This is a genomic window from Shewanella amazonensis SB2B (assembly GCF_000015245.1).
GTDB classification, from domain to species: domain Bacteria; phylum Pseudomonadota; class Gammaproteobacteria; order Enterobacterales; family Shewanellaceae; genus Shewanella; species Shewanella amazonensis.
Genome location: NC_008700.1, coordinates 342,672 through 400,342 on the forward strand (window position 1 = coordinate 342,672; position 57,671 = coordinate 400,342).

Annotated in this window: 48 protein-coding genes (2 of these 48 cut by a window edge); 23 read left to right on the top strand and 25 right to left on the bottom strand. The window is 53.0% G+C overall.

Going from position 1 to position 57,671, the window contains the following annotated elements:
- The 6 genes in view from SAMA_RS01555 to SAMA_RS01580 are tightly spaced (at most 57 nt apart) and all read right to left on the bottom strand, a layout consistent with a single transcriptional unit that may run on beyond the window.
- On the bottom strand, positions 1 to 1,317 hold the 5' portion of the coding sequence (locus SAMA_RS01555) for a GH92 family glycosyl hydrolase (protein WP_011758409.1). Its footprint begins 906 nt before the window's first position; 1,317 of the gene's 2,223 nt are visible here — the first part of the coding sequence; its start codon is at positions 1,315 to 1,317; its stop codon lies beyond the left edge, outside the window.
- Positions 1,314 to 3,569 (bottom strand): GH92 family glycosyl hydrolase, encoded by a 2,256-nt coding sequence (locus SAMA_RS01560; protein ID WP_011758410.1) that lies wholly within the window; start codon positions 3,567 to 3,569, stop codon positions 1,314 to 1,316. The genes SAMA_RS01555 and SAMA_RS01560 overlap by 4 nt, the downstream gene beginning before the upstream one ends.
- Positions 3,570 to 3,626: 57 nt before the next feature.
- Positions 3,627 to 4,814, bottom strand: coding sequence for an AGE family epimerase/isomerase (locus tag SAMA_RS01565; protein WP_011758411.1), 1,188 nt, complete (start codon positions 4,812 to 4,814; stop codon positions 3,627 to 3,629).
- Entirely contained in the window at positions 4,811 to 5,824 is a 1,014-nt protein-coding gene (locus SAMA_RS01570) for a carbohydrate kinase family protein (RefSeq protein WP_011758412.1), read from the bottom strand. Before SAMA_RS01570 ends, SAMA_RS01565 begins: the two co-directional genes overlap by 4 nt.
- Positions 5,821 to 7,059: a sugar MFS transporter gene (locus SAMA_RS01575; RefSeq protein ID WP_041409637.1), complete on the bottom strand. Its 1,239-nt coding sequence runs from the start codon at positions 7,057 to 7,059 to the stop codon at positions 5,821 to 5,823. Before SAMA_RS01575 ends, SAMA_RS01570 begins: the two co-directional genes overlap by 4 nt.
- A 41-nt stretch (positions 7,060 to 7,100) precedes the next feature.
- A complete protein-coding gene (locus tag SAMA_RS01580; protein WP_011758414.1) occupies positions 7,101 to 9,449 on the bottom strand; it encodes a GH92 family glycosyl hydrolase in 2,349 nt (782 codons plus the stop codon).
- Positions 9,450 to 9,739: 290 nt separating this feature from the next.
- Here SAMA_RS01580 and SAMA_RS01585 point away from each other — a divergent pair, with 290 nt between their 5' ends.
- From SAMA_RS01585 to SAMA_RS01650, 15 genes are all read left to right on the top strand, one after another.
- A complete protein-coding gene (locus SAMA_RS01585; protein WP_011758415.1) occupies positions 9,740 to 10,747 on the top strand; it encodes a LacI family DNA-binding transcriptional regulator in 1,008 nt (335 codons plus the stop codon).
- Positions 10,748 to 11,074: 327 nt separating this feature from the next.
- Positions 11,075 to 13,969: a TonB-dependent receptor gene (locus tag SAMA_RS01590; protein ID WP_011758416.1), complete on the top strand. Its 2,895-nt coding sequence runs from the start codon at positions 11,075 to 11,077 to the stop codon at positions 13,967 to 13,969.
- Positions 13,970 to 14,018: 49 nt separating this feature from the next.
- Positions 14,019 to 16,883 carry a discoidin domain-containing protein gene (locus SAMA_RS01595; protein WP_011758417.1) on the top strand — a complete coding sequence of 955 codons (2,865 nt, stop codon included), beginning with the start codon at positions 14,019 to 14,021 and terminating at the stop codon, positions 16,881 to 16,883.
- A 134-nt stretch (positions 16,884 to 17,017) separates the two neighbouring features.
- Positions 17,018 to 18,145 carry a glycoside hydrolase family 71/99 protein gene (locus SAMA_RS01600; RefSeq protein WP_157608288.1) on the top strand — a complete coding sequence of 376 codons (1,128 nt, stop codon included), beginning with the start codon at positions 17,018 to 17,020 and terminating at the stop codon, positions 18,143 to 18,145.
- On the top strand, positions 18,142 to 19,143 hold the full coding sequence (locus SAMA_RS01605; RefSeq protein WP_232280509.1) for a BadF/BadG/BcrA/BcrD ATPase family protein: 1,002 nt from the start codon (positions 18,142 to 18,144) through the stop codon (positions 19,141 to 19,143). Before SAMA_RS01600 ends, SAMA_RS01605 begins: the two co-directional genes overlap by 4 nt.
- A 3-nt stretch (positions 19,144 to 19,146) precedes the next feature.
- Positions 19,147 to 20,112: a N(4)-(beta-N-acetylglucosaminyl)-L-asparaginase gene (locus SAMA_RS01610; RefSeq protein WP_011758420.1), complete on the top strand. Its 966-nt coding sequence runs from the start codon at positions 19,147 to 19,149 to the stop codon at positions 20,110 to 20,112.
- Positions 20,109 to 21,887: an endo-beta-N-acetylglucosaminidase gene (locus SAMA_RS01615; protein WP_011758421.1), complete on the top strand. Its 1,779-nt coding sequence runs from the start codon at positions 20,109 to 20,111 to the stop codon at positions 21,885 to 21,887. The genes SAMA_RS01610 and SAMA_RS01615 overlap by 4 nt, the downstream gene beginning before the upstream one ends.
- Positions 21,884 to 22,681: a copper homeostasis protein CutC gene (locus SAMA_RS01620; protein WP_011758422.1), complete on the top strand. Its 798-nt coding sequence runs from the start codon at positions 21,884 to 21,886 to the stop codon at positions 22,679 to 22,681. Before SAMA_RS01615 ends, SAMA_RS01620 begins: the two co-directional genes overlap by 4 nt.
- 8 nt (positions 22,682 to 22,689) lie before the next feature.
- Positions 22,690 to 25,281, top strand: coding sequence for a beta-mannosidase (locus SAMA_RS01625; RefSeq protein ID WP_011758423.1), 2,592 nt, complete (start codon positions 22,690 to 22,692; stop codon positions 25,279 to 25,281).
- Positions 25,278 to 27,068: a sodium:solute symporter family protein gene (locus SAMA_RS01630; RefSeq protein WP_011758424.1), complete on the top strand. Its 1,791-nt coding sequence runs from the start codon at positions 25,278 to 25,280 to the stop codon at positions 27,066 to 27,068. The genes SAMA_RS01625 and SAMA_RS01630 overlap by 4 nt, the downstream gene beginning before the upstream one ends.
- Positions 27,068 to 29,389, top strand: a complete 2,322-nt coding sequence (locus SAMA_RS01635) for a GH92 family glycosyl hydrolase (RefSeq protein ID WP_011758425.1) — start codon at positions 27,068 to 27,070, stop codon at positions 29,387 to 29,389. The genes SAMA_RS01630 and SAMA_RS01635 overlap by 1 nt, the downstream gene beginning before the upstream one ends.
- A 506-nt stretch (positions 29,390 to 29,895) precedes the next feature.
- Positions 29,896 to 30,048, top strand: coding sequence for a helix-turn-helix transcriptional regulator (locus SAMA_RS19890; protein ID WP_380797093.1), 153 nt, complete (start codon positions 29,896 to 29,898; stop codon positions 30,046 to 30,048).
- 338 nt (positions 30,049 to 30,386) lie between these two features.
- Positions 30,387 to 30,779, top strand: coding sequence for a hypothetical protein (locus SAMA_RS01640; protein ID WP_011758426.1), 393 nt, complete (start codon positions 30,387 to 30,389; stop codon positions 30,777 to 30,779).
- A 94-nt stretch (positions 30,780 to 30,873) separates the two neighbouring features.
- Positions 30,874 to 31,272 carry a hypothetical protein gene (locus SAMA_RS01645; protein WP_011758427.1) on the top strand — a complete coding sequence of 133 codons (399 nt, stop codon included), beginning with the start codon at positions 30,874 to 30,876 and terminating at the stop codon, positions 31,270 to 31,272.
- A gap of 364 nt (positions 31,273 to 31,636) precedes the next feature.
- Positions 31,637 to 31,903 carry a hypothetical protein gene (locus SAMA_RS01650; protein WP_011758428.1) on the top strand — a complete coding sequence of 89 codons (267 nt, stop codon included), beginning with the start codon at positions 31,637 to 31,639 and terminating at the stop codon, positions 31,901 to 31,903.
- A gap of 32 nt (positions 31,904 to 31,935) precedes the next feature.
- On the opposite strand, the gene SAMA_RS01655 is transcribed toward SAMA_RS01650, so the two are convergent.
- From SAMA_RS01655 to SAMA_RS01715, 13 genes are all read right to left on the bottom strand, one after another.
- Entirely contained in the window at positions 31,936 to 32,697 is a 762-nt protein-coding gene (locus tag SAMA_RS01655) for a metallophosphoesterase (RefSeq protein WP_011758429.1), read from the bottom strand.
- Between the two features lie 80 nt (positions 32,698 to 32,777).
- Positions 32,778 to 33,080, bottom strand: a complete 303-nt coding sequence (locus SAMA_RS19895; protein ID WP_011758430.1) for a DUF6980 family protein — start codon at positions 33,078 to 33,080, stop codon at positions 32,778 to 32,780.
- Positions 33,081 to 33,187: 107 nt separating this feature from the next.
- Positions 33,188 to 33,703: a P-loop NTPase family protein gene (locus SAMA_RS01665; protein WP_011758431.1), complete on the bottom strand. Its 516-nt coding sequence runs from the start codon at positions 33,701 to 33,703 to the stop codon at positions 33,188 to 33,190.
- A 366-nt stretch (positions 33,704 to 34,069) separates the two neighbouring features.
- Complete coding sequence (locus tag SAMA_RS01670) at positions 34,070 to 34,651, bottom strand: SOS response-associated peptidase (RefSeq protein WP_232280510.1); 582 nt, start codon at positions 34,649 to 34,651, stop codon at positions 34,070 to 34,072.
- Between the two features lie 189 nt (positions 34,652 to 34,840).
- A complete protein-coding gene (locus SAMA_RS01675) occupies positions 34,841 to 35,545 on the bottom strand; it encodes a phospholipase D-like domain-containing protein (RefSeq protein WP_011758433.1) in 705 nt (234 codons plus the stop codon).
- Between the two features lie 387 nt (positions 35,546 to 35,932).
- On the bottom strand, positions 35,933 to 36,715 hold the full coding sequence (locus SAMA_RS01680) for a nuclease-related domain-containing protein (protein WP_011758434.1): 783 nt from the start codon (positions 36,713 to 36,715) through the stop codon (positions 35,933 to 35,935).
- Positions 36,716 to 36,884: 169 nt separating this feature from the next.
- On the bottom strand, positions 36,885 to 37,163 hold the full coding sequence (locus SAMA_RS01685; protein WP_011758435.1) for a hypothetical protein: 279 nt from the start codon (positions 37,161 to 37,163) through the stop codon (positions 36,885 to 36,887).
- Between the two features lie 104 nt (positions 37,164 to 37,267).
- Positions 37,268 to 37,594, bottom strand: a complete 327-nt coding sequence (locus tag SAMA_RS01690; protein ID WP_041409638.1) for a hypothetical protein — start codon at positions 37,592 to 37,594, stop codon at positions 37,268 to 37,270.
- A 115-nt stretch (positions 37,595 to 37,709) separates the two neighbouring features.
- On the bottom strand, positions 37,710 to 38,291 hold the full coding sequence (locus SAMA_RS01695) for an SOS response-associated peptidase (protein WP_232280511.1): 582 nt from the start codon (positions 38,289 to 38,291) through the stop codon (positions 37,710 to 37,712).
- Positions 38,292 to 38,436: 145 nt separating this feature from the next.
- Positions 38,437 to 39,264 (bottom strand): hypothetical protein, encoded by an 828-nt coding sequence (locus SAMA_RS01700; RefSeq protein WP_011758437.1) that lies wholly within the window; start codon positions 39,262 to 39,264, stop codon positions 38,437 to 38,439.
- A gap of 1,264 nt (positions 39,265 to 40,528) precedes the next feature.
- Positions 40,529 to 41,467 (bottom strand): hypothetical protein, encoded by a 939-nt coding sequence (locus SAMA_RS01705; RefSeq protein ID WP_011758438.1) that lies wholly within the window; start codon positions 41,465 to 41,467, stop codon positions 40,529 to 40,531.
- A 674-nt stretch (positions 41,468 to 42,141) separates the two neighbouring features.
- Positions 42,142 to 43,689: a tyrosine-type recombinase/integrase gene (locus SAMA_RS01710; RefSeq protein WP_011758439.1), complete on the bottom strand. Its 1,548-nt coding sequence runs from the start codon at positions 43,687 to 43,689 to the stop codon at positions 42,142 to 42,144.
- 160 nt (positions 43,690 to 43,849) lie between these two features.
- Positions 43,850 to 44,713: a YicC/YloC family endoribonuclease gene (locus tag SAMA_RS01715; RefSeq protein ID WP_041409639.1), complete on the bottom strand. Its 864-nt coding sequence runs from the start codon at positions 44,711 to 44,713 to the stop codon at positions 43,850 to 43,852.
- 207 nt (positions 44,714 to 44,920) lie between these two features.
- Here SAMA_RS01715 and rph point away from each other — a divergent pair, with 207 nt between their 5' ends.
- Both rph and pyrE read left to right on the top strand, forming a co-directional pair.
- The gene (gene rph, locus SAMA_RS01720) at positions 44,921 to 45,634 is read left to right on the top strand and encodes a ribonuclease PH (protein WP_011758441.1); all 714 of its coding nucleotides are present in this window, start codon (positions 44,921 to 44,923) and stop codon (positions 45,632 to 45,634) included.
- 106 nt (positions 45,635 to 45,740) lie between these two features.
- Positions 45,741 to 46,382 (top strand): orotate phosphoribosyltransferase, encoded by a 642-nt coding sequence (gene pyrE / locus SAMA_RS01725; protein WP_011758442.1) that lies wholly within the window; start codon positions 45,741 to 45,743, stop codon positions 46,380 to 46,382.
- Positions 46,383 to 46,483: 101 nt separating this feature from the next.
- On the opposite strand, the gene folE is transcribed toward pyrE, so the two are convergent.
- The 5 genes from folE to coaBC all read right to left on the bottom strand — a co-directional run bounded on the left by folE (position 46,484) and on the right by coaBC (position 51,713).
- Complete coding sequence (gene folE, locus SAMA_RS01730; protein ID WP_011758443.1) at positions 46,484 to 47,134, bottom strand: GTP cyclohydrolase I FolE; 651 nt, start codon at positions 47,132 to 47,134, stop codon at positions 46,484 to 46,486.
- Between the two features lie 182 nt (positions 47,135 to 47,316).
- Positions 47,317 to 49,266, bottom strand: coding sequence for an alpha/beta hydrolase family protein (locus tag SAMA_RS01735; RefSeq protein WP_011758444.1), 1,950 nt, complete (start codon positions 49,264 to 49,266; stop codon positions 47,317 to 47,319).
- 116 nt (positions 49,267 to 49,382) lie between these two features.
- On the bottom strand, positions 49,383 to 49,976 hold the full coding sequence (slmA, locus tag SAMA_RS01740) for a nucleoid occlusion factor SlmA (RefSeq protein ID WP_011758445.1): 594 nt from the start codon (positions 49,974 to 49,976) through the stop codon (positions 49,383 to 49,385).
- 28 nt (positions 49,977 to 50,004) lie between these two features.
- On the bottom strand, positions 50,005 to 50,463 hold the full coding sequence (gene dut / locus SAMA_RS01745) for a dUTP diphosphatase (RefSeq protein WP_011758446.1): 459 nt from the start codon (positions 50,461 to 50,463) through the stop codon (positions 50,005 to 50,007).
- Complete coding sequence (coaBC, locus tag SAMA_RS01750; protein ID WP_011758447.1) at positions 50,460 to 51,713, bottom strand: bifunctional phosphopantothenoylcysteine decarboxylase/phosphopantothenate--cysteine ligase CoaBC; 1,254 nt, start codon at positions 51,711 to 51,713, stop codon at positions 50,460 to 50,462. Before coaBC ends, dut begins: the two co-directional genes overlap by 4 nt.
- 83 nt (positions 51,714 to 51,796) lie before the next feature.
- On the opposite strand from coaBC, the gene radC reads away from it, so the two are divergent.
- The 5 genes from radC to SAMA_RS19045 all read left to right on the top strand — a co-directional run bounded on the left by radC (position 51,797) and on the right by SAMA_RS19045 (position 55,288).
- A complete protein-coding gene (gene radC, locus SAMA_RS01755) occupies positions 51,797 to 52,474 on the top strand; it encodes a RadC family protein (RefSeq protein WP_011758448.1) in 678 nt (225 codons plus the stop codon).
- Positions 52,475 to 52,593: 119 nt separating this feature from the next.
- Entirely contained in the window at positions 52,594 to 52,830 is a 237-nt protein-coding gene (rpmB, locus tag SAMA_RS01760; RefSeq protein ID WP_011758449.1) for a 50S ribosomal protein L28, read from the top strand.
- A 6-nt stretch (positions 52,831 to 52,836) separates the two neighbouring features.
- Positions 52,837 to 53,010, top strand: coding sequence for a 50S ribosomal protein L33 (gene rpmG / locus SAMA_RS01765; RefSeq protein WP_011758450.1), 174 nt, complete (start codon positions 52,837 to 52,839; stop codon positions 53,008 to 53,010).
- Between the two features lie 280 nt (positions 53,011 to 53,290).
- Positions 53,291 to 54,613, top strand: a complete 1,323-nt coding sequence (gene argA / locus SAMA_RS01770) for an amino-acid N-acetyltransferase (protein ID WP_011758451.1) — start codon at positions 53,291 to 53,293, stop codon at positions 54,611 to 54,613.
- Between the two features lie 141 nt (positions 54,614 to 54,754).
- Positions 54,755 to 55,288, top strand: a complete 534-nt coding sequence (locus tag SAMA_RS19045; protein ID WP_011758452.1) for a PH domain-containing protein — start codon at positions 54,755 to 54,757, stop codon at positions 55,286 to 55,288.
- 154 nt (positions 55,289 to 55,442) lie between these two features.
- On the opposite strand, the gene rarD is transcribed toward SAMA_RS19045, so the two are convergent.
- On the bottom strand, positions 55,443 to 56,324 hold the full coding sequence (gene rarD / locus SAMA_RS01780; protein WP_011758453.1) for an EamA family transporter RarD: 882 nt from the start codon (positions 56,322 to 56,324) through the stop codon (positions 55,443 to 55,445).
- A gap of 239 nt (positions 56,325 to 56,563) precedes the next feature.
- Between rarD and recQ the strand changes: the two genes are divergently transcribed.
- Positions 56,564 to 57,671 carry the 5' portion of a DNA helicase RecQ gene (gene recQ / locus SAMA_RS01785; protein ID WP_011758454.1) on the top strand. The gene runs 716 nt beyond the window's last position, so the window shows 1,108 of its 1,824 coding nt (coding positions 1–1,108); its start codon is at positions 56,564 to 56,566; the stop codon falls past the right edge of the window.

The following is a 57,671-nucleotide window of genomic DNA, read 5'->3' on the forward strand; positions in this document are numbered from 1 at the left end:
ATCGAAATCCCGGATGCCGCGCAGGTAGCTGTCGGCAATCATGGCCGTGGCGGGATCGCCCACCATCACCTGGGTTTCCATGCCGTAGAGCTCCCACTTGGGCAGCCAGCCACTCTCTTTGGCCATGGCCACTGCCGAGCGCACCATATCGGCCTGTAATTCGGGATAGAGCAGGCTCAGCAGGGGATGAACGTTTCTGTGGGTATCCCAAAGCGAGTACACCGTGTAGCGGTTTTGCTTGCTGTTGCCAACGCCCTGCTGGCCCATCAAGGGGTAATCGCCGTTGGCATCCTGCAATATGTTGGGATGAATAAGGCTGTGGTACAGCGCGGTGTAGAACAAGGTTTTTTGCTCATCACTGCCCTCCACCTCGACCCGGTCCAGCAGGGCGTCCCAGGCCTTTTGCGCCTCAATCCGCAGCTTATCGAACTCAAACCCGGGCTGCTCGGTATCCAGATTCTCCCTAGCGTTTTCCATGCTGACAAAGGAGATGCCCAGCTTGACCTCGATGGCCTCCTGCTCGCGGGTATCGAAGCTCAGCCAGGCACCGATATCATCGCCGGACAGGAGCTGACGATAGCCCGGATAGGGTTTAATGCTGTCGTTGTAGCCAATCCAGTCGGCTTCCACATTCTGGTAGCGCGGCATTTTTTTCCACACCCCAAAGGTCTTGGGTGCCTTGCTGAAGCGGGCCACAAAAAATACCGGCCGCACATCTTCGTCGTGGTAGCAGAAGGTGCCCAGCATACGGCTGCCTTCGACTTCCTGCTCAGACACCCACTTAAGGCTGGCGCCGGTTTCATTGGTCAGTCCCAGCCCCAGATTGAGCAGCACATTGGACTGCCCCGCCGGAAAGGTGAAGCGGCTCAGGCCGGTGCGCAGGCTGCTGGTGACTTCGGCCTTGACGGCGTATTTGTTGAGCTGGGCGCTATAGTAGCCGGGGCTGGCTTGCTCATTGCTGTAACTGCTGCCGTATTCCCGTGCGTCCAGTTCGAGCGGGCCCGTGGTGGGCATCAGTAGCAATACGCCTGCATCGGGGCAACCCACGCCGCTTAAGTTCAGGTGGCTGAAGCCCGTCAGATAGCGGTTCTCATGGATATACACCCGGGAGTTCCAGGCGGCGTCTTTTTCAAACTTATTTTGCTCGCCGCCATGGGCCACGTTGAACGGCGACACCGAGGCCAGGGCATTGGGGTACTGAGCCCCGGGATGGGTAGCGCCGAAGTTTGAGGTACCGATAAAGGGATTCACGTACTGGCTGTTGCCACCCAGGGCAGAGCAGCTGGTCAGGAGCAGACCAAACAGGAATTTGTTCATGGCTGAGGGCTCATGGTAAAGACCAGTTCACCACCGGCCAGAATATCTGAATGTCGTAAAATATATCCGTTCAAGGGCTTGCCGTTCAAGGTGACCTGCTTGACATAGACATGTTCAGGTCCTTGATTAATTGTACGAATTTTAAAGACGTTACCATTTTCAAGCTGGATATCGGCGCTGTCGACCTCGGGGCTGCCAAGCACATATTCACCGGATACCGGGTCCACGGGGTAAAAGCCCAGCGCACTGAAGAGGTACCAGGCCGACATTTGGCCGGCATCTTCGTTGCCGGCCAGTCCATCGGGCGCCGTGGTGTAAAGCTCGTGCATTATCTGCCGCACCAGACGCTGGGTCTTATGTGCTTCGCCCAGATATTGATAGAGGTAGGGCACATGGTGGCTGGGCTCGTTGCCGTGGACATACTGGCCGATATAGCCGGAGATCCATTCGGGGAACTCGTCCAGCGCCTGCTCGGTACCGAACATGGCATCCAGTTTGGCGCTGACAGCGGCGCTGCCGCCCATCATTTCAATCATGCCCGCCACATCGTGGGGTACAAAGAAGCTGTATTGCCAGGCATTGGCCTCACAGTAGTCTTCCGGGTGATAGGCATTGGGGTCGAAGGGGAGACGGAATTGCCCATGGGGATCCAGGGCGCGCATAAAGCCGGTTTGGGCGTCAAAATGGCGGCGATAGTTCTGTGACCGTGTGGCAAATTCCTGATAAATATCTTCTTTACCCAAGGCTTTGGCGAGGCGTGCGATAGCCCAGTCATCGAAGGCATATTCTAGCGTCAGGGCCACATTCCACTTGCGCTCTGTGTAGGGCACAAAACCCAGCTGCTGGTAACTCGCCAGGCCAAAAGCCTCTTGCTTTGCACTGTGCAGGGCGGCATTAAGCAAGTGTTCGCCATCAATATCGGTAAGGCCCTTCAGATAGGCATCGACCAATACCGGCACCGAGTGGTAGCCCAGCATCATGTCGGTTTCATTGCCCTGAAAAATCCACACGGGTAAACGCCCGGCTACCCGGTAATGGTCCATCATGCTGTCCATCATCTCCCGGGTGCGAGCCTGGTCGACAAGGGTTTTCCAGGGGTGCAGCGCCCTGAAGGTATCCCACAGGGAGAAGAATTCGTAGCGTGGATGGCCTTCGGCTTGATGGATTGCGCCATCCGGCCCCTTGTAGCTGCCATCGGTATCCGAGAAGAGTCGTGGGGCGAGTGAGGCATGGTACATGGCGGTATAAAACTGCCTGAGGTTATCCTCGGATGCCGACACCCGAACTTTGGCAAGCTCACCACGCCAGGCATCTTTGGCGGCGGCCAGGGTGCCCGGGAAATCCAGCAGCTTGCCGTCGGCCTCAAGGTTTGCCAGTGCATTATCTATGCTCACCGAGCTGATGGCGGTGTGCACCAGTAAAGACCTGTCCTTTGATTGGCTCTGGGCCAAATCGAAGTTGAGCTCAAGCGCGATATTGTCGGCCTCAGCCTGTGTGTGGGAGACCTGTTTGCCATCGACAAACAACAGCTGACTGGCGATGGGCTGTGAAAAACGGCTGTAAAAATAGACCCGCTGATCCTCGGCCCAACCGGTGGATTTGCGATACCCGCCAATGCTGTAGGCATCGATGATTTCAACATGGGTGGCAACGGTTTTGTCCCAGTTGCGGCTATAACCCAAATCGAGCCGCACCACACCTTCGGTGGCCGTGGTCGGAAAACTGTATCTTTGCAGGCCGGAGCGCGCACCTGCGGTCAGCTCCACCTTGATTTCGTAGTCCTGCAATCTGACCCGGTAATAACCGGGGCTGGCCTGCTCTTGCTCGTGGCTGAAATGGGACACTATGGTGCCGTCGGCCGGACCGCCCTCGGTTTGCACCCGCTTGAAAGGCCGGGTCAGGGGCATAAAGGAGATGTCATACAGATCCCCGGCACCTGTGCCGGACAAATGGGTGTGGCTGAAGCCGGCAATGATGTTGTCGGGATAGAAGTAGCCCGCTATCCAGTCCCAGCCGGTGCGGCCATTGTCGGGGCTGAGCTGCACCATGCCATGGGGCACGGTAGCACCGGGGAAGGTTTTACCCTTGCCATCGGTGCCGATAAAGGGGTCAACATAGGCGAGCACATCCGCAGCGTGCTCCATTTGTGACTGGCTGGTGGGCTTTTGTTGTTCGTGGCTTTGCACCTGGCTGGGTTGCTGGTTGCATGCTGCCAGGGACGCGGTCAGCAGCAGTGCGGCAATCTTTTTCATCACATCCTCATGGAGTCAGGTAAGCAAAGGCCCGCATCCACGGGCCTTATGGTCGGTTTATTTCAGTGCCGGGTGGCCCAGCACGCGCAAGACTTCGAAGCAGGCTCCCAGGGTGTGATAGTCACACTTGGCCCCGGCGGCACTTTTCTGATTGGAATACTTGCTGTTGTCCTTTCTCAGTACCCTGAACCAGGCGCCGTATTCATGGTCCACCATGTGGGCCCAGCTGTACTGCCACAGGGCGTCATACTGGGTCAGGTACTTATCGTCACCCGTCGCTTTATGCAACATGGCGGCAGCGGCGAAGCTTTCGGCCTGTACCCAGAAGTACTTGTCATCGTCACACCAGTTGCCCTCGGGATCAAACCCATAGACGAGGCCACCGTCCTGATTGTCCCAGGCTTGTTGATAAGCGCGGTCAAACAGGGACGCTGCGCGTTCAATCTGCCAGGCCTGCGGCGCATGACGATTGAGGATCAGCAGCAGTTTCGCCCACTCGGTCTGATGCCCGGGCTGAAAGCCCCAGGGACGATAAAGGTTTTTGGGGTCGTCTCTGTTGTAATCCCAGTCTGGTTTGAACTCGGGGGTGTAATGTTCCCACACCAAATCGTTTGTCAGTGACGCCTGACGCACGGCAATACTCTGGGCCAGTTGGGAAGCACGCTCCAGATACTGGTTGTTACCCGTGGCTTCAAAGGCCGCCAGCATGGCTTCACACAGGTGCATGTTGGCATTTTGGCCGCGATAGGGACTGAGCACGCCCTCGGGGCTGATTTCATCGGCATAGAGGCCATATTCAGCTTGCCAGAAACGCTGCTCCAGTAAGTCGTATACCTGTTGCAGTTTGCTGTCGTCCTGCACCAGGTCTGCCTTGCGAGCCGCAGCATAGGCCAGCAGCACAAAGGCATAACCATAGGCCTGCTGGGTCATGTCCAGCGGCTTGTGGTTATCCAGGGTCCAGGCGTAGGTTTGACTGGACGCCTGCCAGTGCACTTCTTCCAGATAATCCAGGCCATGCCTGGCAATATCCAGATAATCCTGACGACCAAACAGGATACCGGCAGTGGCATAGTTCACCAGAATGCGGGTGCTGCTTACCAGCTGTTTGAAATGGGTATCAAACAGGCTGCCGTCGTCGAGAAAGTTCTGGTGATAGCCGCCGCTTGGATCCACTACCCGGTCGGTGTAGAAATCCAAAATGCTCTGGCAGTGTTCAAGAAGAAATGTCTGGGAGAAAAAGTTCATACCGGGCTCCGGAATAAAACAGGGTTAAAGGCAGCAATTGAGTGCCCCTGCTGGGTCACTTGTGTCTGGATATCGGCCAGCCCCGGCAGGGCCGGGAAGGCGCCGGGCTGGGTCACGGCATAGGCGCCACAGTGGGTGGCAAACAGCAGCAGGGATTCCAGCTCTCTGGTATCGGCGAAGACGGCCTTGGCATTTTCCATACAACCCAGGCCATAAAGGAAGCCGCCAATAAAGGCATCGCCACCGGCGGTGGTGTCCACAACCTTAACCTTGGGCGGCTGTATATGCCCCTGATGTTCGGCGGTGAAATAATCGATACGATTGGCGCCGTCGGTTACCAGCAGCAGCTGGCACTGGCTGGCGAGGCATTGACTGATGTAAGTGGCCGTGTCGCCAGCGGCGAGATATTCCAGCTCATCCCGGGAAAACTTGACCACATCGGCCTGCTTGACCAGCTCATTGACCAGGGCACTGTCTGCCGCACCCTGTTGCCACAGGTTATGGCGCAGGTTGACATCAAAACTGATGAGATTGCCGGCGTGTTTGGCCCGGTTCAGCACATGGCGGGTGCACTGGGCGATTTGCGGCGTGGTCAGGGTATTACTGCAAAAATGCACTATGGTGTCACCGCTGAACCAGTCGTCGCTGACCTGCTCCTCAGTCAAGATCACATCGGCCGTTTCATGGCGGTGGAACGAAAAACTGCGGTCACCATCGGCATCCAGCATCACAAAGGCCAGGGCTGTTTTGGCCTGGGGATGCTTGAGCAAGAAACGGGTGTCTACACCATATTCCTGCAGCGCGGCTGCCAGAAACTCCCCGAAGGGGTCCTGGCCCACCTGACCGGCAAAGCAGGCGTGGCCACCGAGTCTGGCAACGGCAACGGCCGCATTGGCCGGGGCGCCGCCCGGGTACTGACGGAATTCGGGAAGGGTAAGGGGTCCCTGATGGCCGGCACCTATATTGAGAAAATCAATCAGCGCCTCACCAAAACACAGGATTTTTTTCATGACTGGGCCTCTACAATCTTGGCTTTTTCACAGGCTTTACTGCCCCGCAGGGCGTACCAGCCGATATACAAATAGGCCACCATGGGGATGACAAAACTGAACTGCACCGAGCTGCTGTCGGCAACCACGCCTTGCAGCAGTGGCAGTATGGCACCGCCAACGATGGCCTGACACAGCAATCCCGAGCCCCGGCTGGTTAAGGGGCCAAGGCCTCGGATTGCCAGGGTGAATATGGTGGGGAACATGATGGAGTTAAAGAAACCCACCGCCAGTACAGACCACATGGCCAGAGCGCCGCTGCTGTTCATGGTCAGCACTAACAGCAGTATCGCCATCAGGGCATTGGTCGCCAGCACATAGGTTGGTTGCAGTATTCGGGTCAGGGCTGAACCCACGAAACGGCCCACCATGGCGCCGCCCCAATAGTAAGACACCATGCGGCTGGCTTCCTGCTCGCTCAATGCGGCGATGTGGCTCTCTGAGAAATAGTTTACCAAAAAGCTGCCAACAGACACTTCGGCACCCACATACAGGAAGATGGCGAGGGCGCCCAATACCAGGTGTTTATGCTGCCAAATGCTGTCACTGTGGCTGACCTGGGTTTCATGGTCGGTTTGCAGGGTAGGGAGCTTCAAAAACACAAAGCCCACGGCGGTAAGCAATACGGCACCCGCCAGAATGAGGTAGGGCAGCTGCACTGCATGGGCGTTGCTGGCGGCGCCGAAGATAAGCGCCGCACCAAACAGAGGCGCCAGAGTATGCCCAAGGGAGTTGATGGCCTGGGCCAGACTCAGGCGACTGGCTGCGGTGCGCTCAGCCCCCAGAATGGCGACGTAAGGATTGGCAGACACCTGCAATATGGTAATACCGCTTGCCAGCACAAAAAGGCCCAGCAAAAACAGCGCGTAAACAGAGACTTCTGCAGCAGGGTAAAACAGCAAACACCCGGTTGCCATGGTACACAAACCCGTGACTATGCCGCGGATATAGCCAATTTTTTCAATCAATTTGCCGGCGAAGGGCGAAACGATGAAATAGGCGCCGAAGAAGCAGAACTGCACCAGCATAGCCTGGGTGTAGCTGAGCTCGAAGGCCGCTTTCAGGTGCGGGATCAGGATATCGTTCAGGGCGGTGATAAAGCCCCAGATAAAAAACAGGGTCGTCATCGCGGCAAAGGCAAAGTGGCTGCTTTTACCCTGTGCGCCCTGTGCTGGTGTTGATGGAATGATTGCCATAGTGGTTCTCGTGTGTCGAAGGACGCAGCCGCGTCCTCTTTTTAGGGACGCGTTGTTTCCAACGACATGGAGTAAGGCTGGGCATTGGCATCGCTGGCCCAGGCTTTATTGGGGGTGGCGCCCATGTCGAAGTTCAGGGTGCCACCGGCCTGGATCTCGTGATGATCGAGCCAGCTCCGGTTCAATGCCTTGCCATTGAGCAGGGCCTGCTGAATATAGGGGTTGGCATTCAGGTTGTTGTCTGACTCGATAACGAAGGTTTTACCGTCTTCCAGCGTCAGGGTGACCTTGTCAAACAGAGGGCTGCCAATCACATACTCAGGTGTGCCCGGTGTGACCGGATAAAAGCCCAGTGCACTGAACACGTACCAGGCCGAGGTTTGGCCGTTGTCCTCATCCCCGCAATAACCGTCCGGGGTCGCCGAATAGAGACGATTCATCACGTCACGGACTTTTTGCTGAGCCTTCCAGGGCTGACCGGCGTGATTGTAGAGGTAAATCATGTGCTGGATAGGCTGATTGCCATGGGCGTAGTTGCCCATGTTGACGATTTGCATCTCGCGGATTTCATGGATGGTGAAACCATAATAGGAATCATCAAACAGCGGCGGCATATCGAATACCTGATCCAGCTTGTCGATAAAGCCCTGCTGGCCTCCCATGAGCTGCTTCAGGCCTTCAATATCGTGAAACACCGACCAGCTGTAGTGCAGTGCGTTGCCTTCGGTAAAGGCATCACCCCATTTCAGCGGGTTGAAGGGTGACTGGAAGCTGCCGTCCTGATTTTTACCCCGCATCCAGCCGGTCTCTGTGTCAAACAGGTGGCGATAGTTATAGGCGCGCTGTTTGAACAGCTCGGCATCTTCAGTCTTGCCAAGGGCCTTGGCCAGCTTGTATAGATTGAAGTCGGCAAAGGCATATTCCAGGGTGCGGGCGGCATTTTCGTGGATGCCCACGTCATAGGGCACGTAGCCCAGTTTGTTGTAGTAATCCACGCCTTCGCGGCCGACGGAGGTCATGGGGCGACCCTCATTCACTTCGGCGTTTTTCCGGGCGGCCTCGTACAGGGTATCGATATCAAATCCGCGAATGCCCTTTAAATAGGCATCGGCGATATTGATGGCTGAGTTGGAACCTACCATCACATTTCTGTGGCCGGGGCTGGCCCATTCAGGCAACCAACCAGACTCTTTATAGGTGTTGGCCAGTCCCGCCATGATTTGGGCATCCAGCTCGGGATACATCAGGGTGAAGAAGGGGAACACGGCGCGGAAGGTGTCCCAGAAGCCATTGTCGGTAAACATATAACCGGGGAGGACTTCGCCATTATAGGGGCTGTAATGCACCAGCTGATTGTTGGCGTCGTACTCGTAAAACTTGCGTGGGAACAGCAATACCCGGTAAAGGGCAGAGTAAAAGGTCTTTACCTCATCCAGGTCCTGATCTTCGACCCGAATACGCGACAGCTCCTTTTGCCAGCTTTGTCTGGCTGCGGTCTGGGTCTCGGTAAAGCTTTGCCCGCCAATCTCGCGGCGCAGGTTGATTTCGGCCTGCTCCGGACTGATGAAGGAGGAGGCGACTTTGGCATGCACCTGCTCGCCACGCTGGGTCTTAAAGCCAATGATGGCACCCACATGCTCACCTTCACTGCTCAACTGGTTTGGCTGCAGTGCCCATCCGTCGTGCCAGGTGTGGGTCAGCTCGAACTCTTTATCGAACTCAATCACAAAGTAGTTGTGGAAGTTGTCGGGTACGCCGCCGTGGTTATTGCGGGCATAACCGACAATTTTGCGCTGCTCCGGCAGGATGCGAACCATGGAGCCTTTATTGAAGGCATCCAGCAGAATGTAGGCCTGCTCGGTCTCGGGGAAGGTGAAGCGGAACTGGGCGGCGCGCTCGGTGGGCGTCACCTCCATGGTGACATCGTAGTCGGCCAGATAAACAGAGTAGTGATCGGGGCTGACGGTTTCGGCCTTATGGGAAAACCAGGAGGCGCGCTCGTCTTCCTTAAACTTGAGCGCCCCGGTGACAGCCATCAGGGAAAAGGCACCATAATCATTGAGCCAGGGGCTGGGCTGATGAGTCTGTTTGATGCCGCGCAGGGTATCGTCGTCGTACTTGTAGGTCCAACCGTCACCCATGGGGGCCGTCATCGGGCTCCAAAAGTGCATGGCCCATGGCGTGGCTATTGCCGGGTAGGTATTGCCATTGGAAAGGCTGAACTTGGAGTCTGTTCCCATCAGGGGATTCACGTACTGCACCAGCTCCTGACTGACCAGATTGGTTCGTTGTGTGGCAGCGACGTGTGTGGGAGAAGCACTGTGATTGCTTGTCTGGCATGCGACCAGCGATAGTCCTATGACGGCAATACAGACCTTGGACCTTATCATTATTTTCTGTCTCCAGGTTATCCGGTCACAAGCATGTTACCCACTTGTGACTTTGTAGGGGGATTTGGCTCACTGTAATCGATTACATTTGATCAGTCTAGGTTATCGTATCGTTTACCCCTTAAAATCCGCTTTTAATGGGTAAAACCCGCAATTTGAATTTATTATGGAATCGATTACATCTTCCTTAAAATGCGAATTTGTTTTATGATTGTTACCGTAAAAAGTTAACTGCTTGCAATGATTTATCACAGGCCGGATGGCATATTCATCAGGAAATTCAATACTTAATGACCAATATTAAGAAGGTAAGTGAACTGGCGGGTGTCTCCACCGCGACTGTTTCAAGGACGCTGAAAAGCCCGGAAAGAGTCAGTGAGCAAACCCGTGCCAAGGTCATGCAGGCAGTAAAGCAAGCCGGATATCGTCCAAATTGGATGGCCACCAGTGTTAAAACTGGCAAGTCCAATGCCATAGTGGTGTTGGTCCCCAACCTGGTTAACCCATTCTTTATGCGGATTATCGAAGGGATAGAGCAGGCGGCTCAGGAGAAAGGCTATTGCGTGCTGCTCGGCGACACCCAGGGGCTGCAGGCCCGGGAGCATGAGTATGCCAGCATGGTGCTCACCAACAGGGCCGATGGTCTTATTCAGCTGGACCATTCATTTCCTTTTTCTGATAACGATGCTGATCTGGCAGCCACAATCCCCATGGTCAGTGTCTGTGAACGTATCGAGGGGGATCGCAAATACCCCTTTATTGAGCTCGACAACCACGCCGCAGGCAGGGCCCTGGCCCATCATCTGATAGGCTTTGGACACAAACATTTCGGGATTATTGCCGGTCAGCGCCGCAGCCAAATACACCATGATCGCCTGACGGGCATTATGAGTGTGCTTCAGGGTGAGGGTATTGATTTTAAAGAAGATATGCTGGTTGGTAGTAGCTACAGCATAGAGACGGGTATCGAAGGGGCGAGGGAGCTTCTCAGCCGAAATCCGCGCCCGAGCGCGATTTTTTGCTTCAACGATGATATCGCCATCGGTGCTATGTTTGAAATCAAGTCCCAGGGGCTGAAGATCCCCGATGATATCTCTGTCACCGGCTTTGATAACGTCAAGGTGTCGGCTTATATGGACCCGCCTTTGACCACCATAGACCAGCCTGCCTACGAGATGGGACGCAATGCCGTTGAGGTATTGGTGCAACAAATCAACCGCCTTCCCCTGGCGCGCTCCCGGGTGATTATGCCATTCCATTTATTGGAGCGTGGCAGCACGGGCCCCCTTAAAATTTAGATCTAATCTTCTGTCTTTAAAATAAAACATTAATTCTTTCATCCGCTTTCGGTGCGCGCGGCAGTAATATTTTATGCTGCGCGGCACGTCATTTCTGTTATTCCATTCTGTAAATAAATTGTTGACAGCAGGTTTTTTGCTGTTGACTCCCTGTTGATGGCGGTTTAGTATTCGAACCCAATGTAATCGATTACATTAATGTGCCTTACGTCCTTATATTTATAAAAAACTAATGTTTCCGTAATGCAATGATTTTATTGGTTTGTTGTCCGAGATTTCTTAAATCCTTGTTTACGATTACATTAATGAGAGGAGAGGGAAAACCCTATGACAACAAATAATTACAGTAAAGTTATTCGTAATCAGCGAATATTTGCAAAGTCCCTGCTGTGTCTCTCGGTACTGAGTGCCATGGGATACGCGCAAACGCCCGAAGCCGAAAAGGCCGACGAAGAGAATATCGAAGTCATTGAAATCCGTGGTATTCGTGCTTCATCTGCAGAAAACCTGTCGATAAAGCGCACCTCCGATGCCGTGGTTGATGCCATTACCGCCGAAGACATAGGTAAGTTTCCGGATAAAAACGTTGCAGACTCGCTGCAACGGGTACCCGGGGTAGTGATTCAGCGCAGCGGTGGTGAGGGTGCCACCGTCAGCATCCGTGGTCTGTCATCGGACCTGACTTTCACCCAGCTCAATGGCAACTTCATCGCCTCCTCACCAGGCGAACCGTCCCGCTCCTTCTCCTATGCCCTTATGCCCTCGACCATGATTGAAAGGGTTGAGGTGTTCAAATCGTCCGAGGCCCGACTCGACGAGGGTGGCATTGGTGGTACCGTGCTGATGTACAGCCGTAAGCCACTGAATATGGATAAAAACTCAGGCATAGTTAACCTTGAGTACAGCAATTCGGATATCACAGATAAGTACGAGCCTCAGTTCAGTGGTATCTATTCCTGGAAAAACGATGATGAAGATCTGGGCTTTCTGCTCGGCTACACCCGTCAGGACAGAACCAACCGCTCTCAAAGCGCCCGGGTCAATATCATCAACAAAAACTTCCTCTATCAGGAGCGCAAGGATAACCAGTTGGTTGAAGGCGGCGCCAAGGGCTATGCGCCCCAGAGTATGGTGCAGGAAGTGCTCGAAGAGCAGCGCGAACGTGAAGGTTTTCAGGTAACCACTCAGTGGCGCCCAACCGACTCTCTTGAGTTTGGTATGAACTACTTCCGCTTTACCCTTGGCCAGGATTCCATTCTCAACCAGCTTGAATACCCCGAGTGGAACAACAACGACAACTTTTGGACCGACGTGCGGGTCGACGCCGAAGCCGAATACGTGACCGGGATTGATTATTCCGCCGGTACCTCGGGCTCCCAGCGCCTGTCGGCCATTCCCCGTATTAACGGTGAATACAAGCGTGAAGAGTCCACCTCGGATACGTTCGACTTTTATGCCAAGTACGAAGGCGATAATTTCAATGCCAAGCTGACCTTCGGTAAGACCAAAGCCGAGGGCGGACCATCTGAAAAGTTCCGCGCCGCTTACTATGCCAACGAGTCATCTCTGTATTATGGCTATGATCTATCGGGCCATAAGATGACCACCTACATGGACCCCAAGATGATTGAAAACCTGACCGCCGGTATCGGTGGCCAGGCCGACGTGGGCGCCACAGACTCCAGTTTTGTTACCGGCACCCAGGAAGAAAAATACGCCTCGCTGGATGTGGATTACTTTGTCGATTGGGGGCTGGTGCACACCCTGCATTTCGGTATGAAGTATCGGGACGGCAAGATACACCGCGATACCCGCAATACTTTCTATCTCTCACCGGATTTTGATATTGCCGCAGGTGAAGCCGCCGGCACCATCAACCTTGACGATGACTACTCCCGCAACGATGGCATCCCTGACATCAGAGACGTGATAATGTCAGGCTCACTGGGCAATCTGTCGGATGTGATTAATACCAACCTGTTCCCGGCGGTTGACTGGCAGCGTTATCAGCAGATTGTCAGCGAGAACTTTGTTCAATACACCCGTATCGAACCCAACTACGTCTACAACGTACAGGAAGAGATCACCGCCGCTTACCTGCAGGCCGATTTCAGCTACGAAGACTTCCGCGGTAACCTGGGTTTGCGCTATGTGAGCACCACCACCACGTCCGGCTCGTCTGACAAAATCCTTTATCGTCTCGACTGGAAAGATGCTCAGGGCAACCTGCTGCCAGAAGACGAACAGCGAGTAGAAGACTTTGTTTATCTGGAAAAAGAAAACACCTACGACAGATGGCTGCCAAGCCTGAACCTGGTGTGGGATCTGGCAGATAACTGGGTTTGGCGTTTTGCCGCCGCCAAGGTAATGGCCCGTCCGGGGTATGATGACCTGGGCCAGTTCCAGACACTGGTGTACACCTCCAACGAATACTCCGCCGACCGCAGCGCCGCCGACGACTTCGACAGCATCCGCGACAGCGAAGGCTGGACCGGCTCAGGCGGTAACTCGTCGCTGTTGCCCATGGAGTCCACTCAGTTTGATACCTCGCTGGAATACTATTACGGCGAAGGCTCTGGTGTGGGTATTGCCTTCTTCAAGAAGAACGTCGACAACTTCGTGGTGCCGCTCATCATAGATACCACCCGCAGTGTTCCTGAGCAGAGTTTCACCCTGCCCAATGCCGGCGACAAGGTAGTCACCGCCGGTGGCGATGACCTGCTGGTACGCGACTTCTACACTGTCGCCAACGGCACCGATGCCAGCTCCAGCGGTATGGAAGTGTTTATGCAGCACTTCTTTGATAACGGATTTGGTATTTATGCCAACTACACCCGCAACAACACCAATCAGGCCAACGTCGAATTGGATGGGCAGAAGGTAGGTGAGTCGCCGCTGATTGGCAGCTCCAAATACCAGTGGAACTTATCTGCTTTCTACGAAAACGACGACCTGAGTGTCAGGGCTTCCTATAACAAGCGTGGTCCAAGTGTGGGCGGCTATGTCGCCTCCTGGGAGACCAACTACTACACCGAAGCCTATGACCAGATAGACGTCAATGCCAGTTACAACCTCACCGACAGCCTGATGTTGTCGGCCTCTGTGATTAACCTGACCCAATCGGAAACCTACGTGCATCTGGGGAATGATACGGACAACCGTTTCATCCAGAACGCTTACGCCGGTCGTCGCTTCTACTTGGGCGCTACCTACAGGTTTTAACGAATAGGCCGCCTGGGCGGCTTTCAGTCAAGAATGACGAGGAATAAAAATGAAAGTTTTCAAAAACAGCAGGTTGTCTACTTTAATTGCGCTCTCTCTTGCGGGTCTTTATGGTTGTGGCGGTGCGGATGACCCGGATCCGGCCAATATCCCGGCCACCATTGATGTGACCGTGGCTGATATTTCCGGCAGCGCCGTAAAAGGCACCCTCGCCAACGCGCTGGTCACAGTATCTCAGCTCAATGGCAGTCAGGTACAGATGAGCGGAGACAACCGTACCGGTGATGATGGCAGCATCAACTTCACTGTGACCGGCCAGCCCGGCTTTGGCATCAACAGCATGTTCAAAGTGGACGTGGCCGCCGACGAGCAGACCAGCATGATCTGTGATTCGGTAACTTGTGCCGGGGTCGCCATGGGCGAGGTGCTGAGCGGTGCGCCCCTGTCAGGCACTCACTTCACCACCCTCGCTTATGTGCAGGTGCCCTACGCCAACAGCAGTGATGGTAGCGCCGATGCGAGTTTTCAGGCCAATGCCCTGACCAGTATTGCCAGTGACCTTGTGGCCACCGAGGTGGCAGGCGGGCGCAACGTGTCTGTGCGTCAGTTGTATGAAATGGCGCTGGCGGACAATTCGCAGCTGCTGCTCAAGGCCCTTGGGGTCAACAGCAAGGCCAACGTGTTCAGCTCAGCGCTTATCAGTGCCGAGGCTATGGCAAACTTTATTACCGGCGAAGAGTGTCAGGAGATCTCTGAAACCGACGCAGATGGCAATACCGTGACCCGGGAAGAGTGTCAGGACACCTATGCCAGCCAGGACATCATCAAGCTGTCGCTGGTCAATGCGGCCTTCGCCAACCTGGCTGAAGGAGAGACCTTTGCTGGCCTTATGGCTGAAGTCACCGCCGCCATTGCACTGGCCAACGAAGGGGATATCACCGCCCTGACGCCGCTGCGTGAGCGCATGCTGGCCTCCATTGCCGCCGTGCCTTATCTGGCTGAGCTGGGCCTGACTGCCGACAGCGTGATAGACCTTAAACTGCCATTTATCGAAACCGCCACCAGTTCAGGTCCGGTGAAGGAAGTCACCACCGCTGAGAATCTCGCCACGGCCGTGATCACAGGTCGTAACCGCATCAGTGATGCCGAGGCCGAGGCCATGGCATTTGACGGTGACGTAAACACCAAGTGGCTGGATCACAACGATTGGAAGGGCGCGCCCAGTGTGGAAGACCCCTCCTGGTTGCAGGTGAAATTTGCCCAGCCCCAGGCGGTGAACAGCCTGTTTATCACCAGCGCCAACGATGCTCCTGCCCGCGACCCTGAAAACTTCCAGGTATTGGCCTCCAACGATGGTGAAACCTGGGTAACCCTGGGCGAGTTCATTGGTGAAAGCTTTGATGAGCGTTTCGAGCGCAAAGAATTCAGGTTTGTGAATGGCCTGGAGTTCAGCTACTACCGTTTGAATATCACCAAAAACAAGGGTGATGATTCGCTGATGCAGGTGGCTGAGATTGCCTTTGTCGGCCCGATTTACACCAGCGAAGACCATGCCAATGCCACCGGTATTGCCAGCATTACCGCCCGTAATCGTATCGGAGATGCGGAAGCAGAAACCATGGCGTTTGATAAAGACGTCAATACCAAGTGGCTGGATCACAACGACTGGAAAGGTGCCCCGAGTGAGGAAGACCCGTCCTGGGTTCGGGTGGATCTGGTTGAGCCCAAGGCGGTGGATACCCTGGTATTGGTAAGCGCCAACGATGCCGAAGGTCGCGACCCGGAGAACTTCCAGCTGCAGGCCTCCAACGACGGTGAAACCTGGCTGACCCTGTCTGAATGGATAGGTGAGAGCTTCGATGAGCGCTTCCAGCGCAAACAGTTCAGCGTCACCAACAGCCTGGCCTACAGCTCGTACCGCTTGAATATCACCAAGAACAAGGGCGATGACACCCTGATGCAGGTGGCGGAAATCGGTTTGGTGGGCCCCAAACTGCCGGATCTCAATCATGGCATGATGGCCGGTACCCAAATCAGCGCCCGTTTCGCCATCAGCGATTCGGAAGCGGGTTCCAAGGCGTTTGACGGTGATGCCAGCACCAAGTGGCTTGACCATAACGAGTGGAAAGGTGCACCGACCGAAGAAGACCCGGCCTGGGTGATGGTGCAGTTCCCCTCTCAGGTTGCTGTGAACAAGCTGGGTATGATCAGTGCCAACGATGCCGATGGCCGCGATCCGCAAAACTTCAATATCGAAGCGTCCAACGACGGTACCAACTGGGTACGTCTGGGCAGCTGGATTGGTGAGGGCTTTGATGAGCGTTTCGAACGCAAAGTGTTCCCCTTCAGCAACGACTTGGGCTTCAGTTTCTATCGCGTGAATATCACCAAAAACAAGGGTGATGACACCCTGATGCAGGTGGCCGAGATAGAGTTGATTGGACCCCAGTACATGTCGGTGGATCACTCATCTTCAGCCGGTGCCGTGGCCAGTGCCCGCAATGCCATCAGCGAAGCCGAGGCGGCTGCCATGGCATTCGATAACGATCTCAGCACCAAGTGGCTGGATCATAACGAATGGAAAGGCGCACCGACCGAAGAAGACCCATCCTGGGTTCAGATTGATTTGCCTCAGGCCAAGATAGTCAGCAGCATTGCCATCACCAGTGCCAATGATGCCGACGGCCGCGACCCTGAGAACTTCAACGTGGAAGGCTCCAATGACGGCGGCCAGACCTGGGTTCGTCTGGGTAGCTGGATTGGCGAATCCTGGGATAACCGCTTCGAGCGTAAGCTGTTTGAAATGGGTAACGGTTTTGCTTTCAGCAGCTATCGCCTCAATGTCACCAAAAACAAAGGTGACGATACCCTGATGCAAATCGCTGAAATCGAGCTGATTGGCCCAGAGTTGTAACCTCCTGAGCGTGGCGAAAGGGCGGTCGGCAGTATATGCGCAGTACGGCCGCCCTCACTCGCAGTGCTTGTCCTTGATACTCGCCCTCAAATCAGGGGGCGGTATCAGTCACTAAGCAAAGCTGGAACACGACCTTGATACAGATTTACCGCATTCTATTGCTGGTGTTGCTCACCTGCTCGCTGCCGGGGTGCAGCAAGGGACCATCCGAGCCTTTGGGCAACTCACGCCTTCATGTCTTCTACTATGGCTGGTACGGCAATCCGCAGCAGGATGGCCAGTGGCAACATTGGAACCACAGGGTATTGCCCTATGGTGATATCCCCCTCGAGGGGCGTTTGGATTTTCCCGGTGCTGATGACATAGGGGCCAACTTTTACCCATCCCTTGGCAGTTACAGCTCCCACGATCCCGAGATTATCGAGCAGCATCTGGAGATGATGCGCCAGGCCGGCATAGGTGTGGTGTCGGTAAGCTGGCTGGGGGCCGACGATTTTGCTGCCAGGTCCATCGATTTCTTTATGGACAAAGCGGCCGAAAAAGGACTGCAGATTAATTTTCATATTGAACCCAACTACCGCAGCGCCGAAGAGTTCCACGCCATTATTGCTGAATTAATGCGGAAATTTGGCACCCATCCCGCCTTGTACCGTTATCGGGGCAAACCCCTTTACTATGTATACGACTCCTACAAGATGCCGGTGAGTGAATGGCAAAAGCTGTTGCTGCCGGGAGGAGAGCTTAGCCTGAGAACTCCTGAACTCGATGGGCAATTTATCGGTTTATGGGTAAATCAGGGCGAAGAAGCCTTTTTTCTCGATACCGGCTTCGATGGTTTTTACACCTACTTTGCCAGCGAGGGCTTTGTGTGGGGCAGTACCAGTACCAACTGGCCTTACCTGGCTGGCTGGGCCAGTCGTCATGGCAAACTCTTTATTCCCAGTGTCGGCCCCGGCTATGCCGATGACAGAATTCGTCCCTGGAACGGTGCCAACTTCAAGGCCCGTGAGCAGGGCCGTTATTACGACCGCATGTTCAGTCAGGCACTTAACACCAAGCCAGACATAGTAACCATTACCTCCTTCAATGAGTGGCACGAAGGCACCCAGATTGAGCCCGCCGTCGTGAAGCAACTGCCCGATTACCGCTATCTGGATTATGGCGACTTACCCGAAGACTATTATTTGCAGCGTACCCTGGACTGGAGCCGCAAGCTCTCGGCCATCCCGGTTAATTCTTCGCAGCAGGAAGGCAGTCGATGATTGAAATGACCAGAATGGCAGCCTGCGCGGCTGTTCACCATGACACACAGGCAACCCAGACAGGGGCAGCTTATGCCCCGGCAGAACAGGGGGGAGAGCCCCGGGAGTCGTCTGCTTCTGCGTACTTCTGGGTGGGTATTGATGCCGGTGGCAGCCATTGCCGGGCATTACTGACAGACGATAGCGGCCAGGTGCTGGGCCACGGAGTTGCAGGACCTGCCAATCCGGTGAATGGTGTCAGCCAAAGTCAGGCGGCTATCATGTCTGCCATCGATAAGGCGCTGGGTGCGGCCAGGCTCGATAAGCAATATCACAGGCTGATTGTGGGTGCCGGTCTGGCGGGGCTGCACTTACCCAAGATGCAGCAGGTGATGAATGAATGGGCCCATCCCTTTGCTGCCTGGCATACCACCACGGATCTGCATGTAGCGGCCCTGGGCGCCCATCAGGGCGCCGATGGCGGCGTGATTATTTTGGGCACAGGCTTCAGCTCTCTCGCCAACGTGAAGGGGCAGCAAATCCTCATCGGTGGCCATGGTTTCCCCATCAATGCCACCTGCAGCGGCTCCTGGTTTGGGCTCGAAGCGGTCAAGGCCGTATTGCTGGACGCCGATGGCATAGGGCCGGGCACCAGCCTGACCGGTAAGCTGTTGCAGGGGACGAACGCCATGGCCCTGGCGGAGCAACTGATGCACGCCAACGCCACCGACTTTGCCAGGTTTGCCCCACAGGTGTTTGAGCAGGCTGGTGCTGGTGATGCCGTGTCCCTCTCGCTGATTGAACAGGGCGCCACTTTTATCAATGGGGTCATTCGCCGCTTGCTGGCAACAGGCATCGACAGCTTGTCACTGGTGGGTGGTATCGCCCCCCTGATGCAACCCTGGCTCGCCCCTGACTTATCCACCAGGATTCGCACCGCCAAGGCATCACCTGAAGAAGGTGCCATCCTCTTTGCCCGCCAATGTCATGTGGGCAATTCACGCATACAGGAGCGTTAAGCCATGGCCTCAAGAAGGGACTTTCTCAAACTCTCGTCGCTGGCATCCATGATAGGCCTGGCAGCGCCCGCCATGGCGCTGGGTCGTAAGGTGAATAAACCCATAGTGGTCTCCACCTGGGAGCACGGTATGCCCGCCAACGAAGCGGCCTGGCAAGTGCTCAACGCAGGCGGCAGAGCCCTGGATGCTGTAGAGGCCGGTGTGCGGGTACCCGAGGCCGATCCCAAAGTACGTACTGTGGGATACGGTGGTTATCCCGACAGAGACGGCAAGGTGACTCTGGATGCCTGCATCATGGATGAACACATGAACTGTGGTTCGGTGGCGTTTTTGCAGGGTATCAAGCACCCCATATCGGTGGCACGTCTGGTGATGGAAAAGACCCCCCATGTGATGCTGGTGGGGGAAGGCGCCAGGCAGTTTGCCCTGTCGCAGGGCTTTGTTGAAGAAGAGCTGCTGACAGCAGAGGCCAGGGCCGACTGGCAGCGCTGGCTGAAAGAGCAGACAGTGCAGACCATCAACATTGAGAACCACGACACCATAGGCATGCTGGCGCTGGACGCGAACGGTAATCTCAGCGGCGCCTGCACCACCAGCGGCGCAGCTTACAAGATGCATGGCCGCGTGGGCGACTCTCCCCTGATTGGTGCCGGGCTGTATGTGGATAACGACGTTGGCGCCGCCACCGCCACCGGCATGGGCGAGCTGATGATTAAGACAGTGGGCTGCCACTTGGTGGTGGAGCTGATGCGTCAGGGCGCGAGCCCGGAAGAGGCCTGTCAGCAAGCGGTGCAGCGCATCGCCCGAAAACTCGGTGACTATGCCCAGTTCCAGGTGGGATTTTTGGCATTGAACAAGGCCGGTGAATACGGCGCCTACTGCATCCAGAGTGGTTTCAATTACGCGGTGCGCCAGCAATCGGGTGCAACCCTGATTGACGGCAAGAGTCTGCTGGGGAGTAATGCATGAAGAAATCCGCTCTCTCTCTCGCTTTGCTGCTTGCTGGCCTTTGCTTGCCCGCTGTGACCTTTGCTGATCCCCAGCCGGGAACAGAAAAGGTGGCCGGAGGCATTCTCGACAGTCAGCCTCCCTTTGCCCTGACCATAGCCCAGGCCAAGGCCTGGTCTCCAAAAGGCGCCACGGCAGACAGCCGCAATGTGTCTCAGGTGCCCTTGGCATCGCGCTTCAGCGCACCCCTTGCAGGGCAGAAGGTGTCTGAGGCCAAGGTGCTCTACGCCCCCGATGGCATGAATAACTTTGCCAATTACCTGGATACTCAGGGCCAGTTCAACCTGTACAACTTTACCCACTGGTCGCAAATCGATGTGCTCAATTGGTTTGCTGGCACTGCCGACCTTGGGGTGCAAATTCCCGCCCGCCCCTGGGTGGAAACCGCCCATAAAAACGGGGTGAAGGTGATAGGCTCTGTCTTTCTCGGGGTGGCCCAATGGGGCGGCAGCGCCGACAAGGTGGAGGCCTTGCTTGAGCAGGACGCCACAGGAAACTTTATTGTTGCCGACAAACTTATCCAGATGGCCCGGTTCTATGGCTTTGATGGCTGGTTGATTAATCAGGAAACCGACCTGACCGCCGTGAAGGATGCCGACAACAACCTGCTGGCGGATAAAAGCGACCCGGTACGTGGCAGGGAATTGGCTGCGCGTATGCTCGCCTTCGTGCAATACCTTACCGCCAACGCCCCTCAGGGCATGGAAATCCATTGGTACGATGCCATGATTGCCAGCGGCGAGGTGCGTTGGCAAAACCAGCTTAATGAACATAACCGGGTTTACCTGCAAGACAGTGCGCAGGACGGCTCGCAGGGCGGTTTACAAAATAAGGTGCGTTCATCCGATGCCATCTTTCTGAATTACTGGTGGAACAAAGACATGGTCCGTGCGTCGGTGCAAGAGGCCAAAGCCTTGGGCCGTTCTCCCTATGATGTGTATGTGGGAGCCGACCTCTGGCCGAGCCGCAACGCTCAGCGCGCCTTCAGCCGCCATCAGTGGCTCGATTGGTTATTCGATGACGGTGAGGCGCTGACCTCCATTGCCCTGTTTGCCCCCAATGTGAACTTCAATTTTGACGGCGAGCCCCATACGCCGCCGTTCAGCAACTTCCGAAATGACCCAGGCGATGCGGCGCGCTTTTATGCCACAGAAGTGCGGCTGTTCGCCGGGGACGATATGAATCTCGCCACTGCGGATGAAGCCGGTTGGAAGGGCGTGGGTGCTTATCTGCCTGCCAAGTCCACCCTGAACAGCCTGCCGTTTCGCACCAGCTTTAATACCGGACAGGGTAAGCAGTGGGTGGAAAAGGGTGAGGTTAAGGGCGGCGCCTGGACCGACATGGGCCGTCAGGATTTCTTGCCCACATGGCAATTTGCCGGTGAAGGGGCGCTGAAGCTCAGTTTTGATTTTGATACCGTCTACCAGGGCGGCAGCAGTCTGGCGGTAACAGCCAAAGGAGCTGCCACAGCGCCGCTTTATGCACTTGATGTGATGCTGAGCGAATCAAGCCAGCTAACCCTGATAAGCCAGGGGCAGGCCAAGGGCCTGAGTCTCTATGTTGAAACCGCCGACGGTGAAAAGCTCTCTTTAGTCCTTGGCGACCATGCTGACTGGACGAGTCAGTCACTCGGGCTTTCGGGTCTTAAAGGGAAAAAGCTGGTGGTTATCGCACTGCAAGCCGATGGCAGCGCGAGCATCAATGCCCATCTTGGCCATTTGGAGCTGTTGCCATGATAGCGCTGGAAGTGTGCATCGATGCCGATGACCTGCTCGCGCTGCCTGCGGATGTGGCAGCTGCCAAAGCGGGCGGCGCCGTGCGCATCGAGCTCTGCGGGCACATGCAGCATCAGGGGCTGACGCCCTCAGACGCCGCCATGGGCATTGCCCGGGAGGCTTTTACCGCCGTGCCAGGCCTTCTGGTGATGATAAGACCCAGAGCAGGCGATTTTTGCTATTCGGCCAGCGAGCTTGCTCAGATGCAAGACGACCTCTATCGGGCAGCCGGGCAGGGTGCCAATGGCGTAGTACTTGGGGCGCTGGACAGCCACAACCAGCTGGATATCAAGGCGTTGTCTCCACTTTTGGCCTTGGCGCAGCATCTCTCTCTGGAGGTGACCTTTCATCGGGCCTTTGATGCCATCGAAAACCCATTTGCGGCGCTGGAGCAACTTATCGACCTTGGGGTATCGCGGGTTCTCAGTGCCGGTACGCCATGGGGTTCAGGGCTTGGTGTTCTTGACGGCTTACCCCGGCTGGCGACGCTGCTGACACAGGCGGCAGGGCGCATTGAACTGGTCGCGGGCGGTGGTGTGGGCCCTGACAACGTGGTGCAGATACTGCGCGAGCTGGGTGTCAACCAAGGTCCCTGGTCGCTGCACTCTTACTCCGCCGTACTCGATGCACCCTCAGCCAATTCAGACAAGGTCTGTTCGGGCCGCGTGAGCCAGGCAAAGGTGGCTGAGCTGGTAGCCAATATTCAGGCCAATACCTTATTACAAGTGCCGCAAGGGCGGACTTTTACATGTTGAAGAGCATTATGACAACACATTCCTTCGAGCCTTTTGGTCAATCTCTGAACTCTTTGGGGCAATCAATGGACCTGGGCGGCCAGTGGCAATTTCGTCAGCAGGGTAAAGCCGAATGGCTTCCGGCTCAGGTGCCCGGCTGTAACTTTACCGACCTGCTCGCCAATGGTCTGATTGACGACCCCTTCTATCGGGACAATGAAGAAAAGCTGCAATGGATTGAGCAAGAGGACTGGCAGTATCGCAAGACCTTTAGTCTGGATACTGACTGGTGGCAAAACGATGAGGTGCAACTGGTCGCCGATGGCCTGGATACCTATTGCGACCTGTACCTCAATGGCCATAAGCTTGGCGACAGTCGCAACATGTTTATTGGCCAGCGTATTTCCTGTAAGTCGCTGCTGAAGGTCGGGGAAAACCTGCTGGAGATTCATTTTCGTTCACCCATTAAGGAAACCCTGCCGCTGCATCAGGCGGCGGGCTTTACCTATCCGGCGGAAAACGACAAGTCGGTCGAGAAACTCAGTGTGTACAATCGCAAGGCGCCCTGCCATTTTGGCTGGGACTGGGGCCCAAGGTTTGTCACCAGTGGCATCTGGCGTGCCATCGGTCTGCAGGGAATCAAACGAGGCCGTATTGATGGGGTGCATTTTGTGCAGCATAGCCTCAGCAGTGACAAGGCTGAGTTCAGCTTCGATGTGAGCCTGGCGCTGTGCAATACAGACAATCAGGAAGGCGAGCTGAGTCTGCGGGTTGCGTGCCCGGCTGCGCCCGAGCTTAACCGGGAAGTGCCACTTAACCGTGACGTGCCGCTGACTGAACAATCCGCGCTGCGATTGGACTTCGAGCTCACCAATCCCAATCTCTGGTGGCCCAATGGTCTGGGTGAAGCCCACCTATATGAGTTCCATTTTACCTTGCTCGCCGGCGATGAGCCGTTGGCACAGCACAGCCAGGCCGTTGGTCTGCGTACCCTGGAAGTCATCAACGAAGCTGATGGCATGGGGCAATCCTTCTACCTCAGGGTCAATGGCCAGCCGGTGTTTATGAAGGGGGCCAACTATATTCCCGGTGACAGCTTTATCCACCGCATGACACCCGATCGTCATCAGGCTGACTTTGACGCCGTGGTGGATGCCAACATGAATATGCTGCGGGTATGGGGCGGTGGTGTGTATCAGGATGAGGTCTTTTATCGCCTGGCCGATGAAAACGGCATCCTGATTTGGCAGGATTTTATGTTCGCCTGCTCCCTGTACCCGGCCGATGAAGCCTTTCTGGACAACGTCCGCGAAGAAGCGGTTTATAACATCAAGCGCCTGCGCAATCATCCCTGTTTGGCACTCTGGTGCGGCAACAACGAAGTGGACATGGGTATCAAGCATTGGCAGTGGCCTGAGAAGTTTGGCTACAGCGATGAACTCTATGCCCGCCTGAAGAACGACTACATCCGCTTGTTCGATGAGTGTCTGCCTGGGGCCGTGGCCGAGTTGGACGCCGGACGCTTTTATTTGCGCTCGTCCCCCATAGGCTTCTGGGAAGAAGACATGGACCACATAGGCAATCACCATTACTGGGGGGTGTGGCACGGCGAGGAGCCCTTCAGCGAATATCAGAAACGTATTCCCCGCTTTATGAGTGAGTTCGGCTTTCAGTCGTTCCCGCTGGCCTCGTCCATGGCGCGTTTTACCGAGGAGACTGACTGGCATCTGGAATCAAGCGTGCTCAGGGTGCATCAGAAACACCCCCGGGGTAACAAGCTTATTCGCAGCTACATGGAGCAGGAATACCGGGATCCGGAAAACTTCCCACGACTGTTGTTTTTAAGTCAGGTACAACAGGCAGAAGGCCTGAAGCTGGCGTTTGAGGCCCACAGGGCTGCGCGGCCATTTTGCATGGGCAGCCTCTACTGGCAGCTTAACGACACCTGGCCCGCGGCGTCCTGGTCCGGTATCGATTATTACGGCCGCTGGAAGGCGCTGCACTATCAGGCCAAACGCAGTTTCCGCACCGACCTGCTGGTGGTGGATGAGGTCGATGGCGCTGTTCGTGTCCGTTTGGTGAGCGACCGCCTGAAGTCGGTTAAGGCAAGGCTCGTGCTTGAGCTGCTGGACTTTGATGGCAACTGCCTGTGGCAGGAGCAGCAAGCGCTTGATACCCCAAAAAATACCAGCACCCAGGTATGCCAGTTGGAGAGGGCAAGCCTGCTTGGCGAGCACAATCCCTGTCAGCTGATGCTGAGGGGACGCCTGCTGGATGAGCAGGGGCAACTGCTGACCGATTGCCTGTATTATTTTGTGCCGAGCAAAGATCTGGCACTGAAAACGCCGGCGCTGACCCTTGAGCCAAGCTTCGATGCTGAGGGGCTCCGCCTGACCCTTAACACCAATACGCTTATTCGCCAGTGCCATTTGGAGCTGCCTGAAGTTGCCGGTAATTGCTCTGGTCATTGCTCTGGTAATTTTTCCGACAACTTCTTCGATTTGGTCCCCGGCGAGCCAAAGTGCATCCACATTGCTTTACTGGGCATGGATGAGGATACCAAGGCGGCTCTGGTGAAGGGCATTCGCTGTCAATCCCTGGTGCAGGAGGAAACCCAATGACCCTGGCATGGGTGGATTTACTGGTTATAGGCGCGTATCTGCTGGGCACGTTGGGGCTTGGGGTTTATATCTCCCGCCTTGCCAGCAGAGACATGAATGCCTACTTTCTGGCGGGTAAGGAAATCCCCTGGTGGGCGCTTGGGGTTTCCAACGCCTCGGGCATGTTCGACATCGCGGGCACCATGTGGCTGGTGTCCATGTGTTTTGTTTACGGCCTGAAGAGTGCCTGGCTGCCCTGGGTGTGGCCCATCTTCAATCAGGTATTCCTGATGGTTTACCTGTCGGTGTGGCTGCGCCGCTCCAACGTGATGACAGGGGCCCAGTGGCTGCAGACCCGCTTTGGCAGTGGCAGGGGCGCCGAGTTGTGCCAGCTGGTGGTGGTGATATTTGCCATTGTCAGCGCCATCGGCTTTATCGCCTATGCCTTTAAAGGCATTGGAAAATTCGCGGCCATTTTCTTCCCGTGGCAGCTCTCGCCAGACACCTATGCCCTGATTATTTTTGCCGTTACCTGCCTGTATGTGATTAAGGGCGGCATGTATTCGGTGGTGTTTACCGAGGTGATGCAGTTTGTGATCATGACCATAGCCGCCGTGGCCGTGGGCCTGATTGCCATTAATCTGGTCACCCCGGAGCAAATCAAGGCCGCCACCCCGGAGGGCTGGGATAACATCTGGTTTGGGTGGCAGCTCGATCTCAACTGGCAGGGACTGATTGACAGCGTGAACGACAAGATTCGCGCCGACAGTCTGGAGCTGATTGGTCTGATGATCATGATGATGCTGTTCAAGGGCGTGCTCTTTTCCATGGCGGGCCCTGTGCCCAACTACGATATGCAGCGCATTCTGGCGACCCGCTCCCCCAAGGAGGCGGCCAAGATGAGCGGCCTGGTGTCTTTGGTGATGTTTTTCCCCCGTTACATGATGGTGGCCGGTCTTACTGTGCTGGCGCTGGTGTATATGGGGCCGGAAATCCAGGCCCAGGGGGGCAGCTTCGACTTCGAGCAAATTCTGCCCTATGCCATCCATAACTTTGTGCCCGTGGGCCTGACTGGGCTGCTGATAGCCGGTTTGCTGGCGGCTTTTATGTCGACCCTGGCGGCATCGCTCAATGCCGCTCCCGTGTACTTTGTGAATGACATCTACAAGCGCTATTTCCGCCCGGATGCCGAGGAGAGAACCTACGTTAAGGTCAGCTATCTGGTGTCTCTGGTGCTGGTGCTGATTGGCGTGGGTCTGGGGCTGATGCTCTCCAGCATCAACGAGATCATGCAGTGGATCTTTGGTGCCCTCTTTGGCGGCTATGCCGCGGCCAATCTACTGAAGTGGCATTGGTGGCGCTTTAATGCCTATGGCTACTTCTGGGGCATGATGGCGGGCTTGCTGGCGTCCTTGTGTCTGCCACTCTTTATGCCGGGTACTCATCCGCTGTTTGCCTTCCCGCTGCTGCTGGCGCTGAGTCTGGCCGGCTCTATCTTGGGGACGCTGGCGACCCGTCCTGAGCCGGACGAGGTGCTGTGCGCCTTCTACCGTCAGGTACGCCCCTGGGGCTGCTGGGGGCCGGTGCATGACAAGGTCAAGGAAGCCGATCCCGGCTTCGACGCGGATACACACCCACTGCGGGATATGGTCAATATTCTGGTCGGTATGGCCTGGCAAATCTGTTTGGTGGCCTTGCCCATCTACCTGGTTATCCAGCAATGGACTCAGGTGTGGGTGGCACTGGCACTGGCGATACTGACATCCTGGTTCCTGAAGAAAAACTGGTTGGATAAGTTGAAAGATTAATGAAAACAATAACTCTGAAAGAGGGCGCCCTGTCCTTACCACGTCTGACACCCTTGTTGTTAACCCCAACGCTGTTGACCTTCTCCTTACTCACGGCAGTGGGCTGTACGACTACCCACGGCACCTCAAATGCTCAGCAGGTGCACGCCGAGTCCCCGGCGCAAAGCGAAGCCCTCAACCATGTGGATCCTTTTATCGGCACAGGTGGCCATGGTCACACCTTTCCCGGTGCTTTGGTCCCCTTTGGCATGGTGCAGTTGAGCCCGGATAACCCATCCAAGGGCTGGGATTGGACCTCGGGTTATCACTATTCTGACGATACCTTGCTGGGCTTCAGCCACACCCACTTATCAGGCACTGGCGTGGGCGACATGCTGGATGTGCTGGTGATGCCCTTTCGCGGCGACTTTCTGAGCCGCCCAAGAGACGACAAAGACCGTATCTTCACCCACTATGGCCATGACAAAGAGAGTGCGACGCCGGGCTATTACAGCCTGTATTTGCCGGAAGAACAGGTGCAGGTGGAGCTGACCGCCTCCACCCGCGCCGGGGTTCACCGCTACCGCTTTGATGGTGACACAGATGCAAAGCTATTGATTGATTTGGGTTATGCCCAAAACTACGACAAACCCGTGGTGACCTTCCTGCGGGTCGAAGATGAGCACACCTTAAGTGGTTATCGGTTATCTACCGGTTGGGCCAAAAATCAGCCGCTGTATTTTGTGGCGAAATTTGATCAGCCCTTCAGTCATCAACTCTACAGCGAAAACCAGCCCATCAAGGGTGAGCAGCTACAGGCCGAAAAAGGCCGCATAGTGCTGAACTTTGGTTTTTCGTCGACCGGTTCTTTGTCGACCGGTTCTTCGTCGGCTGCTTCTTCTGCCGAGAAAACTGCAAAAGTGGTGGAGGCCAGGGTCGCCCTGTCTTACACCAGCATTGCCGGTGCCAAGGCGAACCTGAAGGCCGAAGTGGCCGACCTGAGCTTTGCCCAAATCAAAGCCAATGCCCGTCAGGCCTGGGCGCAGCAGCTTGGAAAGTTCGAGGTTGAAGACGGCAACGAGGTCAACAAGACCAAGTTTTACACCGCGCTCTACCATGCCTTTGTCGCGCCCCAGGTATTCCATGATGTGGATGGCGCCTTTTTCGGTGCCGATGGTGCCGCCCATGCCAACCCGGGCTATGGCCGTTATTCATTGTTCTCACTCTGGGACACCTTCAGGGCTCTGCATCCGCTGCTGACGGTCAGCAACCCCGAGCGGGTCGATGACATGGTCAAGTCCATGCTGGGCTTTTATGACGAGACCGGGCTACTGCCCACCTGGGACCTGATGTCCAACGAAACCGACGTGATGATTGGATACCATGCGGTGCCCGTGATTGTGGACGCCTATCTAAAGGGTTTAACAACCGCGGACCCAGAACACATCTACGCCGCCATCAAGGCCTCGGCAATGCAGGATAGATTTGGCATCGACAAGTTCCGGGAATACGGCTTCGTGCCTTCGGATCTGGAAATTGAGGCCGTGTCCAAAACCCTGGAATATGCCTTCGATGACTGGGCAATAGCACAAATGGCCAAAGCGCTTGGCAAAACTGAAGACTATCAGGTGTTCAATCAACGTGCTCAGAGCTACAAAACCCTGTTTGACGCTGAAACCGGCTTTATGCGCGGCAAGGATCATCAAGGTAACTGGGTAACGCCTTTCAATCCCACCTATGTGGAGCACCGCAACACCGACTACACCGAGGCCAATGCCTGGCAGTACAGCTTCTTTGTGCCCCATGACGTACCGGGCCTAATGGCCTTGTACGGAAATGAGCAGCGCTTTGTGGCCAAACTGGATGAGCTTTTCTCCACCAGTTCTGAGATGCAGGGGGATGTATCCCCGGATATTTCAGGGCTTATTGGCCAATACGCCCACGGCAATGAGCCTGTGCATCATGTTGCCTACCTGTATGCCTTTACCGATAAAAAGCAGCAAGGTGAAGCGCGTATCAAAGAAATCCGTGACACCATGTATCTGGCGCAGCCCGATGGTCTGGCCGGAAACGATGACCTGGGTCAGATGTCGGCCTGGTATGTGTTCAGCGCTTTGGGCTTCTATCCGCTGAATCCCGTTGGCGGCGACTACGTACTCGGCACCCCTCAGTTCGCCAAAGCGACCGTGATGCTGCCCAATGGCAAAGCGTTCAAGGTAATCAAGAAAGGCGAGGGATGGGTGAAGGCCCTGTGGCTTAATGGCAAAAAGCACGATAGCGCCATCCTCACCCATCAGCAGCTATTGGACGGCGGAGAACTGGTTTTCGAATTGGCTGAATAAGCCGTAGTGACAGTCGCTGTGGGTTGGGCGCCCAATTGTTGATGAACGCTTTTGTGCGCCTTCCTCGTTTGCCAAATACAGCAAACAACCCTAAACAGCTATTGGCGCTTAAAATAGAAAAATCCTGTTATAGCGAGGCCATAACAGGATTTTAATAAGGCGTAGCTGAGGCAAGCTTATTCCACGTTCTGGATCTGAACATAGAGTATTATAATAAACTGTTTAATATCAGAACTTTAAAATTTTTTAAAAAATATTTTCATAATCAGGTCACCAGTAAGTCACCACTAAAGCAATCTAGGCGAGGTCTAGGAAGTGATTGGTTGATTTCCGGAAGCTAAAAATTTATCTGCAGCGTCTTGGTGTTTTGATGCTCTTCAAGCACCAATCGACGAGAATGACCTTGGCAAAGCTTATTCAAATTTTTGGGAATTTTTGTGGATAGGTCAGCATAAGACTCCTTTGGCAAGTTCAGGAGTAGTCTCATGATTCCACGCCTAATCAAAATGGCTGATGTAGTTGCAATAGTTGGTCTTAGTGAATCAACCATAAGACGGAAAATGGATGATGGTACATTTCCCAGGTCTGTTGTCATCAGCGATGGAAGGAAGGCGTTTCGGTCTCAGGACATTGAAGCGTGGCTGAAATCTCTCGTGTAACCCTAGAGCTTATTCGAAATTTTGTTGCAGATATCCACTGAGTCAAAATGCCCCTGTCATATCTCAATATACAGGGGCGTTTTTCATGATTTTCAAAATCAAAGACATAGTCGAACTACTTACTGTGAGTCGTTCAACATTGAATCGTATGATTAAAAAAGGTCAGTTTCCTGAACCGAACGCAAAAAACTCCAGAAACAAGTTCTGGACCGAAAAGCAGTTGAAAGAGTGGGAGTCATCTTTGGAATCTAACTATCGCTGATAGTGGCCATTGAGCCAAATTACCCAGGTAGGTGCCTACTTATCGATGACCTTAATTAACTACTTTGGAGGACAGAATGAATCCACTGGTCATCGAACAAACACGCAAGGGCTCTAAACTAGGCTTGCAGCGCCACAAGGTGCTTTTGCTGGCAAACACCAAGCTGAATGAGAAAGGGCAGCTTGAGCCGGAGATGAGCCGATACATAGTGCTGCATTACAATCTGCAGGGGCATCAAATCGGGATCAGTATCAGCGGGTCAATTCAGGCCAAACATCCTGAGCTGCCAGGCAACTACCTTACTGGTGATGTCATGGCGGCGGTCTTAGATCATTATCTGAAGGACATAGAAGCGTTTTGTGAGCTGTTCAGTGCTCACTTTGAACAGCTCTTCGGCAAACCGCCTAAGGTGTTTATCGAGGAAATTGAAGCTCATCTGGCAACAGCAGTACTCGAATTAAGGCGCTAACCCCTGAGCGAGCCAATTGGCTCGCTCTTTCTTTCGCCATTTTCCCACTCGCGAGCCTACCTATCTTCGAGGACACATAATCAAGGAGACCAGTATGTCTGTCGCAGATACTCAGTTCGTTCGCATCTACAAACGCAAGTCCAAATCTCCGTGGGATGACCACCACACCATGCTGTTGCTGGCCGATGTGTTAGATAGTGATGAAGACTCAATCGAGCTCGGATTCTCACGCTACATCTACTTGCACCGCAATATCCTTGGCCAGATTTTGGGGATCAGTACCAGCAAATCCATTCAGGCAGAACACCCTGAGTTTGAAGGCCAATACCTGTCAGGAACCGACATGTACGCCATCCTGCTGTGTTATCTGGATGAAATTGTACGCTTTTGTGACTTGTATCGGGATGAGTTCAGACTGGCGTTTGGGTTGACGCCGGAGGCCTTTTTTCAGGCCGCTGAGGACTTATGGATACATGAACTGTCGGAGGATTAACCCTCCAAACTCAAAGCGCCCCTGTGGGGCGCTTTTCTATTAGGCAAGAAGCGGGTTACTTCTCAAGTTTTTTTGGCAGGTATTGTACAAAAACCAACCAGACCGAAAGGGCAAAAATCGCTATTGCTATCAGCGCCATGGCAACACTCATGGTACATCCCCTTAAAATGGTTGAACTTAGACTTTATCTCATTAAATTCAATACTAATGATACAAGCCATCTTTGCAAGGGCTGAGCAATCTCCGAGTGTAAAGGCTCTTATAGCACGCTGAAACGGCACACCCGAGTGCGACAACGGCACTCGTCGGCAAACACAGCCGTTGTATTGGTTCTACCCTGTTGAATTGAATAAAGGACTATTGGATGTCAGTAAAAACCGCTGTGGACTATGCTTTTGTCGTCGCTTTCCTGATGACCTTTTACATCCTCAACGAGCTGGGAAGGCCCCTGCTGGGTTCCGCCATGATGTCTGTGCAATTGTTGTCATTCGCAGGCTATCGTCATTACCACGTCCCTAAGTCAGGCGAGTCTTTCAGCATGGCGCTGAAATACATCTTTCTGCTGTGGGTCATTTTTCCCATAGAATGGGCGCTGCGCAACTTAAGGTCGAAGCCATTCAAAGAATCTTGAGGAGCTACTGTTCAAGCCTTTGTATTGGTCAATCACACACCGCGCTTCGCCAGCGTTAGGCTAAAGCTTGGGTCAAAGCTTTCATTGACTTCGCCCTTATAGCCCTTGGGATTAGCCAGAACCTGGCATGCGCCCAGATAGTAATTCGAGCTTGTGTGTAAATGCCCATGCAGCCAGTAGTCTGGTTTATGCTCATCAATAAAAGCACTCAAATCGGAAGCATAGGCCGCTGTCACTAAGTTGTCCTGGTAGTACGCTGGAACCGACAGCATGCTCGGCGCATGGTGAGTAACCACCACATTTACAGAACTCTTGGAGCTGGCTAGGCTTTCGGCAAGCCAACTTAGAGACTGATTATGAATACTGGCCACATCAATGGATCTCAACTTTGAGTAAGAGGGTTCTTTGCGGATTTTCTTGTAATCCCTCATCACTTGTTGGCACTCGTAACCAGCCACCCGAGGGTCACCGAACAGCTTGAAGTCCGCCCACAGCGTGGCACCATGAAACCGCACACCATCAATCTCAACACTCTCGTTTTCGAGGATATGAATATTCTTGCCAGCAGCATGCTGCTTCACCTTACCTAGCAGGCTTGGGTAGCGATGGTTATAGTACTCATGGTTGCCCATCACATAAATCACCGGACAGCTAAACTCCTGCCGCACTATCCAGTCAATGCCTCTCACACCAACGTCTACGTCTCCGGCCAGCACAACGACGTCCGCGCCATCGGCTGGAGCATGGAAGTCTTCAAATTCGATGTGTAAGTCGCTGTAAAGTCGTATATTCATGGTAATTTTTAAGACAGCGGTTGCAATGATTCATAACCGAATCAAATCACAATTGATGGTCTGAGTGCCACTGTCACTTGTTAGGCGCGATACCACTCACTGCTTTTGTACTTTTCAGGTATTTCTTGCCCAAGTGGGTCGTCATATCCGAGCCTTTCTAGCTCATCGAACCATTGGTCACGCTTTGATTCAGGTAGCCTTGCGCCGCACCAGGGACAAAACTGGATCGTGATTGAAGACGTACCACCGTCATGAATAACTATCCCGTACTCATTGAATTTATCAGAGGACTTGATTAGGTGGTCTGGGCATTCAAGTGCATCAGCATGAAGATCACACCTGTAATTTGCCTGGCCTCTCATTTGCTCGCAGCAGTGATTCATGTAGTGCCTAACGCCGCATTAAGGTGTGAGCGGCGCTTGGCTATACTCGAGCGAAGCGAAACTGCCAAGCGTTGCGAATCACTCTTAAATGCTTTGTTATATGCGCGCTATTTAGTTTTCGCTAAAGCAAAGTCATTTAACTCAGACACTGTTTTGATTATGTAGACTTTTTTAGTACTCGAGTATCCCATTAGCTTAGATAAGAATTCATCGTTCCAGAATTTAGGGCATAACTTGAGTGTCTTATAGCTATTCAATGTACCTTTCAATATTGAGCTCCCTTCAGGCCAACCCTCAGGCTTGATAAAGAGCCCTTTCAAGCAGCGTTTAGTTACAAACCAGTAGCTAATAGAGTAAGGGAGATCAATGTATACGAGGGTATCAGCTGCCGCTAAACGCTCGTTAAAGGAACTGATAGGACCAAAACCATCAATAATCCACGATTCTGAACTCAAAATATCGTTATGTGCGGCATCAAATACCTCTCGTGCTACGAACTCACCATTTGGCTTATAAACAATTGAGTCTAGTTGATAAAGCGGGAGCTCATTCGATAACGCTAAAGCTTTGCTTACTGTGGATTTTCCGCTACCGGGCTTTCCAAAAACGGCTACCTTTTTCATTTGAATCCTCCAAGATGCTGATTCCTAAAAGGTAGAAAGAGAAACCCCACCTTCTAGGGCGGGGTTGATTTGTTCAAAACATACAAAAATCCCACCATTCCTAAGGAATGATGCTAATTCGGTTGTTAAGATGCGTTGGATTAAATTTCATACAGCTACTCTTATCCAGATGCGTTTGGTTGTCAATTTTTCTTTGTGTAACGGAGAATCCTTCGCAAAAGCATATAACATTTTAATAGTGCGACCTTGCAAGATTTTCCAAGCTTACAAGCTTGCCTACCTTGCAAGATAGCCTTTTGTTTTTCCCCAAGCACCTAACCAGCTTGGTAACCATTTCTAGGGCTATTTGCTGTACTAAAAGCCGCCTCAGTGCTGTGCTTCCACCAAAATCCCCAAGCTGTGCTCATTTTGCAGCAGTGGCTGAAGCTGTTCTGGCGTAGAACAGAACCAGAAATCGATGTTGTCTGGGTCGATAAACAGCGGCATGCGGTTGTGGTACGGGGCGCAGCTGGGTATCGGGGCTGTGGTTAGGGTAACCAACTTGGCTCCGGTGGGTTCGTTGAATACGAGTCCGGCCATCAACAACGGCTTGTTGTTGGCGGCGCTGAAGAGGTACTTAACCTTTCGACCTTTTTCTCTACCGTCAGTGCCTTGCTCCTGACGCCATTCGTACCAGCCTGAGCAGGGCACCAGGCATCTATGTTCAGAAAAGGCGCGTTTGAAGGTTGGCTTTTGCATGACGGTTTCAGCCTGTGCATTGATAAGGATCTGCTTCGCCCAGGCTGGCTTAATGCCCCAAGCCGTATCCAGCTGCTTAAGCGAGCCTTGTTCATGCACTAGGGTCGCAACTGTCTGTGTCGGGCGTAAATCCCTATTGTCGCTGGCGTGAAAGTCCAGCCCGAGGATCTCACCAACCCACTGGCACAACGGATCGGCTATTACATTCATCCGGCCACACATTCAACGCGCCTCCGATGTCCATTACACCCAATGAGCTTACAACGACTTACGTGGCCGCAGGGCCATGAAGCAAGCCTGCGTGCATACACTTAACCTCGTAGACAAATAAACATGAAAGTTTGCGTTTCGGGTAAAGATTGAGGTTGGCTGAATGCCACCGTCACTTATCAGCCCTATTTACGTGCCAATCCTCCATTCTGGAGCAACCCAATCAGAACGCCAATCTAGTTCTTCTGACATAGCAGCTATTTGACCGTATTCCTTAAAATAGGCTTCTACTATTGCTGGTTCAGTTATATACAAGGCATTTTCAAGTGACATTGTCGCGTTCTTTGTTAAATTAAATGATCCAGTCCAAACAGCATAGGGTGTTACTTTTTCAATACCATATTCTTCTAGGCTGGCTTCTACTTTTGCAAAAATTAAAAACTTATTGTGCATTCGGGGAAAAGCAGGTGTTTTATCTCTATTATGGTTACCAACGCACCTAACTGGTTCAATAGAAGGATCACCAAGAACTGATACTGAACTCAATATATTCCCAAATGAATACCGAGTAAGAACACAAGTTAAATTATTATATTTAGTTCGCAGGGTACTTTTAAAATCAGTTCTTGAGCCAACATCTGGCCGAAGAAAATCTTCTTTTTGAACAATTATTGAAACATTATCTTTTTCAGCCAATGCGTCAAGAATTGAGTAACTAGTCAACCAGGCAACCGCCCCAAAGACCGCGTCAGCTTGTTTGATATGCGCAAGCAGGTGATTTTCTATGTCTCGAAAATATACTTTTGTGCCTGTTGGTGATTCGATGCTGTTATCGATGAATCTTTCGTTATAATTCCCATCATTATCGATTTGGAACTTATTTAGATCTTCCATACAACTTTAAACCTCCTTTATACTAATGATTCGCTGTACAGGTGTCGGCCTCCGTGTTTTCTCGTGGGTTAGTCAAACCAGAGTCACACTGTTTAATGAACTTTCTCTATCAGGAAAGACAAACAATCACAGTAGGCCGACATGTCTAAAGCTAACACACTTTTTATCGGTTTGGACGTGCACTAGGAGACCACGGATGTGGTCTGGATTTCTGATAAGTTGGATGATGCGGCACGCACTCTGTCATCAAGCGCTGGCACAGCTCCTTTAAACCAGCAGCGTGTAAGTTATGTTTAATGGCTGGTCTGCAAAATGTTAGCCCTGTCGCCGCTATTCATATGCCAGTCTCTATGTTTGTGACAACATCGTCTGAGTGGCGAAACACGATCAACTCAGTTCTTCAATAGCCCTGCATTTAGGGTACGAAGAGCATCCCCAAAATCGCTTGCCTTTGTTGTCGCCACGCTTTGACTCCCGCATCACCATTTCTGAGCCACAGCGAACACACTGCTTGTTCTGGCTTTTGCAGGCTACCAGCGCTTTCACATGGTGTCTGTGCTTGATATCAGTGACAAGGCCACGCTTTAACTTAATCTCTTCAATCCGCGCAATGAGGCTGTGATACTCCTCATCAGAAAATACGACCTGCTCGAAGGTTTTGATGTGACGCACGCAGCCACTGGCATAGGTCACGTTATCCGGCATCTCGGTCTTAAAGGTGCTGTCACCAATGAACACAATCACAGAATGCAGTTTCTCAATGCCGATGCCTAACAGTGACTCCAGCGTTTTCACATGTTTATAGTTTTGATGCAGCGGATTCTGAAATTTGGAGGAATGGCGATAGATTTTCTGTGTCCATTGCCGCTGGTTTACAGAACCATAAATCCAGCCCTTCATGTTCTTGGTTTCCACCACAAACACCCCAAACCTGGAGACCAGAACATGGTCAATCTGGGTGGTGCCATCCTCGGTCGGCAGGGTCACATCCTTTACCAGCGTATAGTCACCGTCAGATGCTTGAGCCAATCCGGATAATTGTCTGTTGACCAAAAACTCGCCGAAGACTCCTTTAAACCAGCGACTCTTAAAGATCAGCGCAACGGCGACAAGCGGAAAGATGTACCAGACCTGCGCAAATGCGCCTGAAAAAAGCGCCCAAAAATCCACAAAACCTCCTTGTTTGCATGCGACAACTCATTGGATGACTGACGGGTCAGTTTATAACCCCTTGATGAGAAGTCGCTTGGTAGTCTGCTTAAAGTCGCGGGGCTTCGATGGGGTTCAGATCGTGCAACTTTCAGTGCCTGTCCTATCTTTGGATATGATGAGATTTTATCTACTTACGGAGAGTCTTTTCCTCCTGATAAGTTTTTAGAGTATAAAGAGCTTCTTGGGATATAGGATGCACTGAGTCTATATTGGAAACTATATTATTAATAATGTTGAAGCTTTCTATTACGAAGGTGTCATAACTATTGTTATCCCATGATTGTATGAGCTTACGGTTTGCTACCCACAGACGAAACATATCTGAGGTTTTAAAATCAATATTACTAGAAGCGAAATCTTCTATCTCAGTATTGAGCAGTTGATAGACACGCGCACTTTTAATCATATAGTCCTCCTTGGACTTAAGTGTTACACAGAGAAACATAACGACTATACTCAGAGGCGGCGTTCAGCCGTCCGTTGGAGTGCTTTGTCATGTGGTTTTTCATATTAATTTTTGTCCAACTCCACATCAAGCAAACGATCTTCGCAAGAAGATAGTTTTTCTTTAAGCACCTCTACTTCCCTTTTCAAGTCTTGAACCTCAACGCCATTATCCAAATTTGCAAATAACTCGCTTGCCTCTTCCCTGTTTAAATTTTGAAAGCTACTTATTGACTCCAGCGAGTATATTAAATAGGCAATGACAACATACAAACCATACTCAAAATAATACACGACACCGCAAGCAATAACTGCCTTAATAAAGGTGAATAATACGACAGCAAACTTTCTACTTTCTCTTAGACCAGCTATTCTAGGATTTTCGTAACTCATAATTTCTTACCACATAACATTTTAATAGTGTGACCTTGCAAAGTAGCCTTTTTTTCCAAGCCCCTAACCCACTTGGTAACCAGTTCTAGGGCTATTGGCTGTACTAAAAACCATGTCAGTGCTGAGCTTCGACCAAAATCCCCAAGCTGTGTTCGTTTTGCAGCAGTGGCTGAAGCTGTTCTGGCGTAGAACCAAACCAGAAATCGATGTTGTCTGGGTCGATAAACAGCGGCATACGGTTGTGGTACAGGGCGCAGCTGGGTATGGGGGCAGTGGTTAGGCTGACCAGCTTGGCTCCGGTGGGTTCGTTGAACACCAGTCCGGCCATCAGTAGCGGCTTGTTGTTGGCGGCGCTGAAGAGGTACTTAACCTTTCGACCTTTTTCTCTACCGTCAGTGCCTTGCTCCTGACGCCACTCGTACCAGCCTGAGCAGGGCACCAGGCATCTGTGTTCGGCAAAGGCGCGTTTGAAGGTGGGCTTTTGCATGACGGTTTCAGCCTGTGCATTGATAAGGATCTGCTTCGCCCAGGTAGGCTTAATGCCCCAAGCGGTATCCCGCTGCTTAAGCGAGCCCTGTTCATGCACCAGAGTCGCCACTGTCTGCGTGGGGCGTAAATCCCTATTGTCGCTGGCGTGAAAATCCAGACCAAGGGTTTCACTCAGCCACTGGCACAGAGGATCGGCTATTACATTCATCCGGCCACACATTCAACGCGCCTCCGATGTTGTCTTACAAGTGAAGCATACGCCTACTTACGAGTCCGCATTTACAGGAACTCGACAGTTCGAAAAGTCCCTTGACTTGGCGTATTAAATTCTGACGGAATACCACAGTCACTTGTTAGCTGCCCTTTAAACCACCGACCATTTTTTTAAAGCTATCTTTATGTCTTTTTCTTGAGGCTAATTCAGCAATAAGGAAACTCAGACAAGCTTGCAAGCTTTCAGCTTTAACTAAACATTCTTCGTCAGTTAAACTATGAACTCCTTCGCTAAGAAGGCTATAGATTGTTCCTAATGGGTTTAGTCCGTCAGGTTTTAAATACTCTGGTAAAGCATTGTTGGCGATTTTAATTTTATCGCTCATTGGAGACTCTTTTCGCAGTTCATCTATTGCTATTTTTATAGGATCATTTGCTTGAGATGGGTCTAGGTCTGATGCGAGAAGATCTAAAAGTTTAACTATGTTAAGTTCAACAATTCTTCTGAAATACGCAAAAGCGGCAATTCCATAACCGTTACTGAGAGATATTAGAGCTTTTTCATAGTACTCGGCATCTTCTTTAAAAAACTTTTGAAGTTTTCCATCTCTTTCAAGCTTTTTACGGGGCCGTTGCCCATATTTTTGAATCTTCACAGTTTCTTCAGTTACTTCTTGTTCTACCAAAAAAGTATGATTCTCAGTTTTACAAGATACGCAAGTGAAGGTGAAATACGAGGTTCCTGATTGTAAAAACTGTATTTTTCCCATTGGGTGGTGGCTAGTAATACCGCCTAAGCTCCGAAGGTCTTGAAACGGCCTTATTTGGTTACAAGTTTCACAGAATTCATCAATTTCCCTAATCCAAAGACTCGTTCTCATTTTTTCAGGCTGAGCAAATGTCTTCCATGAATATAAAGGTGAATTTTCCAGAAATTTCTTAATTCCTTGATCCGATAAAGTTTCCACGTGACTCCTGATTTCTATGGGCAGCTAACATTTGAATAGTGCGTATGCGCATAATCTCACCTCCGACCACTTGGCAAGAACTCACGCAACACACTGTTTTTAAGAGCGATGATTTTCAATTTAAAAAATCATCATGGATGGAAAGTGCTCCTGAGAAGAGTCACCACAGGCATCACATTCAATTTGAAGCTCAACCTGAAATTCCACCTTCGAAGCCGCTTTGGCCTTCAAGCCAAGCGCCACCTGAGGCATCGCCCCAATAGCTGCAAGGTAAGCTACCGCCACTGGCACTAGCTACCAGACAGCACGCAGGTCTCCACACTATTATTCGTCTCATCCCTGAGACTCACCCCAACGGGGCCAACCTTATGGTTGTTCAAATCTGTTCCTGACAGATTTGTCGCCCATGGCACTGACTACCAGACAGCAGTGTTCACCTGATTTTCACTATCTGAGCATTAACAATGAGTTAGCCAGCCTAAGCCATATGCAAAGCTATCGCAGGAGGGGATGTGGGTCTGTGATGGGGGTCGAAAGACGGGCGCATCCCTGCTGCAATTGCTCTCAGTTGAACTCGACATTGAGCCAACCGTCAGCGCTACTAATGTGCCTGTTTGAGCGCATTGTATGCAATCCATTGTTTGTTATTGCCTGAGCCAATTTATCCCAATCCCACTGGTAAGACAAGGGTACTAGTTAGGCGCAGCATGCTTATCTAAAATAATGATTATCAACATGATTCAATCCATTCATTCGGGTGTAAAACTTCCGTTTTATGCTGCATTTAAGGCTCGGCTAATTTGCATAGTGCGAGCGGATTGTTTCGATTAGCCCGTTTCTTCAATACCAAATGGCGTTTGATCGACTCAGATCCGGTTTGTTTGCCTTGGCTGGGCGTAACTAATCAGTGAGAACCCTAACGGGATGTAGGTGGGTTAAGGGCGTAAACGACTTGGCCAAAAAGGCTGGGTTGGTTTGTGCCAGTATTAACCCATCGACAAGGACAGGGTGGCAGCTCGCAGGCTTCTTGCTACAAAGCAGCCTGGTGTTCTCTGGCACTTTATTGAAGTGGCCCGTGACCCAATTCCACCGAGCAAAACTTATGAGTACGTGATGTTTGAGGGAATTCGAACCCACGTGACCTTTTGGTCTGCCACCTTAATGTGATTGGCTGCGGCGAAAATGCGGCAGTGCAATCCGCTCGGTATGTCACGGAGCAGCGGCGCATATGCGCCGCTGCTCCGTTTTGTACTGCCAACCCCGCTTAAGGGTAAAACAGCGCTGTGAGTTCCTGACAATATACGGTGCGATAGATGATGGCCTTTTGCAGTCGCTCGACTTCGGCGTGGTTGAGTGCCTCGCCTTTAGGGCTGCGCTTGGCTGCATTCGCGCCAGTGGCCTCGGTAAGCAGCTGCTGATGCAGGCGTTTGGTGTCGCTCAGGATGTCCATGTTGTGGGAAAACAGCATCACCTTTTGGTAAAGCCCTGACTCAAGACCGTTGGCCCACTTCTTAAGAATGGTCTGGCGCTGCTTTTTGGTTTTGAAGGCGTGCTCCATTTCAATCGCAGCCAGGGTGCCGGAGGGTTCCTGCACCAGACCATCGATATTGCGGGTACTGTTTTCGGGATGCAGGCGACGAAACTCGGTTTCGCTGATAAAGCGCTGCCACTGGGGGCTGAAATCCGCCTCCTGACGGGTATTGAGCAGCCCACGCATAATGACAAAGGCGCACATTAAATCGTGCATGATGGTGTTTTGATTTACCCGCTGCGATGGCTCAGACACAGAGCGGTAATGAATGGCGATGCCCATCAGCTCCTCCGCCATTCTGGCGCCGGAGAAGCTTAATACGTACACGCGGCCATCCACCGAGCGCGGTGTGCGCACATCAACCAGCAAACCCTCAGCAACCAGCTTATTGAGATGCTCCAGCGCCAGGCGCCTGTTGGTGCCATAAAAGACTTCAATCAGACTGGGGCTGATAAGGCCAAAACGGGCCACCATCTTGATGGTGAGATTGCGCCTGGACTTACCCGTTTGGCAGCGATTGCTGCCGACCTGATAGCCCATGTCGATGCTGAAGAAGGGGCGATACTCATCCCTGACGGATAAGAGTGCTGCTGGTTTATTGCCGGATGACGGCGCTGCTGTCTTATTGCCAGATGACGGCAAGGGTGGTTTGTTGCCAGAACCGTTTGTCATGCTTCCTCCCTGATGCGAGCCTGAGACAAGTTCAGCATTAGGTAAGGCCACATCACGCAAATTCAGCCCAATCAGCCAGTGCCAATGTCGCTATGAAGTGGCGAGCTTCATACCGACAGTGACAGCGGGATGCTTCGCACCCCGCACCGGAATCACGCCCGCTGTGATTACCGGTATAAAGCACCGCCTTCGGCGGGTTCGGCCTTGGCTGCGCCAACGCCTCATATGCTCTGGAGCGCCCGCCGCTGCTGATGTCTTGCCATCATCAGCGGCTTACGAACTTCGTTCTAGCGCCCCACAGCATGAAGCGCGCATGTACCGAGCTACGCTCTGTACTACCCGCATTTTTGCCGCGTTTGGTACGGGGCGATGTGGCCATCGCGTTTCCCGTCCCTGCCGCGCCCCAGTTCTTACGAACGGGGCAAGGTTTAGCTTGTCGTTGTTGCCAACGCCGCCGCTAAATTTTGCTTACGCAAAACCAAAATACGGGTAGTACAGACCAGCTGTACATGCGCGCTGCTACAGCAAGCGGATTCGATGAATCCACTCGCTTACGCGGCGGTTTGCCAGCCTTGCTGGCGCTGTTATCGCACAAAAACGTGCCGTTTTTTGCTGCAAGCACACATGCTGTGCAGAGCAAACGTCCTGCATTGCCCTTATGTGCGGTGAGACAGCTAACTTGTGGTCACTGAGATATTTTCACCTGAAATCCGCAGTGAGTTTAATGAGACGGATTGACCGCTCGTAACACCTTGCGTGCCTGCAAATGAAAAGGGCATAGGGGAGCGCCCAGTAGGCCAGTTAGCTTGAGGGTGGCTTGGTTTGGAATCATCTGTACTCTTGCACAGCGCCTTTTTGGTGGTAGTGGCCTCAGCTACTTTGGCTGTTGAAGCGTCGGCCGTTGGAACTGGCGCTGGAGCTGCTATGGTTGCTGGTATTGCAGCAGAGTTGACCTCTGTTTTTACTTCTTCAGCCACAGCAGCATCTGTACCTGTCACAAGAAGTGAAGCAATTCCCAGCTTCTCACACAACTTAGTTTGCGCTTCCAGACGCTCTTTGAGGCAGTCATAACGGTTATAGGTACCCCTCACGCCTGCTTTTGTATGGTTTAAGATTTTCTCAATAATCTCATCTGGGACACTCAGCTCGCTGAGTCGACTGCTACAGGTTCGTCTTAAATCGTGCACTGTGAAGTGCGGAATGCCTGCTGCTTCGAATATATTAGGCAGTGGTCTGCTTTTTTTCCCCTTGTTTTCCTTACCAAAGAGTTTTGATAAAGCAGTATTTAAGGTGTCTTTGCCTGTATGAGGTACATTTGAGCCATTTCTGCGGGCTGGGAATAAATAATCACTGCTACCACTGCGCTCCTTCACTTCCAGCAGTATTGGCATGAGAGGTTCGGGAATGGCAATTGCGATTGATTTTTTGGTTTTGCTGCGACCGTTTGGGAGAAGCCATATTTGCTTTTCCAGATCAAATTCAGTCCACTTGGCTTGTAGCAGCTCATTTTTACGCACACCAAGAATGAGCAAAAGGATAAACGCCAGATAGTTATCCCTCGATACGTGGTCACGTAATATTGCCAGCACAATGGGAATTTCCTCAAAAGACAAATTTCGTTCTCGAGGTTCTGCTTTCGCACCAATTTTTTTGCGGTTGATACCCTTAGCCACGTTGGTTTCAAGCATGCCCAGCTCCACAGCGTGATCCAGTATTTTATCTATCAACCGAAGCACATTGATGTTTGCTGTCCGCTTCACACCAGCATCAATGCTATTGACCAAGTCACGAACCATTATTCTTGTTATGTAAGAAACTGGTAATTCGCCCAATGTCTTAGCCACATAATTTGTGTATAGGGCTCTCGGTCTACCTGGATGGTCGATGGTCCTGCAATACCCCTCAAAATAGTCCTGAGTAACACTGCCAAACGTGTCTTGCAGTGCTGCCGCTAGCTTCTTGATCTCAAGCTTGGGGTTTTTGCCTTCCTTTACCTGTCTTTGAAGCTCGGCAACTTGGTTTTTGGCGTCTGACTTAGACATTTTCCCTGGGCCATTGCCGAATTGGCCAAGCACTATTTCGATTCTTTTCCCTGCGACGGTGCCTCGGTAGATGAAGGAGCCAACACCAGACTTTAATGGCTTTATATACAAATTGTCGGCAACACGCACTTTTTGTTCAGAGCGGCTTGCGGCGGTTTTGATCAACTGCGCGTGGTTCATTGTTGACTCATCTTACCTAGGAATTGGCTTAGCATAAGTCACCAATAAGTCACCGCAAAATTTGGAGTAAGCTACGACTCCTGACGCAAACTCTTTGACCGTGAGATGCAAAAAAGCCCTTTTATCAAGGGCTTGGTTGTTGGTGATGGGTGGTGAAACATCACTCTACGTTTTGGATCTGTTCGCGCATCTGCTCGATAAGTACTTTGAGCTCCACGGCGGCAGCTGTGATTTCTGTGCTGATGGACTTGGAGGCGAGGGTGTTCGACTCGCGGTTGAACTCCTGCATCATAAAGTCGAGGCGGCGACCTTCGCTGCCACCCTTCTTGAGGATGCGGCGAGCTTCGGTGATGTGCGCTTCAAGGCGGTCCATTTCTTCGGCCACGTCGAGTTTTTGCGCCAGCAGCACCATTTCCTGCTCGATACGGGTGCTGTCGAGCTCACCCTGAATCTCTGCAAGCCGGGATGTGAGTTTTTCACGTTGCCATTCAATGACCTTTGGCATGTGCTCGCGCACAATGGCAATTTGACCTTCCACGGCACCAAGGCGGCTTTCGAGCATTTCCTTGATGGCGCTGCCTTCACGGCCACGGGCTTCCACAAACTGATCCAGTGCCTTATCGAAGGCCCCCAACAGCTCGGCGCTGATGGCATCCATGTCCTGCTCGGCGGTGGCGATAACACCGGGCCAGCGGAGTATATCAGTCAGCGCAATATCACCCTGTCCGGCTTCGGCTTTAAGCCAATTGGCAGCGCCCAGCAGTTGACGGGCGAGGTCTTGGTTGATGCTCAGTTCGGCGCCTGAGTCGTTGGCGACGTCATAGCGCAGATTCACTTCTACTTTTCCACGGCTGAGGCGCTTTCTTAAGCGTTCGCGCAGCGCTGGTTCGAGGCTGCGCAGCTGCTCTGGCAAGCGCAGGTAGGTTTCCAGATAGCGCTGATTCACTGAGCGGATTTCAAAAGAGGCGTTGCCCCAGGAGGATTTATGCTCGATACGGGCATAGGCGGTCATGCTGTGGATCATAGGGATTCCGGCTGATTTTCGGCTAAGTCTGGACGTCATTATAACCACAAGCCAGGCCAGCGTCATGGCCCTGAACGTGAGCAAAATCTGCTAATGACCCTTTGTAACGCGCGGAGTGTATTCAAAATCCACCGTGGCAACTCGCTCTGCATAGCCCTATAATAGGCAGCCAAATTATTGCGAAATTCATACGTCACAGGAATCGCCATGCGTCCAGGTAATCGTACCCCGGCTCAGACCCGCCCCATCAGCATCACCCGTAACTTTACTGCCCACGCCGAAGGCTCTGTGCTGGTAGAGTTTGGCGAAACCAAGGTGCTGTGTACCGCCAGTTTCACCGAGGGTGTACCACGCTTCCTTAAAGGCAGTGGGCAGGGTTGGTTGACTGCCGAATATGGCATGCTGCCGCGTTCTACCCATAGCCGTATGGACCGCGAAGCCGCCCGTGGCAAACAGTCTGGCCGTACCCAGGAAATCCAGCGTCTGATTGGCCGCGCCCTGCGTGCTGCCGTGGATTTAAAGCAACTGGGCGAAAACACCATAGTGGTGGACTGTGATGTTATTCAGGCCGATGGTGGCACCCGTACCGCAGCTATCACAGGAGCCTGTGTGGCACTGGTGGATGCGCTGAACTGGGCCCGCGGTAAAGGTTTGGTGAAAGCCAACCCACTGAAGTTTTTGATTGCGGCTGTGAGCGTGGGTATCCACAACGGCGAAGCCATTTGCGATCTCGAGTATGTGGAAGACAGCGCTGCCGAAACCGATATGAATGTGGTGATGACCGAAACCGGCAAGATCATTGAAGTTCAGGGTACGGCCGAGGGTGAGCCTTTCACCCACGAAGAGTTGCTGACCATGCTGGAGCTGGCCAAACACGGTATCCGCGAAATCATTGATACTCAGAAAGCGGCTCTGAACTGATTACAGAATTGATTTTTTTAAAGGCTCCGAGAGGGGCCTTTTTACCACCCTGCACCCTGCTTTAATCGGCTGCCTGAGCAGCCAGACACATGATAGAGGAAAGACAGTGAAAGCCTATCAGCGCGAGTTTATTGAGTTTGCTCTCGAGCGTAATGTACTGAGATTCGGTGAGTTTACACTCAAATCCGGCCGCAAGAGCCCTTACTTCTTCAACGCCGGTTTATTTAATACCGGCCGCGATCTGGCCCGTCTCGGCCGCTTCTATGCCGCTGCGCTGGTGGATGCGGGTATCGACTACGATTTGCTGTTTGGCCCCGCTTATAAAGGCATTCCCATTGCCACCACCACGGCGGTAGCCCTGGCCGAGCACCATGATATCGACATGCCTTACTGCTTTAACCGTAAAGAGAAAAAAGATCACGGTGAAGGTGGTAACCTGGTGGGCAGCGAGCTCAAGGGTAAGGTTATGTTGGTGGATGATGTGATCACCGCCGGTACCGCCATTCGTGAATCGATGGAAATTATTCAGGCCAATGGTGCCGAGCTGGCCGGGGTGTTGATTGCGCTGGACCGTCAGGAAAAGGGTAAGGGCGAGCTGTCTGCCATTCAGGAAGTGGAGCGTGACTTTGGCTGCGGTATCGTGGCTATCATCAAGCTGGCCGATTTGATTGCCTTCCTGGCCGAGAAGCCAGGCATGGAAGAGGTGCTGAGCTCGGTACGTGCTTACCGCGAGCAATACGGCATTTAAGCCCAAGCCATAAAAGGTAAGCGCCCGCCAGTTTGGGCCCTTGGCTTAAGCATAAAAAACGCCGCAATCAGCGGCGTTTTTTATTGGGAATACGCTTAAGTTCAGCGGGGCTGATGTAAAAATTCCGCCCGGGTGGCCGGGTTGGATTTGAAAATGCCACCCAGTGCCGTGGTGGTGGTGGAGCTGGTGGCATCCATCACGCCGCGGGATTTAACGCAGTAGTGCACCGCATCGATTTTCACCGCCACATCTTTGGTTTCCAGCAGTGCCTGCAGTGCCACCAGAACCTGTTGAGTCAGGCGTTCCTGCACCTGAGGGCGCTGGGCAAAGAAGCGCACGATACGGTTGATTTTCGACAGGCCGATGATTTTTTTACGCGGCAGATAGGCCACTGTGGCAGTGCCGTCTATGGTCACCAAATGGTGTTCGCAGGTGCTGGTCAGGCTGATATCCTGTACCCGTACCATTTCATCCACGCCCATCTTGTTGTCGATGACAGTGATTTTGGGGAAGTTCTCGTAGTCGAGGCCAGAGAAGATTTCATCCACGTACATTTTGGCGATGCGACGGGGGGTATCGGCAAGGCTGTCGTCGGTCAAATCGAGTGACATCAGGCCAAGAATTGCCCGCATATGCTGTTCGATTTTGTCTTTGCGTTCCTCGCGGGAGAGTCCGCAGGGAACCATGGGAGTTTCCAGCCCCCGCTCCAAGAGCGCCGCCTGAACCTTTTGTGCTGCTTCGCTGAGTGCCATTTTTACCTCCAACCACATCATCGGCGCCTTGGCCGCTGCGCAATATCAGGGCAAATTACTTGGGTATTGCGCGAGTGGCGCAGGATACCGCTATTTGGCGTAAATTCATACCGAAATTGTAGTCGGCCCATAAAAAAGCCGGGCCAGGCCCGGCTGATAACCACGGCGTTTGCCGCCAGATGTCAGAACTTCAGATGGGTCTTCAGGAAGCCAAGCATTTCGCCATAGTATTTGGCGCGGTGAGCCTCGTTATAAAAACCGTGGCCTTCATCATCCATGACCAGCGATTGGAATGGATAGTTGTGCTTTTTCAAAGCATTGGCCATGGCTTCGTACTGCTCGATAGGCGCGCGCTCATCTTCACCGCCGTGTACCAGCAGGATGGCGGCCTTGAGTTTATCCACGTTGTGGGTGGGCGACATGGACTGCAGCAATGCTTTGTCCTGAGTCAATACGCGCTTCAGGTAAGCCATACCGGCATCGCGCTTTTGCACATCACCTTCTTCGAACATCAGTTCCAGGTCGTATACACCGGCAAAGCCAATAGCGCACTTGAACAAATCCGGGGCCAGCGCCGAGCTTTGCAGCGCGCTGTAGCCGCCGAAGCTGCCGCCCACGATACAGATGCGGTCTTTATCCACTGTGCCATCGGCTATCACCTTTTTGGTGGCATCTATGATGTCGTACTGGATTTCTCTGCCCCATTTGCCGTAGCCAGCCTCTTCGAAGGCGTTGCCATAGCCGCCACTGCCACGGAAGTTAACCTGCAACACCGCTATGCCCTGGCTTGCCAGCAGCTGGTTTTGCGGATCAAACCCCCAGTAATCCCTTGGGCCATGGGGGCCGCCGTGGGGATTGACCACCAAGGGCAGGTTTTTGGCATCGACGCCAAAGGGCAGGGTGAGGAAGGCCTGGACTTTGGTGCCGTCACGGGCGGTAAAGTCGAAGGGCTTTACCTCGGCCATTTTATCGGGATCCAGAGCATCGTTCACCGAAACCAGATAACGCAACTTGTTGGTTTTGCGATTGTACAGGTAGTAGTCACCGGGGTTTCTGTCGTTGCTGGCGGCCACAACCAAAAGCTCGCCTTTGCGATCTTCACTGACTATCTGTACCTGATGGCCGGGCAGAGAGGCAAGCAGGGTTTTCAGCAGTTGGCTGCGCTCGTCATTGGCATCCACGAAGGCATAGGTTGGGTAACCGTCGGCAAACTCCACTGCGTACAGCTGCTTGGTTTGGCCGTTTATCCAGTAATTGGCCGGGTCTACCCGTGGGTCCTGAATAATCCTGGTTTTGCTGCCGTCTTTGAGATTAATGCGGTAGACACCCATGGTTTGGCCGCTTTCGGTACCGGCAGCGTAAATGCTGCTGTTGTCGCCCACAAAAGACAGCGGAATGAAGTCGCCCAGCCCCAGATCCAGCTTGTCGCTGGTCTGCCAGTCGCCGTCATCGCGAAAGAACACCTTGAGGTCGTTGTTGCTGTCGCGACCGGCGGCAAAGCGTACTTCACCTTCATGGTCAGTAAGGAAGCTGGCATAGCCGATGGGGGCGCGGGTGACTTTTTTGCGGGTACCGCGGTACACATCGACCTTGTACACATCGGCAAGTCCTTCCTGCCAGTCGACCCCACTCCAGGGCAAGGCTTTGACCAGCAGGTACTTGTCGTCATCCGGCAGGGGATCGAGCACTGAGGCTGTGGCGCGGATGGGGGTGTTCTTTTTCAGGTTGGAGCCGGTTTGCTGCTCACCGCCGTTATAACCAAACAGGTAGGTTGCGCGGCTACCATCGGCATTCACCGCGAACAGTTCACCGTAGTACAGCGGGTGGTCGCTCCAGCCTTTGAGGTATTCCTTGGCCAGTACAATGCGCTCGTTGCTGACCCAGTCGTAATCGCCGACCTGGGCATTGGCAGGGAAAAACACCGCATGTTTGAGTTTCAGGGTTTCGGTGTCGAGGATCAGCAGCTTGTTTTTGCCCTCGTGCTTGGTAATGGCACTAAGGTAATCGCCGCCGGGGGAGAGTCTTACCTGACTGAACTGGCTGCCGCGGGCAAACACCTGTTCGGGAGTGGCAGCATTGGCAGAGGCACAAAGACACAGGGCCAGCGCACCAAAAAGACGGTGTAGCTTCATGTCACATCCTTGTTGTGGGTTGTTATTGAAATCCGTCTTGGAGGTTAATACAAAAGTATGCCGCAAACAATAAAAAAGGACGGTGATTTACCGTCCTTAATTCTCCTTAAAATCAACTAGCTTTGTAGTAGTTGTTTCTGAATAAAGCCCCACTGTTCATCGAAGTGTTCGGTGGGTTTTTGCTTGAACTCGCTGCGAATGTACTGGGCTATTCTGCCTTCGGCCACTGCCAGCAGCAGATTGGCCAGCATGGCCTCATCCAGTTCGAATCCCTTGCCTTCCCGCAGGGTTTTCTCACGCAGGATTTGCTTGAGCTGGGTTTCGATTTTGCCGAACAGGGCGCTGACGCGGCTGCGCAGGCGCTCATTTTCGCCCAGCAGGGCATCGCCATTCAGTACCCGCGAGATGCCCGGATTACGTTCGGCAAACAACAGCAGCAGCTGCAATACCAGTTGGCAGCGGCGCATGGTGTCTTTCTCGTCGTCCATGATGAGGTTGATACGAGACAGCAGTGAGTCTTCGATAAACTCAATCAAGCCCTCAAACATCCGCGCCTTGCTGGGGAAGTGGCGATACAGCGCCGCTTCTGACACTCCTACCTCGGCGGCCAGTTTCGCGGTGGTAATACGTTGTCCCGGATTGGTTTCCAGCATCTGAGCCAGACACTGGAGAATATGTTCGCGGCGGCTGATTTTTTCTTTGGCGGCCATTGAGATTCCTTCACACTAAATGCAAACGTTAGCGGGTGCCTGAATGGCCAAAACCACCTTCGCCGCGCATTGAGGTGTCGAACTCGTCCACCAGTTTAAATTCAGCCTGCACTACGGGAACAAACACCAGTTGTGCCAGGCGGTCACCGATTTGCAGGGTGTAGGGCTCGTTGCCGCGGTTCCAGCAGGACACCATCAGCGGACCCTGATAGTCAGAGTCAATCAGTCCCACCAGGTTGCCCAGTACTATGCCATGTTTATGGCCCATACCGGAGCGGGGCAGGATCACGGCTGCCAGGCTGGGGTCGGCCACATGCACGGCGATGCCGGTAGGTATGAGCACGGTTTCGCCAGGGGCTATGGTCAGGTTGGTATCCAACATGGCTCTAAGGTCCATGCCGGCACTGCCAGGCGTGGCATAGGCCGGCAGTGGGAATTCCGAGCCTATGCGGGAGTCGAGAATTTTCAGTTCGATCGGTGTCTTCATTTTTTGGTTATTTTTGTCGATATCAGCGAAAGCAGTTGGTATGCCAGTGACAACTTGTCGGTTGCCGGCAAATCCTGGTTGCCCTGAGGCCAAAAGACGCGCAGAGCATTGGTATCCGAATTAAACCCCTGACCCGGCACAGACACATCATTGGCCGCGATCATATCGAGATTTTTGCGTTTGAGTTTATCTCGGGCGTAGGTTTCTACGTCGTGGGTTTCGGCGGCAAATCCCACCGTAAAAGGTCGCGCCTCTAGGGCGGCAACCGTGGCTAAGATATCAGGATTGCGCACCAGCGCAAGCTGCATGGTTTCGCTGCTCTTTTTAATTTTACCGGCAGCGACATCGGCAACCCGATAATCAGCCACGGCAGCACAGCCAATGAAGATATCTTGCTGGTCAATATGTTGCATTACAGCGGTCAACATTTGTTCGGCCGAGTCCACATTGATGCGGCTCACGCCTCTTGGCGTGGCCAGGGTCACAGGACCTGATACCAGAGTCACTTCTGCGCCCATGGCCACAGCGGCCTCGGCAAGGGCAAAGCCCATTTTGCCGGAGCTGTGGTTGGAAATATAACGCACAGGATCTATGGCTTCGCGGGTGGGGCCAGCGGTCAGCATGAGTTTGACGCCCTGCAGCGCGCTGCTTGCCTGAGCCTTTTGAGCAAAAAATTGTTCTGCCAGAGTGCGGATTTCCAGCGGCTCCAACATACGGCCTGCACCGACTTCGCCGCAGGCCTGACTACCGCTGCCCGGGCCCCAAATCAGCATGCCACGTTGCTGCAGTGTGCTTAAATTGGCCTGGGTTGCAGGGTTGGCATACATCTGCTGATTCATTGCCGGGCAAATGGCGATGGGCGCCGAGGTGGCAAGGCAGGTGGTGGTAATAAGTTCATCCGCCATCCCTATGCTCATGCGGGCAATCAGATTGGCAGTGGCCGGAGCCAGAATAATCAGTTCTGCCCAGCGGGCCAATTCAATGTGCCCCATGGCGGCTTCGGCAGCGGGGTCGAGCAAATCCATGCTGACCGGATAACCGCTGAGGGCCTGCAGTGTCAGTGGGGTGATAAATTCGCAGGCGCTCTGGCTCATCACCACGCGCACATCGGCCCCTTGTTCTTTCAGACGGCGCACCAAATCGGCGCTCTTGTAGGCAGCAATGCCGCCACCAATCCCCAGCAGGATTTTTCGATTATTCAGGCTCACACGCAGATCCCGACTAAAATTAACTGGCGCTAACCATACCATAGACGCCGCCCCAAGAGTGAGCGGCCAAAGTCAAAATCTTAACATGCAAGCGGTACCTAAAGACGGGACACGGGAGGCAAGGGATGGCAATTCGGGACTGGCCTGAGGGAGAGGGGCCACGTGAAAAATTATTGCAGCGGGGCGCGGCTCATTTATCGGACGCAGAATTACTGGCAGTGCTGCTGCGAAATGGGGTTAGTGGTCAAAATGCGGTTGACCTGGCGAGGGAACTTATCGGTGAATTTGGTGGATTACGGCCTTTATTCAGTGCAACTAAGCAGCAGGTGTGTCGACTCCAGGGCCTGGGTCCGGTAAAATACGCCCAGCTTCAGGCTTCTGCTGAGCTTGCCAGGCGACTGGCGGGTGAATCTTTGCAGCGGGGCGCTGTGCTGACAAGTCCGGATTTGACCCGGGATTACCTGAGATTTCAGTTGGCAGACAGAGCCTATGAGGTATTTGCCGTCTTGCTGCTCGACAGCCAACACAGGGTCATCCAGTTTGTCGAATTGTTTCGAGGCACCATAGATGCAGCATCGGTATATCCCCGGGAGCTGGTGTCACTGGTGTTGGAAAAGCGGGCGGCAGCGGTCATCGTCTGCCATAACCATCCGTCTGGGGTCGCTGAACCCAGCCAAGCCGACAGACGGATCACTGAAAGATTGAAAAATGCCTTGGCAACCATAGATGTATCCTTACTGGATCACATGGTTGTAGGGGACCGGGAGATAGTCTCCTTTGCCGAGCGAGGGTGGATTGGATGATCTTTACTTGATCTCCCATGGCCTTTCGTGTATAAAATGCGCCCTCTTTGTGCCTCGGGCGACGGCCATACGAGGTACATTAATGCTCGAGCGTTAAAAACTGTTTGGAGAAGATTGACATGTCAAGAGTATGCCAAGTTACTGGCAAGCGACCAATGGTTGGTAACAACCGTTCGCACGCAAAGAACGCGACCCGTCGTCGCTTTTTACCTAACCTGCAGAACCACCGTTTCTGGTTGGAAACTGAAAAGCGCTTTGTACAGCTGCGTGTTTCCACTAAAGGTATGCGTATCATCGATAAGAAAGGTATCGAAGTAGTTGTTGCTGAACTTCGTGCCCGTGGCGAGAAGGTGTAATAGAAAATGGCTAAAGCTAAAGGCAATCGCGAAAAGATCAAGCTGGTTTCAAGCGCTAAAACTGGTCACTTCTACACCACTGACAAGAACAAGCGTAACATGCCAGAAAAGATGGAGATCAAGAAGTTTGATCCTGTGATCCGTCAGCACGTTATCTACAAAGAAGCCAAAATCAAGTAATTTACTTGGTTATGATTCTGAAAACCCCGGTCTCTGTACCGGGGTTTTTTATTGCCTGCATTTCAGGTGAATCTGTGATTTGTATGCTTTAATGTACTAATGTGCATTTACGTGAACACTTTGGCATTGTTATGCGTGCTCCGTACGGTTTCATTGAGATGAAACATGGAGTTGGCACAAATAAATGCTTTAAATGTGAATTTAAATTCACTAAAATTGCGCAAGAATTCAACTTGGCGCAGTGTGTGCTGCGTCGGAGACTGTGAGGACAAAACAGCCCGTGCGAACTACCGAATTGGTTGACGGTTTTCGTCATTCCGCCCCCTATGTAAATGCTCACCGCGGCAAGACATTTGTTGTCATGCTGGGCGGCGAAGCCATGGTACAACCCCAATTTCGCGCCATCATCAACGATGTGGCCTTGCTGCACAGCTTGGGGATCCGTATCGTGCTGGTGTACGGTGCCAGGCCGCAGATTGATGCGGCGCTTGAGCTGCATGGCATTGCGCCTGCCTACCACAACGGGGTACGCATCACCGATGAAGATACTCTGAAGGTGATCAAGCAGGTTGCCGGAGCGCTCCAATTCGACATTACTGCACGGCTTTCCATGAGTCTGTCCAATACTCCCATGCAGGGCACGCAGCTGAACGTTGTCAGCGGCAACTTTGTGATTGCCCAGCCGCTGGGCGTGGAAGATGGGGTGGATTTTTGCCTGTCTGGCCGGGTGCGTCGTATCGACGTGAATGGGCTTAAGCATCAGCTCGACAGCCGCGGTATTGTGCTGATGGGGCCGATTGCTGCCTCGGTTACCGGTGAAAGTTTTAACCTGACGGCCGAGGAAGTAGCCACTCAGGTGGCGGTGAAGCTCAAAGCCGATAAGATGATAGGGTTCAGCTCACAGAACGGTATTCTGGATCGTAACGGCGAAGTGATTGCCGAGCTGATGCCAAACGATGCCCAGAAGATTTTCGCCAAGATGCAGGAAGGCGGTCAGGCCTGCGTCGGTACCCTGGCGTTTTTGAAGGCGAGCATTGATGCCTGCCGCAATGGGGTACCACGTTGCCATCTGGTGAGCTATCTCGAAGATGGTGCCTTGCTGCAAGAGCTATTCTCCCGTGATGGCATAGGTACACAAATCGTGACCGAAAGCGCCGAGCGTCTGCGCCGCGCATCGATTGCCGATATTGGTGGCATTCTTAACCTGATCCGCCCAATGGAAGAGCAGGGCATTCTGGTGCGCCGTTCCCGCGAGCAGCTCGAGATGGAAATCGAGCAGTTTATGGTTATTGAACGGGACGGTCTGGTTATCGGCTGCGCCGCGCTGTATCCCTTTGAAGAAGACAATGCCGGTGAGTTTGCCTGCCTGGTGGTGCATCCTGATTACCGCGATGCCGACCGGGGGAGTTTGCTGCTCAAGAACATCATAGGCCAGGCAAGGGTGAGGGGCTATGCCCGCCTGTTTGCGCTTACCACCCGCAGTATTCACTGGTTCCTGGAGCACGGCTTTGAGTTGGTGGAGGTAGAGGCCTTACCGACCAAGAAAAAGCAGCTTTACAACTATCAACGTCGCTCAAAAATTCTCGCATTGGATCTGCAATAATCCTTCCTGCCGAAACAACCAGCCACATGGCTGGTTGTTTGTTTATTGCAGCTGCTAATTTGTCATTTGAGGTCTAATGCTCTTGACATATTATGTCTTTCGCGCAACCTTGGGTGAACTGATGAGAGCTGGGGCAGATTGATGACAACGCAAAGCTTTATACTCACGCCACTGGCGGGCAGCGCCCTCTGGGGCGCCATAGGCCTGCTGATAGGGGTAATACTGATTGGTTTTTTTGCCAGACGTAAACCCATGACCAAAACGGCCAGTGCCGTTGCCACTGGCATTATTCTCGCTGTGGTTGGTCTGTTGGGGTGGATTTTCATTGGGGCTTTATCACCGGAGGCCCGCCTCGAGCAGGATAAGTTGGTGCTGGACTTGCCCGCTTACAGCCGCATCATTCCTGTATCTTCTTTACAGCTTGGTGAAGCTCGTGTGATGGCCACATCGGCTGCTGATGCGCCTAAACTGGGGTTTCGAACAAACGGGGTCGGTACACCGGGCTACAATCTCGGTTGGTTTCGCCTCAAGGGGACTGACGCCAAGGCACTCGTCTCGGTGACAGGCACAGATCCCTTGTTGGTTATCCCGGTGGATGAGGGGTATACCCTGGTGCTGAGCACACCAGATGGGGAGGCCTTGTTGGCCGCTTTGCATAACGAACAAGAACGCTGATAAGTCACGCCGATAGGGCTTGCTGGCATAATGGGTCAGTAGCAAGCGCTCATGTGTAAAGAGACCACCCCCGCTCAGAGATGAGATGAGTAAAAAGCCCGGGTCACATCCCGGGCTTCTTTGTGTTACTGCTGTGGTGTTTGGATTGCCTGGTTCAACCCCGACGCCTGAGCATGTCCAGTGTGAACACCGCCAGTGCCGTCCAGATAAAACCGAAGGTGATGCTCTTTTCCACGCCAAAAGGCTCGCCATAGAGGCTGACCGCCAGGATAAACATAATGCTGGGGCCTATATATTGGAAAAAGCCCAGCATGGATAAAGGAATACGCACCGCCGCCCCCGCAAAGCACAGCAGCGGTGCTGTGGTCACAATCCCGGCAGCGACCAGTAGCAGATTGAGCTGCCAGTCATTGCTCAGCATGCTGTGCTCTGCACTGCCAAGCGTCAGCACCAAATAACCCAGGGCAACGGGCATCAAGATGGCGGTTTCTACCAAAAGTCCGGTTTTGGCATCCACCTTGACCTTTTTTCGCAGCAGGCCATAAATGCCAAATGAGCCTGCCAGCGCCAGCGATACCACGGGAATGGAACCGAAAGATATCACCTGCACCGTCACGCCAACGGTGGCAAGGAACACCGCAAACCACTGTAAGGGTCTGAGTCGTTCGCCCAGAAACACCATCCCTAACAGTACATTGAGCAGTGGATTGATGTAATAACCCAGGCTGGCATCCAACATATGGTCGTTATTCACCGCCCAGATGAAGAGCAGCCAATTACCGGCAATCAAAACCGATGTAACCAGCAACACCAATAGCTGTTTGGGGGCCTTCAGCAGTTGGCGCAGCTTGCCAAAGCCGCCGATGAACACCATCAGCAACGCGGTAAACACAAACGACCAGATAACCCGGTGGAGCAGGATGTCGGTGGCAGAAATTTGCTCCAATAGTTTGAAATATAAAGGTGCGAAGCCCCACATGGTGTACGCGCCAATGGCGAGTAATATGCCCTTGCGGTATTCGTGGTCGGTGTTCATTCAGGCGTTCTCTGGCTGGTTGGCAACTGCCGGGCTGCGAATTGTACGTGGCTGGCATTGTTGTCTCAAGCGATACAAATAATCCCATAGGGTATCGTCTGGCAAGCTTTAACCACGGTTTGGCAAGCTTTCGTGGCATGACATTTGGGGGCTCCCCGCCGAGCGTTCGGACGATTGCGACAAGACACAGGCCGCTCCCTTGGTTAGAATGACCGCCTTGTTTATCTTACGGCAGTTTCATGGAACAACCAGCATCAGAACACACCCAGGATCCTCTGAGCCATTGCCTGCAACAGGTATTTGGTTATCGGGATTTCAGGCCCGGCCAGCGGGAGGTGATGACGCGGGTGTGTCAGGGTGAAGATTGCCTGGTGATCATGCCCACCGGCGGCGGCAAGAGCCTTTGTTATCAGGTGCCCGCATTGGTGTTACCCGGTGTAACACTGGTGGTATCGCCGCTGATTTCCCTGATGAAAGATCAGGTCGATAGCCTCATTCAGTCCGGTGTTGCTGCTGCGTATCTCAATTCCTCCCAGCCCCGCGAGCAGGCTATAGAGGTGCTGCGCCAGCTCAGGTTCGGTGAACTTAAGCTGCTGTATGTGTCGCCAGAACGTTTATTGCAGGGGGATTTTTTAAGCCGGCTTGATGAACTGCATATCAGCCTGTTTGCAGTGGATGAAGCCCACTGTATCAGTGAGTGGGGGCACGATTTCAGGCCCGAATATGCTGCGCTGGGCCAGCTTAAGCAGCGCTTCCCCCATGTGCCTGTGATGGCACTTACTGCCACTGCAGATGAAGCAACCCGCAGCAGTATCTGCGAACGTCTTGGCATACAGCCATTTCAGCATCTTGCCAGTTTCGACAGACCCAATATTCGCTACACAGTGGCCGAAAAGCTTAATGCAGCCAACCAATTGCGACAATTTATCCAGTCGCAAAAGGGCGCCAACGGCATTGTGTACTGCAGCAGCCGTCGCCGGGTGGATGAGGTTGCCGAGCGGCTCAGACAGCAGGGATTCTATGCTGAGGGTTATCATGCGGGCATGACTCAGGATGAACGGGCGAGCGTACAGGACAGGTTTCTGAAAGATCAAATCGATGTGGTGGTGGCCACAGTCGCCTTTGGTATGGGGATTAACAAGTCCAACGTGCGCTTTGTGGTGCATTACGATATTCCCAAGAGCATTGAGTCCTATTACCAGGAAACCGGCAGAGCCGGTCGGGATGGTCTGGATGCCGAGGCTTTGCTGCTATTTGACCCCGCCGATATAGGCCGGGTGCGGCATCTGATTGAACAGCAGGAGCCCGGGCCTCAGCAGCAGGTGGAGTTTCATAAGCTGTATTCCA

Excerpts from the sequence above, each read along its gene's own strand:
- SAMA_RS01590 (WP_011758416.1), top strand. The coding sequence starts at position 11,075 with ATGACAACAAATAATTACAGTAAAGTTATTCGTAATCAGCGAATATTT.
- SAMA_RS01655 (WP_011758429.1), bottom strand. The coding sequence starts at position 32,697 with ATGAATATACGACTTTACAGCGACTTACACATCGAATTTGAAGACTTC.
- SAMA_RS01690 (WP_041409638.1), bottom strand. The coding sequence starts at position 37,594 with ATGAGTTACGAAAATCCTAGAATAGCTGGTCTAAGAGAAAGTAGAAAG.
- SAMA_RS01620 (WP_011758422.1), top strand. The coding sequence starts at position 21,884 with ATGATAGCGCTGGAAGTGTGCATCGATGCCGATGACCTGCTCGCGCTG.
- dut (WP_011758446.1), bottom strand. The coding sequence starts at position 50,463 with ATGAAGACACCGATCGAACTGAAAATTCTCGACTCCCGCATAGGCTCG.
- SAMA_RS01625 (WP_011758423.1), top strand. The coding sequence starts at position 22,690 with ATGACAACACATTCCTTCGAGCCTTTTGGTCAATCTCTGAACTCTTTG.
- rpmB (WP_011758449.1), top strand. The coding sequence starts at position 52,594 with ATGTCAAGAGTATGCCAAGTTACTGGCAAGCGACCAATGGTTGGTAAC.
- SAMA_RS01615 (WP_011758421.1), top strand. The coding sequence starts at position 20,109 with ATGAAGAAATCCGCTCTCTCTCTCGCTTTGCTGCTTGCTGGCCTTTGC.
- SAMA_RS01570 (WP_011758412.1), bottom strand. The coding sequence starts at position 5,824 with ATGAAAAAAATCCTGTGTTTTGGTGAGGCGCTGATTGATTTTCTCAAT.
- SAMA_RS01610 (WP_011758420.1), top strand. The coding sequence starts at position 19,147 with ATGGCCTCAAGAAGGGACTTTCTCAAACTCTCGTCGCTGGCATCCATG.
- SAMA_RS01565 (WP_011758411.1), bottom strand. The coding sequence starts at position 4,814 with ATGAACTTTTTCTCCCAGACATTTCTTCTTGAACACTGCCAGAGCATT.
- rph (WP_011758441.1), top strand. The coding sequence starts at position 44,921 with ATGCGTCCAGGTAATCGTACCCCGGCTCAGACCCGCCCCATCAGCATC.
- coaBC (WP_011758447.1), bottom strand. The coding sequence starts at position 51,713 with ATGGTATGGTTAGCGCCAGTTAATTTTAGTCGGGATCTGCGTGTGAGC.
- SAMA_RS01695 (WP_232280511.1), bottom strand. The coding sequence starts at position 38,291 with ATGAATGTAATAGCCGATCCTCTGTGCCAGTGGCTGAGTGAAACCCTT.
- SAMA_RS19045 (WP_011758452.1), top strand. The coding sequence starts at position 54,755 with ATGACAACGCAAAGCTTTATACTCACGCCACTGGCGGGCAGCGCCCTC.
- slmA (WP_011758445.1), bottom strand. The coding sequence starts at position 49,976 with ATGGCCGCCAAAGAAAAAATCAGCCGCCGCGAACATATTCTCCAGTGT.
- folE (WP_011758443.1), bottom strand. The coding sequence starts at position 47,134 with ATGGCACTCAGCGAAGCAGCACAAAAGGTTCAGGCGGCGCTCTTGGAG.
- SAMA_RS01670 (WP_232280510.1), bottom strand. The coding sequence starts at position 34,651 with ATGAATGTAATAGCCGATCCGTTGTGCCAGTGGGTTGGTGAGATCCTC.
- SAMA_RS01605 (WP_232280509.1), top strand. The coding sequence starts at position 18,142 with ATGATTGAAATGACCAGAATGGCAGCCTGCGCGGCTGTTCACCATGAC.
- SAMA_RS01560 (WP_011758410.1), bottom strand. The coding sequence starts at position 3,569 with ATGAAAAAGATTGCCGCACTGCTGCTGACCGCGTCCCTGGCAGCATGC.
- SAMA_RS01645 (WP_011758427.1), top strand. The coding sequence starts at position 30,874 with ATGTCTGTCGCAGATACTCAGTTCGTTCGCATCTACAAACGCAAGTCC.
- SAMA_RS01715 (WP_041409639.1), bottom strand. The coding sequence starts at position 44,713 with ATGATCCACAGCATGACCGCCTATGCCCGTATCGAGCATAAATCCTCC.
- SAMA_RS01685 (WP_011758435.1), bottom strand. The coding sequence starts at position 37,163 with ATGATTAAAAGTGCGCGTGTCTATCAACTGCTCAATACTGAGATAGAA.
- SAMA_RS01650 (WP_011758428.1), top strand. The coding sequence starts at position 31,637 with ATGTCAGTAAAAACCGCTGTGGACTATGCTTTTGTCGTCGCTTTCCTG.
- SAMA_RS01635 (WP_011758425.1), top strand. The coding sequence starts at position 27,068 with ATGAAAACAATAACTCTGAAAGAGGGCGCCCTGTCCTTACCACGTCTG.
- SAMA_RS01595 (WP_011758417.1), top strand. The coding sequence starts at position 14,019 with ATGAAAGTTTTCAAAAACAGCAGGTTGTCTACTTTAATTGCGCTCTCT.
- SAMA_RS01640 (WP_011758426.1), top strand. The coding sequence starts at position 30,387 with ATGAATCCACTGGTCATCGAACAAACACGCAAGGGCTCTAAACTAGGC.
- SAMA_RS01580 (WP_011758414.1), bottom strand. The coding sequence starts at position 9,449 with ATGATAAGGTCCAAGGTCTGTATTGCCGTCATAGGACTATCGCTGGTC.
- SAMA_RS19890 (WP_380797093.1), top strand. The coding sequence starts at position 29,896 with ATGGCTGATGTAGTTGCAATAGTTGGTCTTAGTGAATCAACCATAAGA.
- SAMA_RS01675 (WP_011758433.1), bottom strand. The coding sequence starts at position 35,545 with ATGGAAGATCTAAATAAGTTCCAAATCGATAATGATGGGAATTATAAC.
- SAMA_RS01630 (WP_011758424.1), top strand. The coding sequence starts at position 25,278 with ATGACCCTGGCATGGGTGGATTTACTGGTTATAGGCGCGTATCTGCTG.
- radC (WP_011758448.1), top strand. The coding sequence starts at position 51,797 with ATGGCAATTCGGGACTGGCCTGAGGGAGAGGGGCCACGTGAAAAATTA.
- SAMA_RS01735 (WP_011758444.1), bottom strand. The coding sequence starts at position 49,266 with ATGAAGCTACACCGTCTTTTTGGTGCGCTGGCCCTGTGTCTTTGTGCC.
- SAMA_RS01575 (WP_041409637.1), bottom strand. The coding sequence starts at position 7,059 with ATGGCAATCATTCCATCAACACCAGCACAGGGCGCACAGGGTAAAAGC.
- SAMA_RS19895 (WP_011758430.1), bottom strand. The coding sequence starts at position 33,080 with ATGAATCACTGCTGCGAGCAAATGAGAGGCCAGGCAAATTACAGGTGT.
- SAMA_RS01705 (WP_011758438.1), bottom strand. The coding sequence starts at position 41,467 with ATGACAAACGGTTCTGGCAACAAACCACCCTTGCCGTCATCTGGCAAT.
- rarD (WP_011758453.1), bottom strand. The coding sequence starts at position 56,324 with ATGAACACCGACCACGAATACCGCAAGGGCATATTACTCGCCATTGGC.
- SAMA_RS01665 (WP_011758431.1), bottom strand. The coding sequence starts at position 33,703 with ATGAAAAAGGTAGCCGTTTTTGGAAAGCCCGGTAGCGGAAAATCCACA.
- rpmG (WP_011758450.1), top strand. The coding sequence starts at position 52,837 with ATGGCTAAAGCTAAAGGCAATCGCGAAAAGATCAAGCTGGTTTCAAGC.
- SAMA_RS01710 (WP_011758439.1), bottom strand. The coding sequence starts at position 43,689 with ATGAACCACGCGCAGTTGATCAAAACCGCCGCAAGCCGCTCTGAACAA.
- SAMA_RS01585 (WP_011758415.1), top strand. The coding sequence starts at position 9,740 with ATGACCAATATTAAGAAGGTAAGTGAACTGGCGGGTGTCTCCACCGCG.